Annotated in this window: 51 protein-coding genes (2 of these 51 cut by a window edge); 30 read left to right on the forward strand and 21 right to left on the reverse strand. The window is 67.1% G+C overall.

Annotated elements, in window-relative coordinates; translation table 11 throughout:
• The 3 genes in view from LQV16_RS00285 to LQV16_RS00295 are tightly spaced (at most 60 nt apart) and all read left to right on the forward strand, a layout consistent with a single transcriptional unit that may run on beyond the window.
• Positions 1–89 carry the 3' end of a 3-oxoacid CoA-transferase subunit A gene (locus LQV16_RS00285; RefSeq protein ID WP_229991921.1) on the forward strand. The gene continues 601 nt to the left of window position 1, outside the view, so the window shows 89 of its 690 coding nt (coding positions 602–690); the start codon falls outside the window, past its left edge; the stop codon is at positions 87–89.
• A gap of 1 nt (position 90) precedes the next feature.
• Positions 91–789 carry a 3-oxoacid CoA-transferase subunit B gene (locus LQV16_RS00290; RefSeq protein ID WP_229991922.1) on the forward strand — a complete coding sequence of 233 codons (699 nt, stop codon included), beginning with the start codon at positions 91–93 and terminating at the stop codon, positions 787–789.
• A 60-nt stretch (positions 790–849) separates the two neighbouring features.
• Positions 850–1,656: an IclR family transcriptional regulator C-terminal domain-containing protein gene (locus LQV16_RS00295; protein ID WP_229991923.1), complete on the forward strand. Its 807-nt coding sequence runs from the start codon at positions 850–852 to the stop codon at positions 1,654–1,656.
• Between the two features lie 36 nt (positions 1,657–1,692).
• Here LQV16_RS00295 and LQV16_RS00300 read toward each other — a convergent pair whose 3' ends face one another.
• Positions 1,693–1,929, reverse strand: a complete 237-nt coding sequence (locus tag LQV16_RS00300; RefSeq protein WP_229991924.1) for a hypothetical protein — start codon at positions 1,927–1,929, stop codon at positions 1,693–1,695.
• Positions 1,930–2,101: 172 nt separating this feature from the next.
• Here LQV16_RS00300 and LQV16_RS00305 point away from each other — a divergent pair, with 172 nt between their 5' ends.
• Complete coding sequence (locus LQV16_RS00305) at positions 2,102–3,052, forward strand: diacylglycerol kinase family protein (protein WP_229991925.1); 951 nt, start codon at positions 2,102–2,104, stop codon at positions 3,050–3,052.
• Positions 3,053–3,110: 58 nt separating this feature from the next.
• Here the strand turns inward: LQV16_RS00305 and LQV16_RS00310 are convergent, their stop codons facing one another.
• The 3 genes from LQV16_RS00310 to mscL form a co-directional block, all read right to left on the reverse strand.
• Positions 3,111–3,968: an ACT domain-containing protein gene (locus LQV16_RS00310; RefSeq protein WP_229991926.1), complete on the reverse strand. Its 858-nt coding sequence runs from the start codon at positions 3,966–3,968 to the stop codon at positions 3,111–3,113.
• 106 nt (positions 3,969–4,074) lie between these two features.
• Positions 4,075–4,656: a DinB family protein gene (locus tag LQV16_RS00315; RefSeq protein ID WP_229991927.1), complete on the reverse strand. Its 582-nt coding sequence runs from the start codon at positions 4,654–4,656 to the stop codon at positions 4,075–4,077.
• Positions 4,657–4,724: 68 nt separating this feature from the next.
• Positions 4,725–5,222 carry a large conductance mechanosensitive channel protein MscL gene (gene mscL, locus LQV16_RS00320; RefSeq protein ID WP_229991928.1) on the reverse strand — a complete coding sequence of 166 codons (498 nt, stop codon included), beginning with the start codon at positions 5,220–5,222 and terminating at the stop codon, positions 4,725–4,727.
• Between the two features lie 257 nt (positions 5,223–5,479).
• Here mscL and LQV16_RS00325 point away from each other — a divergent pair, with 257 nt between their 5' ends.
• Positions 5,480–6,562: an FUSC family protein gene (locus LQV16_RS00325; RefSeq protein ID WP_229991929.1), complete on the forward strand. Its 1,083-nt coding sequence runs from the start codon at positions 5,480–5,482 to the stop codon at positions 6,560–6,562.
• On the opposite strand, the gene LQV16_RS00330 is transcribed toward LQV16_RS00325, so the two are convergent.
• A complete protein-coding gene (locus tag LQV16_RS00330) occupies positions 6,559–7,863 on the reverse strand; it encodes an aromatic acid/H+ symport family MFS transporter (protein WP_229991930.1) in 1,305 nt (434 codons plus the stop codon). The genes LQV16_RS00325 and LQV16_RS00330 overlap by 4 nt on opposite strands.
• A 132-nt stretch (positions 7,864–7,995) precedes the next feature.
• Between LQV16_RS00330 and LQV16_RS00335 the strand changes: the two genes are divergently transcribed.
• From LQV16_RS00335 to LQV16_RS23620, 5 genes are all read left to right on the forward strand, one after another.
• Positions 7,996–8,775 (forward strand): IclR family transcriptional regulator, encoded by a 780-nt coding sequence (locus LQV16_RS00335; RefSeq protein ID WP_229991931.1) that lies wholly within the window; start codon positions 7,996–7,998, stop codon positions 8,773–8,775.
• A 95-nt stretch (positions 8,776–8,870) separates the two neighbouring features.
• Positions 8,871–10,061: a 4-hydroxybenzoate 3-monooxygenase gene (locus LQV16_RS00340; RefSeq protein ID WP_229991932.1), complete on the forward strand. Its 1,191-nt coding sequence runs from the start codon at positions 8,871–8,873 to the stop codon at positions 10,059–10,061.
• 116 nt (positions 10,062–10,177) lie between these two features.
• The gene (locus LQV16_RS00345) at positions 10,178–10,570 is read left to right on the forward strand and encodes a nuclear transport factor 2 family protein (protein ID WP_229991933.1); all 393 of its coding nucleotides are present in this window, start codon (positions 10,178–10,180) and stop codon (positions 10,568–10,570) included.
• Positions 10,567–11,361, forward strand: a complete 795-nt coding sequence (locus LQV16_RS00350; protein WP_356815632.1) for an NAD(P)-binding protein — start codon at positions 10,567–10,569, stop codon at positions 11,359–11,361. Before LQV16_RS00345 ends, LQV16_RS00350 begins: the two co-directional genes overlap by 4 nt.
• Positions 11,362–11,387: 26 nt before the next feature.
• Positions 11,388–11,666 carry a hypothetical protein gene (locus LQV16_RS23620; RefSeq protein WP_356815634.1) on the forward strand — a complete coding sequence of 93 codons (279 nt, stop codon included), beginning with the start codon at positions 11,388–11,390 and terminating at the stop codon, positions 11,664–11,666.
• On the opposite strand, the gene LQV16_RS00355 is transcribed toward LQV16_RS23620, so the two are convergent.
• From LQV16_RS00355 to purB, 5 genes are all read right to left on the reverse strand, one after another.
• Positions 11,605–12,039: a hotdog domain-containing protein gene (locus LQV16_RS00355; protein WP_079555099.1), complete on the reverse strand. Its 435-nt coding sequence runs from the start codon at positions 12,037–12,039 to the stop codon at positions 11,605–11,607. The two genes, LQV16_RS23620 and LQV16_RS00355, sit on opposite strands and share 62 nt — an antisense overlap.
• Before the next feature lie 47 nt (positions 12,040–12,086).
• A complete protein-coding gene (locus tag LQV16_RS00360) occupies positions 12,087–12,590 on the reverse strand; it encodes a GNAT family N-acetyltransferase (RefSeq protein ID WP_229991934.1) in 504 nt (167 codons plus the stop codon).
• A 158-nt stretch (positions 12,591–12,748) separates the two neighbouring features.
• Positions 12,749–17,611, reverse strand: a complete 4,863-nt coding sequence (locus tag LQV16_RS00365) for an NAD-glutamate dehydrogenase (protein WP_229991935.1) — start codon at positions 17,609–17,611, stop codon at positions 12,749–12,751.
• 143 nt (positions 17,612–17,754) lie between these two features.
• A complete protein-coding gene (locus LQV16_RS00370; RefSeq protein ID WP_229991936.1) occupies positions 17,755–18,426 on the reverse strand; it encodes a histidine phosphatase family protein in 672 nt (223 codons plus the stop codon).
• Complete coding sequence (purB, locus tag LQV16_RS00375) at positions 18,423–19,865, reverse strand: adenylosuccinate lyase (RefSeq protein WP_229991937.1); 1,443 nt, start codon at positions 19,863–19,865, stop codon at positions 18,423–18,425. The genes LQV16_RS00370 and purB overlap by 4 nt, the downstream gene beginning before the upstream one ends.
• Positions 19,866–20,090: 225 nt before the next feature.
• On the opposite strand from purB, the gene LQV16_RS00380 reads away from it, so the two are divergent.
• Positions 20,091–20,432 carry a hypothetical protein gene (locus LQV16_RS00380; RefSeq protein WP_229991938.1) on the forward strand — a complete coding sequence of 114 codons (342 nt, stop codon included), beginning with the start codon at positions 20,091–20,093 and terminating at the stop codon, positions 20,430–20,432.
• A 95-nt stretch (positions 20,433–20,527) separates the two neighbouring features.
• Complete coding sequence (locus LQV16_RS00385) at positions 20,528–21,901, forward strand: PE-PPE domain-containing protein (RefSeq protein ID WP_229991939.1); 1,374 nt, start codon at positions 20,528–20,530, stop codon at positions 21,899–21,901.
• Here LQV16_RS00385 and LQV16_RS00390 read toward each other — a convergent pair.
• Positions 21,852–22,238, reverse strand: a complete 387-nt coding sequence (locus LQV16_RS00390; RefSeq protein ID WP_229991940.1) for a phage holin family protein — start codon at positions 22,236–22,238, stop codon at positions 21,852–21,854. The genes LQV16_RS00385 and LQV16_RS00390 overlap by 50 nt on opposite strands.
• Positions 22,239–22,344: 106 nt before the next feature.
• Here LQV16_RS00390 and LQV16_RS00395 point away from each other — a divergent pair, with 106 nt between their 5' ends.
• From LQV16_RS00395 to LQV16_RS00410, 4 genes are all read left to right on the forward strand, one after another.
• Positions 22,345–23,463, forward strand: a complete 1,119-nt coding sequence (locus LQV16_RS00395; protein WP_229991941.1) for a histidinol-phosphate transaminase — start codon at positions 22,345–22,347, stop codon at positions 23,461–23,463.
• Positions 23,464–23,610: 147 nt separating this feature from the next.
• Positions 23,611–24,888, forward strand: a complete 1,278-nt coding sequence (locus LQV16_RS00400) for a thiamine pyrophosphate-dependent dehydrogenase E1 component subunit alpha (protein WP_229991942.1) — start codon at positions 23,611–23,613, stop codon at positions 24,886–24,888.
• Complete coding sequence (locus tag LQV16_RS00405; RefSeq protein ID WP_229991943.1) at positions 24,888–25,868, forward strand: alpha-ketoacid dehydrogenase subunit beta; 981 nt, start codon at positions 24,888–24,890, stop codon at positions 25,866–25,868. The genes LQV16_RS00400 and LQV16_RS00405 overlap by 1 nt, the downstream gene beginning before the upstream one ends.
• Before the next feature lie 9 nt (positions 25,869–25,877).
• Positions 25,878–27,440, forward strand: coding sequence for a dihydrolipoamide acetyltransferase family protein (locus LQV16_RS00410; protein WP_229991944.1), 1,563 nt, complete (start codon positions 25,878–25,880; stop codon positions 27,438–27,440).
• A gap of 113 nt (positions 27,441–27,553) precedes the next feature.
• Here the strand turns inward: LQV16_RS00410 and LQV16_RS00415 are convergent, their stop codons facing one another.
• On the reverse strand, positions 27,554–27,892 hold the full coding sequence (locus LQV16_RS00415; RefSeq protein ID WP_229991945.1) for a hypothetical protein: 339 nt from the start codon (positions 27,890–27,892) through the stop codon (positions 27,554–27,556).
• A gap of 268 nt (positions 27,893–28,160) precedes the next feature.
• Between LQV16_RS00415 and LQV16_RS00420 the strand changes: the two genes are divergently transcribed.
• Positions 28,161–29,795, forward strand: a complete 1,635-nt coding sequence (locus tag LQV16_RS00420; protein ID WP_229991946.1) for an AMP-binding protein — start codon at positions 28,161–28,163, stop codon at positions 29,793–29,795.
• 4 nt (positions 29,796–29,799) lie between these two features.
• Here LQV16_RS00420 and LQV16_RS00425 read toward each other — a convergent pair whose 3' ends face one another.
• The 3 genes from LQV16_RS00425 to LQV16_RS00435 form a co-directional block, all read right to left on the reverse strand.
• Complete coding sequence (locus LQV16_RS00425) at positions 29,800–30,228, reverse strand: universal stress protein (protein ID WP_229991947.1); 429 nt, start codon at positions 30,226–30,228, stop codon at positions 29,800–29,802.
• A 112-nt stretch (positions 30,229–30,340) separates the two neighbouring features.
• Positions 30,341–31,633: a PLP-dependent aminotransferase family protein gene (locus LQV16_RS00430; protein WP_229991948.1), complete on the reverse strand. Its 1,293-nt coding sequence runs from the start codon at positions 31,631–31,633 to the stop codon at positions 30,341–30,343.
• Positions 31,634–31,803: 170 nt separating this feature from the next.
• Complete coding sequence (locus LQV16_RS00435; RefSeq protein WP_229991949.1) at positions 31,804–32,367, reverse strand: NADPH-dependent FMN reductase; 564 nt, start codon at positions 32,365–32,367, stop codon at positions 31,804–31,806.
• A 126-nt stretch (positions 32,368–32,493) separates the two neighbouring features.
• On the opposite strand from LQV16_RS00435, the gene LQV16_RS00440 reads away from it, so the two are divergent.
• From LQV16_RS00440 to LQV16_RS00470, 7 genes are all read left to right on the forward strand, one after another.
• Positions 32,494–33,126, forward strand: coding sequence for a TetR/AcrR family transcriptional regulator (locus tag LQV16_RS00440; protein ID WP_229991950.1), 633 nt, complete (start codon positions 32,494–32,496; stop codon positions 33,124–33,126).
• A 361-nt stretch (positions 33,127–33,487) separates the two neighbouring features.
• Positions 33,488–34,474, forward strand: coding sequence for an ABC transporter permease (locus LQV16_RS00445; protein WP_229991951.1), 987 nt, complete (start codon positions 33,488–33,490; stop codon positions 34,472–34,474).
• A gap of 2 nt (positions 34,475–34,476) precedes the next feature.
• Entirely contained in the window at positions 34,477–35,496 is a 1,020-nt protein-coding gene (locus tag LQV16_RS00450) for an ABC transporter permease (protein WP_229991952.1), read from the forward strand.
• A complete protein-coding gene (locus LQV16_RS00455; RefSeq protein ID WP_229991953.1) occupies positions 35,493–37,661 on the forward strand; it encodes an ABC transporter ATP-binding protein in 2,169 nt (722 codons plus the stop codon). Before LQV16_RS00450 ends, LQV16_RS00455 begins: the two co-directional genes overlap by 4 nt.
• 98 nt (positions 37,662–37,759) lie before the next feature.
• A complete protein-coding gene (locus tag LQV16_RS00460; protein ID WP_229991954.1) occupies positions 37,760–39,457 on the forward strand; it encodes an ABC transporter family substrate-binding protein in 1,698 nt (565 codons plus the stop codon).
• Between the two features lie 168 nt (positions 39,458–39,625).
• Positions 39,626–40,681: a Gfo/Idh/MocA family oxidoreductase gene (locus LQV16_RS00465; protein WP_229991955.1), complete on the forward strand. Its 1,056-nt coding sequence runs from the start codon at positions 39,626–39,628 to the stop codon at positions 40,679–40,681.
• A 206-nt stretch (positions 40,682–40,887) separates the two neighbouring features.
• Complete coding sequence (locus LQV16_RS00470) at positions 40,888–42,399, forward strand: S8 family serine peptidase (RefSeq protein WP_229991956.1); 1,512 nt, start codon at positions 40,888–40,890, stop codon at positions 42,397–42,399.
• 94 nt (positions 42,400–42,493) lie between these two features.
• On the opposite strand, the gene ald is transcribed toward LQV16_RS00470, so the two are convergent.
• On the reverse strand, positions 42,494–43,612 hold the full coding sequence (ald, locus tag LQV16_RS00475) for an alanine dehydrogenase (RefSeq protein WP_229991960.1): 1,119 nt from the start codon (positions 43,610–43,612) through the stop codon (positions 42,494–42,496).
• A 243-nt stretch (positions 43,613–43,855) separates the two neighbouring features.
• Here ald and LQV16_RS00480 point away from each other — a divergent pair, with 243 nt between their 5' ends.
• Complete coding sequence (locus LQV16_RS00480; RefSeq protein ID WP_229991962.1) at positions 43,856–45,076, forward strand: PucR family transcriptional regulator; 1,221 nt, start codon at positions 43,856–43,858, stop codon at positions 45,074–45,076.
• Positions 45,077–45,097: 21 nt separating this feature from the next.
• On the opposite strand, the gene LQV16_RS00485 is transcribed toward LQV16_RS00480, so the two are convergent.
• The 3 genes from LQV16_RS00485 to ptsP all read right to left on the reverse strand — a co-directional run bounded on the left by LQV16_RS00485 (position 45,098) and on the right by ptsP (position 47,637).
• On the reverse strand, positions 45,098–45,319 hold the full coding sequence (locus tag LQV16_RS00485; protein ID WP_229991963.1) for a hypothetical protein: 222 nt from the start codon (positions 45,317–45,319) through the stop codon (positions 45,098–45,100).
• 134 nt (positions 45,320–45,453) lie between these two features.
• Positions 45,454–45,873, reverse strand: coding sequence for a helix-turn-helix domain-containing protein (locus tag LQV16_RS00490; protein WP_229991964.1), 420 nt, complete (start codon positions 45,871–45,873; stop codon positions 45,454–45,456).
• Positions 45,874–45,951: 78 nt separating this feature from the next.
• Positions 45,952–47,637, reverse strand: coding sequence for a phosphoenolpyruvate--protein phosphotransferase (gene ptsP, locus LQV16_RS00495; protein WP_229991966.1), 1,686 nt, complete (start codon positions 47,635–47,637; stop codon positions 45,952–45,954).
• 182 nt (positions 47,638–47,819) lie between these two features.
• Between ptsP and LQV16_RS00500 the strand changes: the two genes are divergently transcribed.
• The 5 genes from LQV16_RS00500 to LQV16_RS00520 all read left to right on the forward strand — a co-directional run bounded on the left by LQV16_RS00500 (position 47,820) and on the right by LQV16_RS00520 (position 53,647).
• The gene (locus LQV16_RS00500) at positions 47,820–48,539 is read left to right on the forward strand and encodes a TetR/AcrR family transcriptional regulator (protein WP_229991968.1); all 720 of its coding nucleotides are present in this window, start codon (positions 47,820–47,822) and stop codon (positions 48,537–48,539) included.
• A 58-nt stretch (positions 48,540–48,597) separates the two neighbouring features.
• Positions 48,598–50,580, forward strand: coding sequence for a PTS mannitol transporter subunit IICBA (locus tag LQV16_RS00505; RefSeq protein WP_229991969.1), 1,983 nt, complete (start codon positions 48,598–48,600; stop codon positions 50,578–50,580).
• Entirely contained in the window at positions 50,580–51,728 is a 1,149-nt protein-coding gene (locus LQV16_RS00510; protein ID WP_229991970.1) for a mannitol-1-phosphate 5-dehydrogenase, read from the forward strand. The genes LQV16_RS00505 and LQV16_RS00510 overlap by 1 nt, the downstream gene beginning before the upstream one ends.
• Before the next feature lie 169 nt (positions 51,729–51,897).
• The gene (locus LQV16_RS00515) at positions 51,898–52,383 is read left to right on the forward strand and encodes a MarR family transcriptional regulator (RefSeq protein WP_229991971.1); all 486 of its coding nucleotides are present in this window, start codon (positions 51,898–51,900) and stop codon (positions 52,381–52,383) included.
• A gap of 37 nt (positions 52,384–52,420) precedes the next feature.
• On the forward strand, positions 52,421–53,647 hold the full coding sequence (locus LQV16_RS00520; RefSeq protein WP_229991972.1) for an MFS transporter: 1,227 nt from the start codon (positions 52,421–52,423) through the stop codon (positions 53,645–53,647).
• A gap of 118 nt (positions 53,648–53,765) precedes the next feature.
• Here LQV16_RS00520 and LQV16_RS00525 read toward each other — a convergent pair whose 3' ends face one another.
• Entirely contained in the window at positions 53,766–55,241 is a 1,476-nt protein-coding gene (locus LQV16_RS00525; RefSeq protein ID WP_229991974.1) for a sugar porter family MFS transporter, read from the reverse strand.
• A gap of 309 nt (positions 55,242–55,550) precedes the next feature.
• On the reverse strand, positions 55,551–56,753 hold the 3' portion of the coding sequence (locus LQV16_RS00530) for an MDR family MFS transporter (RefSeq protein ID WP_229991975.1). The gene runs 456 nt beyond the window's last position; 1,203 of the gene's 1,659 nt are visible here — the last part of the coding sequence; its start codon lies off the right edge, out of view; it ends in the stop codon at positions 55,551–55,553.

Raw genomic sequence — 56,753 nt, forward strand, 5'->3', positions numbered from 1 at the left:
ACCCGGAAGTCATCGTGACCCCCGGAATCTACGTCAACAGCATCGTCCGCGTGGCCGCAGCCGCAGGCAAGACAGAAAGCGTGGCTTGAGATGAGCATCCCGACCAATGACCAGCCGGGTGTCCGGACCGGCATCCAGGCATCCGACAAGCCGCTGGGCCGCGACGACCTCGCCCGCCTCGTGGCCCGCGACATCCAGCCCGGATCGTTCGTGAACCTCGGCATCGGCCAGCCCACCCTGGTCTCCAACTATCTCGAGCCGGAGCAGAACATCACGCTCCACACCGAGAACGGCATGCTCGGCATGGGCCCGGAAGCCACCGGGGACCAGATCGACGGGGACCTCATCAACGCCGGGAAGATCCCCGTGACGGAGCTTCCCGGGGCGTCCTACTTCCACCATGCGGACTCCTTCGCGATCATGCGCGGCGGGCACCTGGACATCTGCGTGCTCGGCGCCTTCCAGGTCTCGGCCACCGGAGACCTCGCCAACTGGCACACCGGGGCGCCGGACGCGATCCCCGCCGTCGGCGGCGCCATGGACCTCGCCACCGGCGCCAAGGACGTCTTCGTTATGATGACGCTCCTGACCCGCGACGGCGTGTCCAAGCTCGTCGAGGCGTGCACCTACCCGCTCACCGGGATCGGCTGCGTGACCCGCGTCTACACCGACAAGGCCGTCTTCCTGACCGGACCCGGCGGCGTCCAGGTGCGCGAGACGTTCGGCTGCACGCTCGAGGAACTTCAGGCCGTGGTCCCGGTACCCCTCCGGGCGGCGGACCCAAGCTGACAGTCCTGCGGCCGGATAACCTGCGCCCCGCTAAAGTGATGCGGGACCGAGAGGCGAGAAATGATTGAGCCAGCCAAGAGCGGCGGCGCGCCCGCGGCCAGCGACCAGTACGTGCAGTCGCTGGCGCGCGGGCTCGCCGTGATCCGTGCCTTTGACACAGAGCACCCCAAGATGACCCTGACCGAGGTGGCGGCCCGGACCGAACTGACCCGGGCCACGGCCAGGCGGTTCCTGCACACGCTCGCGGAGTTGGGCTATGTCCGCACGGACGGCAAGATCTTCGCCCTGACCGCCAAGGTACTTCAGCTCGGCTACGCCTACCTGTCCGGGCTGTCCCTGCCGCAGCTGGCCCAGCCGCACCTGGAGGAGCTCTCGCTCGAACTGGGGGAGTCGACGTCGGCCGCGGTGCTCGAGGGCGCCGACATCGCCTACATCGCCCGGGTGTCCACCCGGCGGATCATGACGGTCGGCATTACGGTGGGCACCCGTTTCCCGGCCTACGCGACGTCCATGGGCAGGGTGCTGCTCGCGGCCCTGCCGCCGGCGAAGCTGGAAGACTATCTCGCGGCCACAGAGATCCGGCCCCTCACGCCGGGAGCCATCGGAACGCGGGCTGCCCTTCTGGCGGAGCTGGATACGGTCCGCGCCCAGGGCTGGTGCCTGTTGGATCAGGAACTGGAGCTGGGGCTGATGTCCATTGCGGCGCCGGTCCATGACGGGCCCAAGGTGGTAGCGGCGATCAACGTCTCGCTGCAGGCCCAGACGGTGTCCACGCAGGCCGACCCCGAGGCCTACCTCAAGGCCGTGCGCGAGGCGACGGTAGCCACGGCGGAAGTCATCTCCGAGGACCTGACCTCGGGACGGTGAAACACTGTCCTGACGTGACGCCCGGGAAGGGGACCGTCAGGGAGCGGGGTCTGGGATGGGTTCGGTGGAAACCGTGATCTTGACGCCCCCGGGCTCGTCACTGATTTTCAGGTGAAAGTTCCTGCCCACCACCAGGGCATGGATGTCGTCGCTGTCTCCGGGCGCTACCTGCTCGGCCAGCCGCGTGAGCGCCAGTGCCATGGCCCGGCCCCAGTCGTGAGGATCCATACTGGATGATTCAGCCGTTGCTGAATACTTCTCTGGTTCAGTCATCTGCCCCCGCTTTCGGCGTCCGGAGCGCAGCCTCCGGAACATCACGAAGCCCAGTCTAGTGAGGTGGCGGAGCGCGCGTCCACGATTTGCGCCGGCCCTGCGGAGGTTACGCGGGCACTGCGGCTAGGATTTCAGTTCGGGTACTCTTTCGCCCCATTGCCCTAAGGACGCCATGACAGAGAACAACACCGCGACTCCGGAGACCCCGGACAACGCAGCGTCCCGGCGCGCCGCCGTGGTTATCAACCCCATGAAATCTCCCGGTAAAAGCTTCCGTGCCTCGTTCTTCCGCCTGTGCGAGACCCAGGGCTGGGCCGAGCCGCTGTGGCTGGAGACCACCAAGGAGGACACCGGGATTGGCCAGGCCCGCGAGGCGCTGGATGCCGGAGTCGACGTCGTGATCGCGGCGGGCGGGGACGGAACGGTCCGCTGCGTGGCGGAGGTCCTCGCCGGCACCGGAACGCCGATGGGACTGGTCCCCCTGGGGACCGGCAACCTGCTGGCCCGCAACCTCGGCGTCGACATCACCGACCCCGTGGCCGCCAGCTACGACGTCCTCAGCGGCGCGGATACCAAGGTAGACGTGGTCAAGGTCAGGCTGGACCATGCCGAGAAGGAGCACATCTTCCTTGTCATGGCCGGTCTCGGCTATGACGCCGCCATCATGGCCAACACTGTGGACGAACTCAAAGACCGCGTGGGCTGGCTCGCCTATGTCGAGGCTGGCATCCGGCACCTGCCGGGCAAGCCGATCAGGGCGAAGATCAGCATTGACGGCCAGCATGCCGTGCGGCGCCGGATCCGCAGCGTCATGGTGGGCAACTGCGGCAAGATCATGGGGGGCGTGGAGATCTTCCCCGATGCCAAGGTCGACGACGGCATCCTGGACGTCGTGATTTTGGCCCCTCATGGCCGGTTCGGCTGGCTGGATGTGCTGTCCGGCGTCTTCGGCCGGAAGAACGCCAAGAACACGTCGGTCGAATACTTCGCCGGAAAGTCAGCCGAAATCGAACTCGCCCACGAGCAGGAATTCCAGCTCGACGGTGACCCCCTCGGCAAGGCCAAACACCTCAACGTCACTGTGGAGCACGACGCTCTCACCATCCGGATGACGGGCATCTGACCCGGGCTGGCCGCTTCCCGGGCCAGCCGCTTTCCGGGCCGGCCGCTTCCCGGGCTGGCTAGCGCGCCGCCGGCCGGTGTGCCAGGATCTCAGCGAGTTCGGCCAGCCGGTGCGCGCGGGCGGATTCGGCAGGCGTGAACGGCTCGCCGGGCCGGGAAAACGTGATGGGCCCATGCCACGCTGTAGGGATTTTCAGGACCGTCCCGTCCCCGCCCGTCCGGGGTGGCACCTCGGCGTTGCCAGCCGCCGGTCCGGGGATGATCCGTGCCCGCAGCAGTTCCGCGACGGCCAGCGGCAGCTCCTCCGGACTGGCGGCGATCCGGGCAGCCAGGCTCAGCGCGCCGGTTTGCCCGTCGGCCATGGCCAGGGCGGTGGTCGGCCAGACGTGCGGATCCGCTCCGCCGCCCGCCCGCAGCGCCCGGAGCAGTTCGGCTTCGCGGACATCACCCGGTGCCGAGAGCACGAACTCGTCCAGCACACCGCCGGCCACGGGGTGAACATGAATGCTGAGGATGTTCGTGTTCAACCCGGCCAGGGCCTGCGTCAGTTTCTGCAGCGACCCGGGTTTGTCTTTCAGGACGGTCCGCGCCCGCCAAAGGGCAGGCGCGGCGACGAGCCGTTTGCGGTGGCGCAGGGCCGGGGCATGCAGCCAGCCCCTGAGCATCCGGGCCGCCGAGGGCTCGGCGACCCAGATGACCAGGATGGTCGCGGTCATGGTCAGGACCAGGACCTTGGCAACATAAGGCAGGTGGGTTTCCACCACCGCCGCGTGCACCAGCAATTCGATCGGAAGCATCACGGCCACATTGGCCAGCGTCAGCCGCGCCTTGGTCGGTTCGGGCATCTGGCCGCACACTTCGCAGCTCAACTCGGAGGTGGCAGGGGACTGGGCTTTGCCATGGGCTTTGCGCGTCATATCCCTATGATTCCGGCCAGCTGTTTCGGCCGGGTTGCCGCCGGGTGACGGTTTCGGACCGGACGGGCAGGAGGGAGGCTCGCAGCAACGCGCCCTAGGGGCTGCGTTAGAGCAAGTGGCGGTGCGCATAGAGGTCGCGGAGCAGGGCGACCTCGGCTAAGTGGTGGATCATCTCGCGGTTGATGTGCAGGACCAGTGCCGCCATGGGGGCCTCGGCGAACGGACCTTCGGACGGACCGCAGGCTGCCCCCAAACCGGCCTCGTTGAGGCTCTTCACGCCCTGGATCCACCGGGCGTAATACTCGTCTACTTGGGCCAGTGCCAAGGCCGCCGTGCCTGGGTAGGCGAAATTCTGGTAATCCACGGCAGGACCGCCAAAGTGTGATGCTGTGCGCGCGCCCAGCACGCCGACCAGAATGTGGCACAGGCGCCAGGCAATGGTCGTCACCGGAGCAGGAACGGGCTCCGGGTAGCTGAAATCAATGGTGAAATCACCCGTACCCGGCGCGGTCGGGGGCGTTGATGCGTCCTTGCGCCGGACACTCCAGCCCGGAACCGGCTCCCAAAAATACTCGTCGTCAGTCAACCCGTCCAGCCTCGGGCGGGCCTGATTGGCAAAATGCCAGTCCAGTTGATCCACTAGCTCGTGGTTCCAGTTAACATCCGGCACGATGTTCCTCCTCGGCATCCAGGCCCGAGCGGCGGGGGTGTCTACATCAAAGTACTCCGGACCTCCCGCCCGCCATAGGGCGAGTCCTAAGCCTGACGGCGGGCTGCGACGCCGGCAGGGACGGCCGACGTGTTCCCGTCCGGGTGCTCCCCGGCCCCGGTGCGGCCGCCGTCGGATTCCGGACCGGCCAACGTGGCCAGCAAGTCGCGGATCTCGGCCAGCAGCGCAGTGTCGGCCGGGATCGGTTCTTCCTCGGGCTCGGCGGCGCTGAGTCGGTTCTTGACCATCCGGTTGATCCGGTTCATCGGGGCCACGAAGATGAAGTACACCACCGCGGCAGTGATGAGGAAGGTCAGGAAGGCGGTCACCACGGCGCCGATGTTCACGAAGGTCTTGTCGTTGCCCGGCCAAACGTGGAAGCCCAGACCCTGGGTCTCGACGCCGCCGGCGGCAGCGAGGATCGGGTTGACGATGTTGGAAGTGAAGGCGCTGACCAGGGCGGTGAAGGCCGTGCCGACCACGACGGCGATGGACAGTTCGATCACGTTGCCGCGCAGGATGAAATCCTTGAATCCTTTGAGCATGGGGAACCTCCGGTGTGCGTTGCTGGCTTGATTCAACCGATAGACGCTACCACTTCGCTGGGTGCCCGGCAGATCCCGATCAACGGATTCCGATGCCGCCGCCGTACCGTTCCGGCGTAAACTCCGTGGTGGATGCCAACGCCGCCGTCGTAATACTCCGACTGCAACGAGAGGCGCCCGACCCGTGAGAGCCTGCCCATGAAGAACACGCCCATGAAAGCATTTCGCTGTGCGCCTGAGGCTGTAAGGCTTGCGCTGTGAAGCTGTTCTCCGAGATGTTCACCATCGCTCCGGCCAACAAGGACCACCAGGTCGCCCTCCGCTGCGCCGTGGGGGTCTTTGTTCCGCTGATCACGCTGGTGCTGCTTGACCGCCTGGATCTGGCAATCTTCGCTTCCTTCGGCGCCTTCACCGGGATTTACGGCCGGAATGAGCCGCATGCCAGGCGGCTGACTCTTCAGGTGCGGGGCGGTGGGCTGATGCTCCTGGTGATGTTCCTGGCCGCCCTCACAGCGCGTGTGGACGCTCTTGCCGGGCTTTCCGCGGCAGGCACCGCCTGGGTCCTGGTCGGGACTACCACGGTGATCGCCTGGGGCTGCTCCCTGGTTGTCGCGTGGTGGCGCCTGCGTCCCGCGGGTTCGCTGTTCCATATCTTTGCGTTCGCGGCCATCGCGTCGATCCCCAACCAGCCGCCGCTGTGGCAGTGCATGCTCGTGGCGGTACTCACGGTCGCTTTCTCCCTGCTGCTCGGCCAGTCCTCGCGGGTGGCGCGGAGCCACCGGACCCCGTGGGTGAATCCGAGGCCTGCGGCCCTTACACCGCAGGAGAAACGCGTCGCCTGGCACGAAAGCGTGGGCTACCTCGTGGCGGCAGGCGTGGCGGGAACGCTGGGTACCCTGGCCGGGGAATGGCTTGGAATTGGCCACAATTACTGGGCGATGGTGGCCGCCGTCGTTCCGCTCGTGGGCCATACCACCCGGCACCGCGTGAGCCGTGGCCTGCAACGGATCGCGGGCACTGCCTTGGGGTTGGTGCTGCTCGCCGGAATCCTGCTCCTGCAGCCGACGCCCTGGCAGACGGTGCTGGTGATTGCCGCGTGCCAGTTCGGCGCCGAGATGTTCATCGCGCGGCAGTACATGTTGGCGCAGGTTTTCGTCACGCCGCTGGCGCTGATCTCCACGCTTCTCGTGGCACCCGTGCCGCCCGGCATCCTGCTCCGCGACAGAATCGTGGAGACCGTCATCGGTGCCGCCGTCGGCATCGCCGTCGTGCTGGCGCCCGGCGCGTGGCGCGGCCTCAGGGGCCGCCGCGGGGCGAGGACCCCCGGGCGCGTCTCCTAGGAGTGCCCGACGCCGGCGCCGGTGCGGGACACTGCCGGCACGGTCTGCGGGACGAAGGCGAGGGCGAGGACCGCCAGGAGTGCGGCGGCGGCGAAAACGTAGAAGCCCCACGGGTAGGCGATGCCGGCGGCGACCAGCGCGCCGGTGACGGCGGGGCCCAAAATGGCTCCCAGCCTGCCCACGCCGGCGGCGAAGCCCAGCGCGGTGCCGCGGAGCCGGACCGGGAAGAGCTGGCTGACCCAGGCATAGACCAGGACCTGGGAGCTGAAGACGAACACGCCGGTGACAAAGACGGCGGCATAGAGCACCACTTCATTCTGGATCTGGATGCTGAGCGCGGCGAGGAACACGGCGGAGAGGCCAAACCAGAGCAGGACGATCCTCTTGGTGCCGTGCCGGTCCGCGAGGACCCCGGCGATCAGGAGGCCCACCACAGCGCCCACGTTCAGGACCAGGAGCAGGGCGAGGCCGGCGTTCAGGCTGTAGCCGGCGGAGGCCATGAGCTGCGGCAGCCAGGTGTTCAGGCCGTAGACCAGCAGCAGCCCCATGAAGGACGCCACGGCCACGCCGGCGGCGATCATCGGGTAGGGCTTGCGGCCAAGGTCCCGGAAGCTGGCGCGTTCCTCCGCCGGGGCGGCCACAGCGCTGTCCGGGGTGAGCGCCGGGTTGACGGCCGGGGACGTGGCGGCCGGGGACTTTGCGGCTGCGGGGATGTGGTGGACCGGCGGCAGTGTCTCCGGAAGCTTGAACCACAGGAAGGGGACCAGGGCAAAGCCTGCCAGGCCACCCACCACGAACATGGTCCGCCAGCTTGGAATGACCATGATGGCCAGGAACGCCGTGGCCACGGCGCCGACGTGATATCCCGTCATGGTCCGGGTGGTGGACTTTCCAGCCGTCCCGGCAGGCGCGTAGTCGTTCATGTAGGCCAGTGCGGCGGGCAGGCAGGCGCCCAGGCCAAGGCCGGCGAGCAGCCGGAACGCGCTGAACCATGCCACGTTCGGTGCGAAGACGACCGCAATCGTAAAGATGGAAAACCACGTCACGCAGGCCACCAGCAGGTTTCGCCGGCCGAGGCGGTCCGAGAGCGGCGCGATGAAGAGCGCGCCGAGCCCCACGCCCACCAGGGAGATGGTCGCCGCGAACGTCGCCCCGACTGCGTCGAAGCCAAGTTCCTGCGACTTAATCAGGGTCGGGATGACCGTGCCAAGCACCACCAGATCAAAGCCGTCCAGCACCATGGCCAGCCAGCAGAGCCACACGGGCCACCGTGATTTGTTTCCCAATGACGACATTGACATTGCTACCTCAGCGCTAGTATTTACGTGATTCCGCGTGCCCGGCGGTGTAGGTCGGACTCTTCCTATTGTGAGAGTTCTATCACCCGGGAGTGTTGCGTGGGACACTAAAAACCGTTCAATGGAAGGAGGGGCGTGGCCAATTCAAACTCCGGCGATTCGGTGGTGGACCGGATCCTGCGGCTGATTGCCGCCTTCCCGGAGGGTGTCACGGCTTTGCAGCTCTCGGAGCTGGCCGCGCGGGCGGAACTCCCGCTGACCACCGCGCACAGGCTCGTCCGGCAGCTGGCCGGGCACGGCCTGCTTGAAGTCGCTCCCGGTGGCTCAGTCAGCCTGGGCCTGCGGCTCTGGGAGCTCGCTAACCGCAGTTCCCCCACGCTTGAACTCCGCCAGGCCGCCCTGCCGCTCATGGAGGACATCCAGCAGGTGCTCAACCAAAACGTGAACCTCGCCGTGCTGGACGGCCAGGAAGTGCTCTTTGTGGAGCGGCTGTCCCGCCGCGGCTCGGTCGCCAACCGTGCGCAGGTGGCCGGCCGGATGCCCGTGCACGTGTCCTCCGCCGGGCTGGTGCTCATGGCCAACCAGCCCCGCAACGTCCAGGCCGAGTACCTCGAAGGGTTTAGCGATCCGACCGGCCGGCTGGCCCTGGCGGACCTCCGCGCCCTCCTGGGCGAAGCGGCCCATCAGGGCTATGCGCAGCTGGCCGGCGTCGTCGACCCGGACACGTGGGGGATCGCCGTGCCCGTACTGGACCGCAGGAGGCTCGCCGTGGCGGCCCTCGGCGTCGTCGTTCCCCTTCGCGAGGTGCGCCTGCAGGCGCTCGTTCCCGCCCTGCAGACCGCGGCCCGCGGGATCGGGCGGCGGCTCGGCGAGTCCCGCGAGAGCCTCTCATTCCATTCAGCGGAATTGATGTAACGCCCATCACGCCTTGGGGAGCACACTGTTAGCCGGAAGACCAAAACGGCCCCCGGTCCCTGACCGCCCCAACCCCGCAACGAAGCGAGATGAACATGGCACAGCGAAAAGTCATCAACACCCAGGTAGCGATCATGGGTGCCGGCCCGGCCGGGCTCATGCTGTCCCACCTGCTGGCCAAGGCCGGCATTGAATCCACCGTCCTCGAGATCCGCACCCACCAGGAGATTTCCGAGACGGTGCGGGCCGGCATCCTGGAGCACGGCTCGGTCAACATGCTCGTCGACAGCGGCGTCTCCGACCGGGTGCTGCGCGACGGCGACCGGCATGACGGAATCGAACTGCGCTTCAACGGCGAAAGCCACCGGATCGACTTCCAGGACCTGGTTGGGGAATCGGTGTGGCTCTACCCGCAGACGGACGTGTTCCTGGACCTCTCCGCACGCCGGAAGGCCGACGGTGGGGACGTCCGGTACGCCGTCACGGACACCACCATTCATGACATCGAAGCCAAGCCCAAGGTCTGGTTTACGGATGCTGACGGCGTCGAGTACGAACTCCAGGCCGATTTCATCGCCGGTGCCGACGGTTCGCGCAGCCACTGCCGCTTCCAGATTCCGGAGGCGCAGCGCAAGTGGTACTTCCACGAATACCCCTTCGCCTGGTTCGGCATCCTGGCCGAGGCGCCGCGCAGCTCCGACGAGCTGATCTACGCCAACTCGGAAAACGGCTTCGCCCTGATCAGCCAGCGCACCGAGTCGGTCCAGCGGATGTACTTCCAGTGCGACCCCAACGAGGACGTCAACAACTGGGATGACGACCGCATCTGGGACGCCTTCCGCAGCCGCGTCAACGGCAACGGCTTCGAGGTCAAGGAAGGACCGGTGATCGACAAGACGGTCCTGAAGTTCCGCAGCTTTGTCCACGCCCCCATGCGGCACGGCAACCTGTTCCTCGCCGGCGACGCCGCGCACACCGTGCCGCCCACTGGGGCCAAGGGCCTGAACCTGGCGCTGAACGATGTCAAGGTCCTGTTTGAGGGCTTCGACAGCTTCTACTCCACCGGCTCCACCGTGCTCCTGGACGCCTACAGCGACCGCGCCCTGAACCGGGTGTGGAAGGCCCAGCAGTTCTCATACTGGATGACCTCCATGCTGCACACCTCCGCCGACGCCGACGACTTCTCCCGCGCCCGCCAGCTCGGCGAACTTCATTCCGTGGTGTCCTCCCGCCACGGCCGCGCCTACCTCGCGGAGGCCTACACCGGCTGGCCCGGAGCCCGCTAGGGCTCCGGCAGAAGCCCTGGTCTGAAGACAGATTTCCGTCGACACGTGCCGGGGCCAGGGCTAGCCTTTAACCGTCCCAGCATGGCCCGACAAGGATGACGGAGAGGTGTCCGATCATGGGAACCGCAGAGAATGTTGAACTGGTCCGGCGAGGGTACACGGCGTTCAACGCAGGGGATATGGCTACCCTCAGCGACATGTTCGCGGAGGACGCTGTCTGGTACGTTCCCGGAAGCGGCGTGCTTTCCGGAACCAAACAGGGCAGGGACGCGATCCTGGCGTACTTCGGCGAGTTGGGAGCGCGCACCCACGGTAACTTCCAAGCGGACCTCGAGGACATCGTGGGCGGGGAAAACCACACCGTCGCGATCCAGCAAACCCGCGGGGAGAACAACGGCAAGACCCTGGACCTGGCCACCGTCATCACGTTTGTGGTCCGCGACGGAAAGATCACCGAAGGGCGGGAATTCTTCGAGGACACGGCCAAGGCAGACGAATTCTGGACGTGACCGAACCGGCGCCGCCTGATCCCGGCCGGCAGGCGGTTTCCGTCATCGGCGGCGGCATCGCCGGGCTGGCCCTGGCAGCCCGCCTCGATCCCGCACGGTTCGACGTCACCGTCCACGAGCAACGCGACGGACTCCCGACCGTCGGAACTTCCCTTGCGGTGTGGCCCGCGGCCCAGCGGGCCCTTGGCCGCCTGGGAATCCTGGACGCGGTCCGGGAGGCCAGCCCGGTGATCGAGGGCATGAGTGTCCGTGCGGCTTCCGGCAAGCCATGGACAGCGGCACAGGCGCCAGGACTGATCGGCGTTTCCCGGGTTGACCTCATCCGGCTGCTGGACGCCGCCGTTCCGGTCAGCGTGGGCCGGGCATCCGGCCGCATCGACATCGTCCGGCCCGGCCCCGCCGGCCTTGTGGTGGGCTCCGACGGCGTCCACAGCTCGGTCCGCGCAGCTGCTGGGGCGCCCGCTCCGGGGCGCGGCCCACACCGTATCTCGCGGTCCGCGGCGTGGTTCCCGGGCGGCTGTGGTGCGGGCACACGGGCGAATACTGGGGCCGCGGGCAGCTGTTCGGGATTGGTCCCGCGGCGGCCGGGACCAACTGGTACGCGGCGTTCCGCTCCGGGGCACGTCCCGGGAGCCTGGATGTCGCCGCCGCCCTGGCAGAAACACGCGCCCGCTACGCAGGCTACTCACCGGGGATCCTCGAGGTCCTGGCCGCGGCAGTACCGCAGACATCCCTGGTGCAGCGGGTCTGGACGACGCCGCCGCTTTGCAGCTACGTCCGCCGAAGGGTAGCCCTCGTCGGCGATGCCGCCCACGCGATGACCCCGAATCTTGGCCGGGGGGCCTGTGAAGCGCTGGTCGATGCCGTGACCCTTGCGGAGCTTCTCAACACCCGGCCCGTGGACGAGGCACTGAGGGCCTATAACCGGGCGCGCCTCCTGCGCACGCAGGCGCTGCGGGCGGCGTCGTCGGGGGTGATGCGGCTGGCCCTGGCCGAACGTGGTCAGCCTGTACGGGACGCGCTGCTGGGCTTGGCTAGTCCTGGTCCAGGGTCTCGGTCAGGTGGTGCGTCGGAATCCGGTCCCGGTCATAGGTGATTTCGGTGTAGCCGTGCGGCTCGGGCTTCCCCGACGGGCTCAGGTTCACGAAGACGATCTCATCAATGGTGAGGATGCTCCGGCGCGTGATCATGTTCCGGACTTCGGCCCGCATGGTCAGCGATGTCCGGCCGAAGCGGGTCGCGGTCAGGCCCATTTCGATCAGGTCGCCCTGGACGGCGGAGCTGACGAAGTTGATTTCGGAGATGTACTTGGTGACGGCCCGGCCGTTGCCCAGCTGCAGGATGGCGTAAATGGCCGCCTCTTCGTCGATCCACTTCAGCAGGCTCCCGCCGAACAGGGTGCCGTTGGCGTTGAGGTCCTCGGGCCGCACCCATTTGCGGGTGCGGAAAGTGATGTCGGCCGATTCCATAGTGCGAGGTTAGCCGACTCCGTGACGGGCGGCGTTGTGTGACGGCCTCAGGCCATGGCGGTGTGCGCGGCGCTGTGCGAATCGATCGGCTTCGCGTAGCAGTACGAGTGCACCACGCCGACATACGGCCCGAAGTTCGGCACGGACACAAAGCCCGAGTTCTCGTAGAACTGCCGCCCGTCGGTTTGCACCGAGCCGGCTTCCGCCGTCAGCGTGGTGATCCCCAGGGCGTGGGCGTGGGCTTCGAGGGCCGCGAGGATGGAGCTCGCCACCCCTGAGCCGCGGGTGTAGGGCAGCACATAGAGGCGCTTGATTTCGGCGGTCTGGGCGTCCAGCATGCGAAGGCCGCCGCAGCCGACCGGCTGGCCTGAGGCTTTGTCGTGCGCCACCAGGAACACCGCCGTGTCCGCTTCCGACGGCGGCGGCCCGGGCTCGTGGTCGGGCCGGCCGAAGCGGGCCTCGAGTTCTGCCTGCTGGGCGGCCCTCAGGTCCGCGCCGACGGGGTTCGCCCAGGTGACCTGACGGATGTTGAGCCGCGGATTGGTCTGCATGACTGCCTCGATTCGCCGAAGTGTTATGCAGTCTAAGGCTAGGCGCCGGCGGTTTCGGCCGTGTTTCCTGCCGGTAAGGTTCGGGAGAACTGTGGATGGAGGGCCTGCGGTTGCTGCCTACGGCTCGACTTCCCGGCGGACCTGGCGGCGGCCACAGCTTAGCGCCGCACCAGTGTCCGCAGGAGTTTCAGCGCCACGGAGATTGAGGCGATATCGACCTGCCCCGGTTTGGTCACTTCCGCGAAGGTGTCCTTGATCCGTGCGAGCTGCTCCTGGTGCCCGCGTTCCCACTCTACGATGCGCTCCACGGTATCGGATGTGCCGGCGTCTGCGGCGCCAAGGCCCTGGGTGGTTTCCATCACCGAGACGGTCATGTCCGCCACTGCGGAATAGACATCATCGCGCAGGGCGGCCCGCGCGAGGGCCTCCCAGCGGCTCTGCCGCGGCAGGTCGGTGATGCTGAGCAGGAGGTTCGCGGCGCCGATCCGCTGGAAAACCGCCCAATACAGATCGGCGATGGTGGCGATCGGTTCGCGCACTTGTTCGGAGATCAGGGAGATGTCCAGCAGCCCGAAACTCTCCAGCAGGTCGGAGGCACGCAGGCCCAGCTCACGGGGCATCCCCACGGCGTCCCAGTGCGCGAGCCTTCCTTGCACACGATCCAGGTCCGAGCCGCGGAGGTAGTCCACGGTGCAGGTCCGCAGTAGTTCCATGGTGGGCATGATCCGACCCAAGGCCGCGTCCACGGGCTGGTCGCGATGGTCGTGCGTCACGTACCACCGCGTGGCCCGGTCGAGGACCCTGCGCATGTGCAGGGTCGCTTCGGCAACGTGTTCGTTGGGATATCCGGCGGGGAGTGCCGCCAGCCGGTTGACGATCCACGGCAGGTCGTAGGCTTCCCGCGCCACCACAAAGGCCTTGGCAACACTGGGGGCCGTCGCCGTGGTTTCCTCGATGGCGCGGAAGGCGAACGTGATTCCGCCGAGGTTGATCATGTCGTTGGCCACTACTGTGCACACGATCTGTCGGCGCAGCGGATGGTCCTCCAGTTCTGCTTCAAAGCGTTCGGAAAGCTGGCGCGGGAAATAGCCGCTGAGGACGCGCCGGAACCACGGGTCGTCGGCAAGGTCGCTGGCGTTGAGCTCGGCTGCCAGTTCGATCTTGGCGTAGGCGGCCAGCACCGACAGTTCCGGCGCGGTCAGGGCCTCACCTGACTTCAGCCGTGCCCGGAGCTGTTTGCTGCTTGGCAGGCCCTCCAGCCTGCGGTCGAGGTCGGTGGCGTTCTCGAGCCAGTCCATGGTCCGCTCGAAGCCCGGGCTCCACTCCAGTCCCAGGTGCCGGTCGTTGAAGAGCAAGACGTTCTGGTCCACGTTATTGGCCAGAACAAGGCGGGCCACCTCGTCCGTGAGGGAATGCAGGAAATCGGCGCGTTCCGCCGTCGGCATCTTTCCCGCCGCGATCATCCGGTCCACGAAGATCTTGATGTTGACCTCACGATCCGAGCAGTCAACTCCGGCTGAGTTGTCGATCGCATCGGTATTGAGCTGGACGCCGGACAGGGCGGCCTCAATCCGCCCGAGCTGCGTGATTCCCAGGTTCCCGCCCTCGACGACGATCTTTGCCCGCACCTCATTGCCGTTGACCCTGATGGGGTCGTTCGCTTTGTCGCCAACCTCGGCGTTGCCCTCTGACGATGCCTTGATGTAGGTTCCGATGCCGCCGTTGTACAGCAGGTCCACGGGCGCCCGGAGGATGGCCTGAAGCAGCGCGTGGGGTGGCAGGGACACGGTGCCAGGGTCCAGGCCGAGAGAGCTCCGGACCTGTTCGGTGATGCTGATGGCCTTCGCCCGGCGGGAGTGGACACCACCGCCCGCGCTGATCAGGGTTGGATCGTAATCCGCCCAGGATGAGCGGGGGAGGGCAAAGAGCCGCCTCCGCTCCTCGAACGAGGACCCCGCCTCCGGCGTCGGGTCAAGGAAGATGTGCCTGTGATCGAATGCAGCCACGAGCCGGATGTGGCGGGACAGAAGCATTCCGTTTCCGAAGACGTCGCCGCTCATATCGCCGATGCCGGCAACTGTGAAGTCCTCTTCCTGGCAGTCCATCCCGAGTTCGCGGAAATGGTGTTTCACCGATTCCCAGGCCCCGCGTGCCGTGATGCCCATCTGCTTATGGTCATAGCCCACGGTCCCGCCGGAAGCGAAGGCATCGCCCAGCCAGAAGCCGTACTCCTCGGCCACCGCGTTCGCAGCGTCGGAAAATGACGCTGTTCCCTTGTCCGCCGCCACCACAAGGTAGTAGTCGTCGACGTCGTGCCGCACCACGCGCGCCGGAGGCACCACTGTTTCGCCGTGTGCGGTGGTGACCAGGTTGTCGGTCACGTCCAGCAGCCCGCGGACGAAGATCCGGTAGCATTCCAGGCCCTCCGTCAGCCAGGCGTCGCGGTCCAAGGACGGGTCAGGCAACTGTTTGGGATAAAAACCGCCCTTGGCGCCGGTGGGCACGATCACCGAGTTCTTCACGTTCTGCGCCTTGACCAGGCCAAGGACTTCGGTGCGGAAATCCTCGCTTCGGTCCGACCAGCGCAGCCCGCCGCGGGCCAGTTCCCCGAAGCGCAGGTGGACGCCTTCCACGCGGGGTGCGTACACCCAAATTTCATACTTGGGACGGGGAAATGGCGCACTCGCAATAGCGGAGGGGCTCAGTTTGAAGCTCAGGTGGGGCCTGTTCTGGTAGTAGTTGGTGCGGAGCGTGGATTCCACCAGGTTCATGAAGGTGCGCAGCAGCCGGTCGGCGTCGAGGACGGGAATTTCCTCGATCGCGGCCAGCAATTCCTTCCGGGCTGCCTCGGTGTCTCCCAACCGGCCTGGGGCCCGAAGATCGGGGTCAAACTTGGCCCGGAACAGTGCCAGAAGCCCGTGGGTTGCCCGGACGTTGGCCAGCAGCGTATCGGCCATGAAACCGTATGAAGTCATGGTGCCCAGTTGCTGCAGGTACTTGGCATAGCTGCGCAGGACCGCCGCCTCGCGCCATGGAATGCCTTCGCGAAGGACAAGGCCGTCAAAGCGGTCCGATTCCGAGTCCCCGCGCATGGCGGCTCCGAAGGCGTCCCCCAGCAGGGCGCTGGTCCGGGCGGGATCCACGCCGGCCGGATACCGGACGCCAAGGTCATAGAGGAACAAAGGCCAGTCGTTCCCGCGCACCACATCGAAGGGCCGTTGGTTCAGGACCTCGAGTCCGAGGTTATGGAAGAACGGCAGGATGCGCGTCAAGCTATAAGCGGTGGTCAGGTAGAGCCGGATCCGTGCGTCTTCGGCCAGGTTCGCGGACGCGGCAGTGCGCACATAAACGGACAGTTGCGGATCGTTCAGCGGTCGTCCACCGGCGCCGTCGAGATCGAACTGCTCGAACTGCAGGATATCTTCGACGGCATCCTCGACTTCGAAATCAGCCTTGTAGCTGGCCGGGAAGGCGGCGGACCAAAGAGCCGACAACCGGCTCGCCTCCCCGGCCGGCAACCTGTTACGGAGCGCCTCGTCCAGGCCCTCGGCCCAGGTCCGCGTTGCGCTGATAATGCTCCGCTCCACTGCAGCGGGATCGACGTCGGGCATCCCGCCGGCAGGCAGCAGTATCCGGAAGAACACGCGGGCCATTGGGGATTCGCTCAGCCGGACTTCGAATTCGAGCGAGGAGGAGCCGAACGCCTGTTTGAGCTCGTGTTCGATCCGGAGGCGGACGGCCGTGCTGTACCTGTGCCGGGGGAGGAACACCAGGGCGGTCATGAAGCGGCCGTAGCTGTCAGCGCGCAGGAACACCCGTGTCTGGTGGTGTGCCTGCAGGAGCAGGATCTCGCGGGCAAGCCCGGAAAGTTCGTCGAGGTCCCGGTGGAACAGCTCGTCCAAGGGGAAGGATTCGAGGACGGCGAGAAGCTGTTTGCCGGGATGGGACGCCTCGGTGAAGCCGAAGCGCTCCTGGACGGCGCGCACTTTGTCCCGGATGACCGGGATGCGCCGCACAGACCGGCCCGTGGCGCCCGGGGCGAAGAGGCCCACAAACCGGACTTCTCCCGTGGCCGTGCCGGCGCTGCCGAAGGTCCGGACGAGGATTTCATCCAGGTAAGCCGGGCGCGGGACGGACGATCTCAGATCCGAAATGGAGAGCGTGAGAACCTGCGGATGCGGCAGCCCCGTAACGGGCTGGCGGGCCTCCGGCCGCCCGTCCCTGAGCAGGCCCAGCCCCGTGCCGGGACGCACCGTCACTACATCCGTGCCCTCCGTCGTCGGGTATTCATATTCGCCGTATCCCAAAAACGTGAAGTTGCCGCGGTCCAGCCAGTCCAGGAGCTCACCGAGCTGCTCCGGAGTAGGAACCGTGCCAGCGGGCAGCCGGTCCAGGGAGCTGATGGCGCGGGCGAGACTGGCGTGGATGGCGGGGGCGTCATCAGCAACCAACTGGACGTCCGCCAGGACACGCCGCACGTTGTCCGTGAGCTCCTCGGTGGCACGCGACCCCGGCAGGCGGCCTATTTCCGCCGCGATCCAGGTTTCGGACGACCAATCCGGCGGGTACTGGGCGGAGCCGGGCGCCGCCGTGCCGGGCGGCGCTGTGCCGATGATTCGGCCCGTCGATCCGGTCTGCGGGGACCCGGGCTGTACTTCCAACAAGCGGTCCGTTTGTGGTTCCCGCCGCACCAGGAAATTGGGATGCACCAGCAACCGGATGGACTCGTTGCGGCGGGTCAGCTCCGCAGTGAGCGAATGGAGCAAGTGCGGTAAGGCGTCGGCAACGACCAGCAGGACGCTGGCTTCGCCTTCGTTCAGGATGCCGACGGCCGCCGTGCCTGCCGGGCGGCTCTCCGCCAGTTCCGCATGGTGCCGGGCCCGCTGCTCCAGGTTTTCGGGACTGTAGCCTTGAAGGTCCTCGGGCGCCGTGTGCTCGTAGTACGCCGCGAGGAACTGTTTATCGAAGCCGGGGAAAACGCTTCCGGGCGCATGCCCCGGGTGTACCGATTTGCCTGACATGATTCTGCGCCTCCACGGCGCGGGATCAACCGCATGCCGCGGCCGACCATCCTGTCCCCACGCCTCATTTCATCATCGCCGCGTTGAGGTGAGCAGTCCAGTCCCGGCAAGCCGGTTTCGCCCGCCGGTGACTGGCCGGCCCGCTACGCCGGACGGCCGGTGGGGTCCTCCGCCGTCGGATCCGCCAGCGCCAGGCCGCCGACAGGGCTGTCGTCCCAGTGGATGAGCTCCCAGCCGCCGTCGGGATCGCCTTCCAGCGCCACGATTCCGGTGTTGTCCAGCACGTGCTTGATGGCAAAGTCCGGTTCGATGTTGCCTGCCCGCAGGCCGGCCCACACCCGGATGGCTGCGCCGTGGCTGACCACGGCCACGGATCCTGAACCGCCCCCGCCGTTGGTCCGTGCCGCTATTGTGGCGATCGCGGCGTCGTAGCGCTCGAAGAAGTCCCGGCCGCTGGGGCCGGCAGGCATCCGGCGGTCCAGGTCGCCGTCCGTCCAGGAAAAAATGGTGCCGATGTACCGCTTGTGTGATTCGTGGTCCGTCAGCTTCTCCAGCGCCCCGGCTTCGATCTCGTGAATGCCCTGCAGCACCTCGGTTTCCAGCCCGTGCACCCGGGCAAGCGGTGCGGCCGTGATCTGCGTCCGGATCAGGGTGGACGCGTAGAGGGCATGGATCCGCTCGTTCGCCAGGGCGCGCGACAAGGCCTCAGCCTGCCGCTCCCCGAGCTCGGTCAGCCCGGGCCCCGGGTGGGCGGTGTCCAGCTGGCCGAGGACGTTCCCGGGCGTCTGTCCATGCCGGATGAGCAGGAGCCTCACTTGAGGTGGTCCACCAGCTGGTCCGCGATGCCCGTGTACTTGCCCGGGGTCAGGGCCAGCAGCCGGGCTTCGGCGTCGGCGGACAGGCCGAGCCCCTGGACGAATTCCTGCATCCGGGCAGCATCCACGCGCTGTCCGCGGGTCAGGTCCTTGAGCCGCTCGTACGGATTCTCCATGCCTTCGACGCCGGCGATGGCCTCGGCGCGCATGACCATCTGGATGGCCTCGCCGAGGACTTCCCAGTTTGTGTCCAGGTCAGCGGCCAGCACGTTCTCGGCAACTTTGAGCCGGTCCAGGCCCTTGGCGACGTTCGAGATGGCGAGCAGCGAGTGGCCGAACGCCACCCCGATGTTGCGCTGCGAGGAGGAGTCGGTGAGGTCGCGCTGCCAGCGGGAGGTGACCAGGGTGGAGCCCAGCACGTCCAGCAGGCCGGAGGAGATCTCAAGGTTGGCCTCGGCGTTTTCGAAACGGATCGGGTTCACCTTGTGCGGCATGGTCGAGGAGCCGGTGGCGCCTGCCACCGGGATCTGCACGAAGTAGCCGATCGAGATGTAGCTCCAGATGTCGGTGCAGACGTTGTGCAGGATGCGGTTGAACCGCGCGACGTCGGCATAGAGTTCGGCCTGCCAGTCGTGACTTTCGATCTGGGTGGTGAGCGGGTTCCAGGCCAGGCCGAGGCCTTCGACGAAGCTCTTGGAGACATGCTCCCAGTCGGCGCCCGGGACGGAGGCAACGTGGGCGGCGTAGGTGCCGGTGGCGCCGTTGATCTTGCCGAGGTATTCGGTCCGGGCAATCCGGTCCAGTTGCCGGTTGAGCCGGTGCGCAATCACAGCCAGTTCCTTGCCCAGCGTGGTGGGCGTGGCGGGCTGGCCGTGGGTGCGGGAGAGCATCGGCACGGCGCGGTTGTCCTCGGCCATGGCGCTGATCTGGGCAACGAGGGCGCGGGCCGCGGGCAGCCACACGTCCTCCACGGCCCCCTTGACGCCCAGGGCGTAGGAGAGGTTGTTGATGTCCTCGGACGTGCAGCCGAAGTGCACCATGGCGGTCAGGTGATCGATCCCGATGCCGGGCAGGCGGCGGCCGATGTAGTATTCGACGGCCTTGACGTCGTGCACCGTCACCGCCTCGATCTCGGCCAGTTCGGTGACGGATCCGGCGTCGAACTCCGTGACGATCGCGCGCAGTTGCTGCTGCTGTTCCGCAGTGAGCGGGCCGGCCCCGGGCAGGACGCTGTTGCCGGTCAGGTGGATCAGCCACTCGACCTCCACAGCCACGCGGTCGCGGTTCAGGGCCGCTTCGGAAAGGTAGTCCACCAGCGGCGCGACGGCGGACTGGTAGCGGCCATCCAGCGGGCCGAGCGCGATCTGGTGGTCGGACGCGGCGAGGGCCAGGCGTCCGGACGGCGTGCGGGTATCAGCTGTGGCGGCAGTTTCAGGCATGTGCCGATTCTTTCACGAAGTGCCGCCGGCCCTTAAGCGCGCCCGTCGTTATGACTTTGCCGCGTGACTTTGCCCGGCCGGTACCAGCCGGCCGTCCGGGGCGTTGTCCACATAGCCGGGCGGCGCACTTCAGCCGGCCCTGGCCGCCCGTTAGCGTCGGTTCATGAGTAGTTGGATGTCGCAGAGCAGTCATCTCAGGGCAGCGGGATGACTCAGGGCAGTGGGATGACGCCGACCAGTGGGATGGCGCCCGGACCGGCGGGCAGCGTGGCTGTTTTTGGCGTGACGGCCGCCGATGCCCTCGAGTGCGCGTCACGCAGCTATGAAGTCCAGCAGCTCGCTGGGCGCGTAGCGAGGTGCGCCGATGAGGCGGACGCGGTACTCGCCGCGCTCGCCCGGCTTGAGCTACAGACGTGGCAGTCACCGGCCGGCCGCGCCTATCGGCTTGCCTTGTCCCTGCACGCGGCGGCGCTGCGCAGGGGCCGGGACTCCCTGCTCGATGCTGTTGCTGTGGTGCTCCGGCACGCCCGGAACGTGGCGCAGCCTGCGGACCGGATAGGCCCCTGATGGCCGAGGCGACTCCGGCAGGCTCCGGAGGCACCCCCGGGGTTTCAGCGCCGCCGGCAGACGGCAGTCTGAGAATCCGGGGTGGCATCGGCGGGGTGAGCTTCCAGTTTGAGGAGTTGCTGGCCGGTGCCGCGGCACTGGACGGGCTGGTCCGGCAGCTGCAATCGGTTGAAATGGAAGCCGACGCCGCCCGGCGCGCCCTTTTCCCCTATCAATCCGACTCCTACTCCAGCGGCAGCAACGCCATCATCGCCGTGGGGGAGGCTGGCCGGGACGTCGGCCGCGTCCGGTCACAACTTCAGCGCATTGGCGACGACGTCCGCGCCAGCCACCGCGAGTACGAATACGCCGAAGCCCGGAATGCCCTGCTGCTGCGGATGGGGCTTCACGGCTCCGAGTACGGCGCAGCGCCGGAGCCGTTCGCCCTACCGGGGGTGCGCAGCATCGCCGAAGACTGGATCGCCATGGCGCCCCGGAATCTTGCCGCGCTCCTTGGCCTTCCCGGGCCCCTGGCTGCCGTCGCCGGAGCCCTGAGTGGGCCCACTGACATCCGTCGCCTGGTCCGGGACGTTTCGGACGCGCCGGGGCTCATGTTCCTCAAGCCCAGGCCCGTCAACATCGTGGGCCGGGAGACGTTTTCGGCCGACGTCGACCTCTCACCGGCCGGGCTGTTGCGGCGGGCCGGAGCGGTGGGGGAGCAGGGTGGCCGGATCGAGGTGATAGAGGTCGACGGCGGGACCCGCAAAGCGTGGGTGGTGGTCATCCCGGGAACCCAGCAGGGCGGCCTGCCGGAAGGCACCAACCCCTTTGACCCCGCCGGCATCGCCGAGGCCCTGGGCTACGACTCGGCATCGACGGCGGGCGCTGTCCGGCAGGCCTTGCAGCAGGCCGGAGCCGAGGCCGGCGATCAGCTCGTGGCTGTCGGCTACAGCCAGGGTGGGATCCACGCGATGAACCTCAGCAAGGACCGGGCCGTCCTGGCCGAGTACGATCTCAAATTCGTGCTGACGGCGGGCTCGCCCGTTGGCGGCATCAGCCCGGCGCCGGGGATCCGCAGCCTGCACCTGGAACACGAGCAGGACTGGGTGCCGGGAGCAGACGGACTGGCCAACCCGGACACCAGGGACAGGGTGACCGTGACCCTCACCAACCCGCTGGCCGTGCCGCCGCTGCAGGACTTCGGCCTGGGTCCGGGGCACCGGCTGGGGAATTACGCGGACGGGGCCGCGCTCGTCTCGGCGAGCCGGGACAACACGCTGCAGGACTCCACGGCTGCGCTGGCCGCAGTAGTAGGGACCGGCGGGGCGGCGACGGTCACCCGGTTCTCGCTCCGGCGCGAGGCCCGGCCGGCACCGCGGGGAACGCCGGCGGCGCCGGGCCCTCCCACGGCTTCGGGGCCGCGGAACGGCCCGGGAGCCCCTAGCGATCGAGGGCGGGAAGGAAGCTGGCCACGAGGGACACCGCGCTGATGATGATGGCTGCGAACACGGCAGTCCAGAAGAACGAGTCGATGGTGAAGTGCACAACGGTGTAGCTGCTGATCCAGGACGTCAGGTAGAGCATCGCTGCGTTGATGACCACCGTGAACAGGCCCAGGGTGAGGATGGTGATCGGCAGCGACAGAAGGCTGACGATCGGCTTGACGAATGCATTAACCAGGCCGAAGATCAGGCCGATAAACAGGTATCCCAGGATGACGTTGATGGTGCCGTCGCCCTGGGTGGAAATATCCAGCCCGGTGAGGATCCAGCAGGCGATTGCCAGGGCCAGCCCGTTGATGATGACTCGTACGATGAATGAGCGCATGGCCCCATGCTGTCATACGCCCGGCGGCAGCGGCAGGGACCATATTCCCCCTGGCGGCAACGAGCATCCCCCAACAGCGGCAGCGACCCGAAGTAGGCTAGTTGGCATGACTTCATCAGAGAACCCGGCCGGGGGCATCAAGCCCCGTCCGGTGGTAGACCTCCTCCCCCGCTACGCGGCCGGAAAACCGCCCGCCCCCGTGGAAGGCCTGGTCAGCTACAAGCTGTCCTCCAATGAAAACCCGTTGCCCCCGATCCCTGCAGTGCAGCAGGCCATCGCGGCGCAGACCGACTTCAACCGCTACCCCGATCCGCTCAGCAGCAAGCTGCGCGAATCGCTCGCCCGCTTCCTGGATGTTCCCGCCGAGGACATCGTCACGGGCGCCGGCAGCCTGGGCGCCCTGAACCAGCTGCTGACCACCTTCGCCGGCCAGAACGACGACGGCAAGGCCGACGAAGTCATCTACGCCTGGCGCTCGTTTGAGGCCTACCCGATCTGCGTTGGACTGGCGGGCGCCGAGAGCGTCCGGATCCCGCTGACGGCCGACGGGCGGCACGACCTGGACGCCATGGCTGCCGCAGTGACCGCCCGGACCAGGATGATCCTGCTGTGCACGCCCAACAACCCGACCGGACCCATCTTGACCACGGAGGAAACGGAGCGCTTCATCAATGCCGTTCCGGCCGACGTCGTGGTGGTCATCGACGAGGCCTACCAGGAATTCGTGCGCGCCGGCGACGCTGTGGACGGCATCGCCATGTACCGCAAGTACCCCAACGTCGTCGTCCTGCGGACGTTCTCGAAGGCGCACGGCCTCGCCGGTCTCCGCGTGGGCTACAGCGTCTCCCGCCCCGACCTGACGCAGCACCTGCGGGTCGCCGCCACACCCTTCGCGGTGTCCCAAATCGCGGAAACGGCTGCCGTCACGTCGATCGAGCACTTCGCTGACGTTGTAGAAAGGGTACAAAGCCTGGTGGACGAACGGGACCGGGTCACGGCCGGACTGCGGGAGCTCGGATGGTTCGTTCCGGAGGCCCAAGGCAACTTCGTCTGGCTCAATCTGGGCGCAAACAGCGCGGAATTCGCCGCCCTGGCGGCCGAGCGGGCGCTGTCCGTGCGCGCCTTCGGCAACGAGGGCGTCCGGGTCAGCATCGGCGAACCGGAAGCCAACACCCGGTTCCTGGAGCTCTGTGCGATCTATACAAAACCGCCGCGGCGTTCCTAGCGCTTAACACGGCGCGTTCAGTCCGCCCTGTGCGGCTAAAGTAAGGACCAGTAAGCCAAAATATATGCCGGGCGGGGAATGTATTCCCTGTCCGGCATATATCCCAGCGATTGCGGCGCATTCGGATGCGGCAAGCAAGGAGACGGTATGGGCGCCACACATCTGCCCTCTACCGAGTTCGACGGAACCGAGATGGATGACCAGCTCGAGGCGGAGGCCGAGGCCCAACTGGGCGCCCCGGCAGAGCCGATGGTGCAGTTGCTGGGCCCTGACGGCACCCTGGGCTCGGACCCGGTTTTCTCAAAGTACGCCGAGAAGCTGGATTCGGACACGCTGCGCGGCTTTTACGCTGACATGGCCAAGATCCGCCGCTTCGATGTGGAAGCCACCGCCCTGCAGCGGCAGGGCCAGCTGGCCTTGTGGGTGCCGCTCACGGGACAGGAAGCCGCGCAGATCGGCTCCGGCCGGGCCAGCCAGCCGCAGGACTACATCTTCCCGACCTACCGCGAGCACGGCGTGGCCCTGACCCGGAACGTGGACCTGGCCGAGCTCCTGCGTCAGTTCCGTGGCGTCTCCAACGGCGGCTGGAACCCGAAGGACACGAACTTCCACCTCTACACGCTGGTCCTGGCCGCCCAGACCCCGCACGCCGTGGGTTACGCCATGGGCATCCAGCGGGACCAGAAGCTGGCGGCCGCCAACGCCGCCGGCGGTGGGGATGCGGGACAGGCCGTGGAGCCCAACGCTGCCGTCATGGTGTACTTCGGCGACGGAGCCAGCTCCGAAGGGGATGTCCATGAATCCATGGTGTTCGCCTCGTCCTACCAGGCGCCCGTGGTCTTCTTCTGCCAGAACAACCACTGGGCGATCTCCGTGCCGAGCTCCGTGCAGACCCGCATCCCGCTCGCTAACCGCGCCAAGGGCTACGGTTTCCCCGGCATCCGGGTGGACGGCAATGACGTGATCGCCGTCCACGCCGTCACGGAGTGGGCGCTGGAGCAGGCCCGTGAGGGCAACGGTCCGGTCCTGATCGAGGCGTTCACCTACCGGGTCGGGGCGCACACCACAGCCGATGACCCCACCAAGTACCGTGGGTCCGCCGAGGAGGGCCTGTGGCGGGCCAAGGACCCGCTGGCGCGGCTGGAGAAGTATCTCCGGGCCGAGGGCCTCGCGGACGACTCCTTCTTCGAGCAGGTCAAGGCCGACGGCGACGAGCTCGCCGCCTATGTCCGCAAGACCACCTACGACCTCGAAACCCCGGACATCCGGACTGCCTTCGCCAACACCTACGTGGAGGCCCATCCGCTGGTGGCCGAGGAACTGGCCTGGTTCGAGGAATACAGCGCAGGGTTCGCCGACGCCGAAACCGCACAGGCAAAATCAGGTCCGGCACAGGCTGGGCAGACAGACGGGGCGGCCCAGTAATGACCACCATGACCATTGCGAAGGCCATCAACGAGGGCCTGCGGGCCACGTTGAGCAACAACCCCCGCTCGCTGCTGATGGGCGAGGACATCGGGGCCCTCGGCGGCGTCTACCGGGTCACTGACGGGCTGATCGCCGAATTCGGCGCCGACCGCGTGGTGGATACCCCGCTGGCCGAGTCCGGCATCATCGGCACCGCCATCGGCCTGTCCCTGCGCGGCTACCAGCCGGTCTGCGAGATCCAGTTCGACGGCTTCGTGTTCCCGGGGTTCAACCAGATCACCACCCAGCTGGCCAAGATGCATTCCCGCAGCAACGGCAACCTGACCGTTCCCGTCGTCATCCGGATCCCATACGGCGGCGGCATCGGCTCGATCGAGCACCACTCCGAATCACCGGAGGCCCTGTTCGCCCACACGGCCGGCCTGCGCATCATCACGCCGTCCAATCCGCACGATGCCTATTGGATGATCCAGCAGGCCGTCGACTGCCAGGATCCCGTCATCGTCTTCGAGCCCAAGCGCCGCTACTGGCTCAAGGGCGAGGTCGATACCGAGACCCCCGGCGCGTCCGCGGACCCCTTTAAGGCGCATGTGCTCCGCGAGGGCACCGACGCTACCGTCGTTGTCTACGGACCGCTCGTGCCCGTGGCCCTCGCAGCGGCGGAGGCCGCGGCCGAGGACGGCCACAGCGTCGAGGTAATCGACCTCCGTTCCATCTCGCCGATCGACTTCGACACCGTCACGGCATCGGTCCAGAAGACCGGCCGGCTGATCGTGGCCCACGAGGCCCCCACTTTCGGCGGCATCGGCGGCGAAATTGCCGCGCGGATCAGCGAACGGGCCTTCCATTCACTGGAGGCCCCGGTCATCCGCGTCGGAGGATTCCACATGCCCTATCCCGTGGCCAAGGTCGAAGAAGACTACTTGCCGGACATCGACCGCATCCTTGAGGCGCTGGACCGCGCCCTGGCGTACTGACGAGGACCCATGACGCTCAACAAGTTCAACCTCCCCGACGTCGGCGAAGGGCTAACGGAGGCAGAAATCGTCGCCTGGAAGGTCAAGCCCGGCGATACCGTGGCCATCAACGAGGTCCTGTGCGAGATCGAGACGGCCAAGTCCCTGGTGGAACTGCCCTCACCCTTCGCGGGGACCGTCACCGAACTGCTGGTTCCCGAGGGAGTCACGGTGGAGGTCGGCACGCCGATCATCAGCGTGAGCGACGCCGTCGCCGCCCCGGAGCAGGCCGCCCCGGCGCCTGCTGCCCAGGCATCTCCCGCCCCGGCGGCTCCCATGTACGGCACGCTGCAGGCTGACACGTCCGACGCCGGCGAAGCAGCCGGGAGGCCGGCCGGCGGCCCGCTTGTGGGCTCCGGTCCCAAGGCCGACGCCGTCAAGCGCCGGCGGCGGATTTCCGCCCCGGCGGCCACTTCGGCCGGCGCCGGCGCTGCCGCCCCGGTGGTCGAGCCGGGGGCCACGCCCGCCGGGTTCCCTGGCCGAGCTAGCGAGGCTGGGGAGCGGGTGGGGATTGAGGCCCACGACATCTGGATCAGCCCGGACGCCGTCGGCCACCCGGCTGCCGAGGCTGCTGGCCCGGCCGAGTCCATTGACCCGCGCCCCACGTTGGGCGGCGCCATCAGCGGCCTGGTCGGCAAGGTGCTGGCCAAGCCCCCGGTCCGCAAGATCGCCCGGGACCTCGGGATCAACCTGGCCGACGTCGTGCCCACCGGCGCCCGCGGTGAAGTGACCCGTGAGGACCTGGTGAGCTACCAGGCCCAGCGTGACGCCGAGGTGGACAAGGCGGACTCGTTCTGGGGCAAGTCCGGCCGCCCGCAGGACCAGCGGATCGAGCGGATCCCGGTCAAGGGGGTCCGCAAGGCCACCGCGAAAGCCATGGTCGAATCGGCTTTCGCGGCGCCGCACGTCAGCATCTTTGTCGACGTCGACGCCAGCCGCACCATGGAATTCGTCAAGCGCCTGAAGGCCTCCCGCGACTTCGAAGGCATCAGGGTTTCCCCGCTGCTGATCCTGGCCAAGGCGGTCATTTGGGCCGCGGCGCGGAACCCGAGTGTCAACGCGACGTGGGTGGACAACCCGGACGGCAGCGATTCCGCGGAAATCCACGTCAAGCACTTCATGAACCTGGGCATCGCCGCCGCCACGCCCCGCGGACTGATGGTGCCGAACATCAAGAACGCCCAGGACCTCTCGCTCAAGCAGCTGGCCCTGGCCCTGAACGATCTCGCCACTACGGCGCGGGCCGGCAAGACCCAGCCCGCCCAGATGCGCGGCGGCACGCTCACCGTGACCAACATCGGCGCCCTCGGCATCGACACCGGCACGCCGATCATCAACCCGGGCGAAGTCGCGATCGTGGCGTTCGGCACCATCAAGCAAAAGCCCTGGGTCCTGGACGGCGAAGTCATTCCGCGCTGGATCACCACCCTCGGCGGCTCCTTCGACCACCGGGTGGTGGACGGTGACCTTTCAGCCCGTTTCATGGCGGACGTCGCCGCCATCCTGGAAGAGCCGGCACTACTGCTGGACTGACCCCGAAACTGCCGGAGCCCCAAACGGCCGGAAGCCCCGAAACGACGGAACCCCGCCGCTGAACTATTCAGCCGCGGGGTTCGGTCAGTATCAGGCCAATTGGCCCGGGCGGCTCAGTTTCCCGAGTACGCGGTCAGCATCTGGACCAGCGCGGGATCGCCGCTCATGCCTGCGACGGCGGCCGAGGCGGCAAACATCAGGCCCGCGAGCACCACGCTGCCTGCGCTGATCCCGGTGAGGAACTTCCAGTCCTCACGGAGCACGCTGCGCACGGTGTCGGGCATACGCAGACCCGGGGCAATCAAGTTCGGGGCGCTGTCGGTTGATCCGTCGTCCAGGAACGCGACAACGCGGCCGGTGCTGCGGTCCAGGCGCATGGCGCTGATGTGGTTGCCGTGCCGGGCCAGCAGGATGTCGTGGCCAACCAGCTGGCGGCGCTGAAGAGTGATCATGGGGCTCCCTCGGTAGGTGGGTTCTTGGATGTCCGCACCATCGCAGGGCACTTCCCATTTTATCGAGCCGGTCCGTTCCGGCAGGCCCACTGGGCGGTGAGGCTGCCCACGGGAGGGGGTGATCCTCGTCAAGTCACAGTCACGTCGGAACACAGTCAAGCCGGAACACAGCCAAGTCCGCGCCGTCCTGTCCCGGCGATGCGCCCCGGGATTAGAGTGACACCAGCCGCCGACAGCCCGGGCGGACGCGGATCAAAGGAGATGTTGCGTGTTTTCAAGCCCGTACCCCGACGTCGAAGTTCCCAATCTCGGCATTTACGACTACCTCTTCGGCGCTCTGGCAGAGGAGGACCTGGACCGGGTCGCCATCGTCGACGGCGCCAGCGGTGCGGAGACCACGTACCGGGCGCTCCGCGGGCAAATCGATGCCCTTGCCGGCGCCGTGGCCGCCCAAGGCCTCGGAGTGCACGGCGTGGCAGCCATCCTGTGCCCCAACGTCCCCGCCTTTGCGACCGTCTTCCACGGCCTGCTCCGGGCAGGCGCCACGGTCACCACCATCAACTCGCTGTACACCGTGGACGAGATCGCCACCCAGCTCACCGACGCCGGCGCCAGCTGGCTCTTCACCGTCACGGCGCTGCTGCCGGCCGCCCGGGAGGCGGCCGAAAGGACCGGGATCCCGGCCTCGCGGCTCGTGGTGCTCGACGGCGCCGACGGCCACCCCTCGCTGGGTGACTTGCTCGCCATGGGCGCGCCGGCGCCCCGCGTCTCGTTCGATCCGGCCACGCATGTGGCCGTGCTGCCCTACTCGTCCGGCACCACGGGCCGGCCGAAGGGCGTCATGCTCAGCCACCGAAATCTGGTCGCCAACGTGGAACAGGCCAGGGGGCTGCTCGGCGTGGTCCCCGAGGACCGGCTCCTGGCGCTGCTGCCGTTTTTCCACATCTACGGGCTGACCGTGCTGCTGAACCTCGCCCTGCGCCAGCGGGCCAGGCTCGTCACGATGCCCAGATTCGATCTGCCCGAGTTCCTGCGGATCATCCAGGATCACCGGTGCAGCTACCTGTTCATCGCCCCACCCGTGGCCGTGGCGCTCTCCAAGCACCCGCTGGTTGCCGAGTACGACCTCGGCTCGGTGCACACCGCCCTCTCGGGCGCGGCGCCGCTGGACGGAGAGCTCGGCACCCGCTTGGCCGAACGCCTCGGATGCCGGGTCCTGCAGGGCTATGGCATGACCGAGATGAGCCCGGTATCTCACCTTATTCCGCGCGAAGCGGGCGACGCCCCCGTCAGCTCCGTGGGCTACACCGTGCCGAATATGCAGTGCCGCCTCGTGGACCCGGCCACGGGGGAGGATATTCCGGTTCCCGCGGACGGCACCAGCGCGCCGGGACATCTCCTGTGCCGCGGGCCGAACGTGATGCTCGGCTATCTCAACCGGCCGCAGGAAACCACGGACACCCTGGACGCGGACGGCTTCCTGCACACCGGGGACATCGCCACGGTGCGGGCGGACGGGGTGGTGACGATCGTGGACCGGCTCAAGGAACTGATCAAATACAACGGCTACCAGATCGCCCCGGCGGAGCTGGAGGCCCTGCTCCTCACGCACCCCGGCATTGCCGACTCCGCGGTGATCGGATCCCTCGACGCCGACGGCCAGGAAGTGCCCAAGGCGTTCGTCGTCCGCCAGCCCGGAGCGGACGGCGATGCCCTGGACGTGGCGGGCGTCATGGACTTCGTGGCGGCCAAGGTGGCGCCGTTCAAGAAGATCCGCCGCGTGGAGTTCATCGAAGCCGTGCCGAAGTCCGCGTCAGGAAAAATCCTGCGCCGGATGCTCCAGCCCGCGGAACCGGCCGAGGAGCCGGCCGCGGTGCCGGCCGCGGTGCCGGAGAAGCGGTAGCGCCTTAGTCGGCGTCGGTCTTGGCGATGTAGACGTCGCAGGGGGCGTTGTGGGCCACGCTGTTCGCAACGCTCCCCAAGACCCGGCCGATCCCGCTCATCCGTCGGTTGCCAACCACAATCATCAGGGCACCGGTCCGTTCGGCTTCCCGGATCAGGGCCTCGGCGGGCTTGCCCCGGGCGGCGGCGTAGGTGACGGCGATGTCCGGGCGGCGCAGGCCGTCCGCCACCGTCCGCGCCACCGTTTCCGCGTTGCCGGCGTCGGAAACGATCCACTGGTCACTGCCGCTGCCGAAGACCTGGGTCCTGTCGCTGTCAAAGGCGCTGACCACATGAAGTGTCGCCCCCACGGAAACTGCGAGGTCGCGCGCGGTGTGCGCCGCCCGCAGGGCAGTTTCACTGCCGTCGACGCCGACAACGATAATTCCGGTCATGGACTGCTCCTCTTTCAACGAGTAATGCTGTTCAATGCGCCTGTTCGATCGGCCCTGCTGTTCGACGGCTAGCGCTGTTCATGCGCCGCAGCGAACCCTGCCGCTGTTCACGCTACAGTGCGGCCAACGCTTCCCGCAGGACCGGCGCGAGCCGCCGCACGCCCTCACGGATCGACTCGGGCGGCACCGCGCTGAACGCCAGCCGGATCTTGTTCGACGTGTCGTCCGACGAGGTGAAGGCCGCCCCCGGGATGAAGACGACGCCGGCGTCGATGGCCTTCTTCAGCAGCGGGTAGGTGTCCACGCCTTCGGGCAAGGTCACCCACACGAAAAAGCCGCCGTCGGGCTGTGTCCAGCTCAGTCCGTCCGGCATGTATTCGGCCAGGGCGGCAAGCATTGCCTCGCAGCGTTCCCTGTACAGCCCGCGGTACGTCTCGATCTGGCCGCGCCAGTCGTAGTCGCGCAGATAGGCCGATACCAGCATCTGGTTCAGGGTCGGCGGGCACAGGGTGACGGCCTCTGATGCCAGGTAATACCGGCGCTGCAGGTGGGCCGGGACGAGGGCCCAGCCGATCCGCAGGCCCGGTGCGAAGATCTTTGAAAAGGACCCCATGTAGATGACGTCATCCGGGTTGGCTGCCCGCAAAGGGGTCAGCGGCTTGCCGTCGAAGCGGAGCAGGCCGTAGGGGTTGTCCTCCAGCACCAAAATATTCGCGTTTCGGCATATATCCACCACCGCTTGCCGGCGTTCTGCGGCCAGGGTGATGCCGGACGGGTTGTTGAAACTGGGGATGGTGTAGAGGAACTTGATGTTTCTGCCGGCGGTCTGGAGGGCGGCTATTTTCGCCTCCAGCAGGTCCGGGACGATGCCGTCGCCGTCCATCGGCACGGCTTCGACTTCCACCTGGTAGGCCTCGAACGTGTTGAGGGCGCCCACATAGGTGGGATCCTCCACGAGCACCACGTCGCCTGGGTTGCAAAAGACCTTGGTGGCCACATCCTGCGCGGACTGCGAACCGGCGGTAATCACGATGTTCGCGGGGTCGGCGTCGAGAATTCCCTCAGCTGCCATGACCTCGCAGATCTGGGCGCGGAGTTCCTCGGTACCCTGGCCGCTGCCGTACTGCAGGGCGGTCATTCCCTGCTCGGCGATGATCTTCGCGGCGGTCTGGCCAAGGCGTTCCAGCGGCAGGGACTGCAGGTACGGGCTTCCGCCGGCGAGGGAAACGAGGCCGGGGCGCATCGAGATGTCGAAAACGTCCCGGACTGCCGACTGCTTGATATTTGCTGCGCGCTCCGAGAACAGGATCTCGTGGCGGTGGGCGGACGTAGCCGCACGTTCGATTGCGTCAATGGCCTCGGCCGGAAGTACTGCTGCGGCGGCATCAAGTGTTTCGTGGGTCACAGTCCCAAGGATACTACCCATGTTGCACGGGGGGAAACGATTGTTTTCGAACGACTGTTTCCAGGCCATCACCCGGCCTCACCCGCCGCAACTGGCCGGGATCCCCGAGGCCCCCGGCAGCTGCATGCTGCCGGGGGCCTCGGGGTGTTGTTGAGCGGAGTGCGGAAAGCCTAGGCCGCTTCTGCGGCGGGGACCTCGGCCAGCGCGTCGAACACGCCCTTGATCTGCTCGACAACTTCGGCGTCATCCTTGGGGTGGACCTCGGCGAAGCGGACCATCGAGCCGGGGACTGCCAGCTTGACGTTCTCGAGGACCTGGGCGCCGGCGATGCCGACGGCCTTGCGGGCCTCGTCCTGGGCCCAAACGCCGCCGAACTGGCCAAAGGCGGTTCCGACAACTGCGGTGGGCTTGCCGGAGAGGGCGCCGGCGCCGAACGGGCGCGACAGCCAGTCGATGGCGTTCTTCAGCGACGCCGGGACGGTGCCGTTGTGTTCCGGCGTGACCAGCAGGATGGTGTCGGCGTCGTTGGCGGCGGCACGCAGGGCGGCGGCGGCCGCGGGCACCTGGCCTTCGACGTCGATGTCCTCGTTGTAGAACGGGATGTTGCCCAGGCTCTCGTGGATGACTACGTCCACCTGTTCGGGGGCGTTGAGCGCGATGGCCTCGGCCAGCTGAAGGTTGGTGGAGCCGGCGCGAAGGCTGCCGACGAGGGTGAGGATGGTCTTCTTGGACATATGTACTCCTGTGCATCACGCCGCAGGATGGTTCCGGCGGCTGGTGGATCGTGGGGCTTTGGGGGCCTTCACCCATGCTAAACGGACTGCGGTCCGTTTATATTCCGAGGCGCTAGACTCAGCGGTGTGAGCCTCATCCCGATCCGTCCCGGCGCCCAGTCCGGGGGAGGGCGCCCCGCCGCGCCCGCCGCAGAAACCGGGCGCCGTGACGCGGCGCGCAACAGGGAACTGCTCCTCTGCGCCGCCCGGGAAATCGTTGGGGAATCCAGCGTCGACGCCCTCACCATGGACCGGCTGGCGCAGCGCGCCGGAGTTGGAAAAGGGACAGTCTTCCGGCGGTTCGGCAGCCGTGCCGGGCTGATGATGGCCCTCCTCAGCGACGCCGAGGCCGAATTCCAGGGCCGGTTCATGTTCGGTCCGCCACCGGTGGGTCCCGGCGCGCCACCCCTGGAGCGGCTGATCGCCGTAGGTGCCGCCCGCATTGCCTGGACCCTGGAGTTCGGGGAGCTGGCCCGGGCCGCCGATGCCTCGGCCTACAACAGGTTCGATGTGCCGCCGGCCGTCCTCTGGCATCGCCACCTTGAGATGCTGCTGCGCGACGCCGGCGTGACGGCGGACCCGCGGCTCATGGCGTCGGCCCTGGGGGCGGCGCTGGAGCCGGAACTGTTGCTCCACTCCGTCGGCGTGCACGGGATTGCGCCCGAGCGGCTGGCGGAAACCTGGCGGGAACTTGTCACGCGCATTGTGGGCGGACACTAGCGCGGCCTTGCCACTTCCGCGAGTCCAAATCCATTCCACGGAGTTATTCATAACGATCTGCGGCGAAGCCGCCGTGTCGCGGCCGCCGGGAGCGCGGTCCGGCCCGGCAGATGTGATAGCTTCCTCTGGAATGTGACCCGCAACATAGTCCACCAGGACTCAGCCGCAAGGCCTGCGGGCGGCCGGAAACCAGCTGGCCCATGATCCCGAACCGGCGGCGGAACCCGCTGCCGGATGGGGGACTACGGAAGGACCGAAGTTGTGAATAATCTTGTCATCCCGGCAGGCAGACCGGCTCGTGCAGCCGCCGCCTTGGCGCCCAAATCCGCTCAGGCAACGGCAATCCAGAACTAGCCGCTCCATGTTTCGATATCTCGCCAAACGTGCCTTCACGTATGTCTTCATGATCTTCCTGACCACCAGTGCCGGCTATCTCCTGGCGGTGAGCACACTGCAGCCGGCGCTGCTCGAGCAGGAACGGATTCCGCGGCCCACCCCCGACCAGGTGGTCAACTCCTTCCGGCTTAAGGGGCTCGATCCGACGCTCAACCCGTGGGAGCGCTACGTCGACTGGCTCACGGCCATTCTCACCCGCTGGGACTGGGGGCGGAGCCCCAACGGCGCCTTCATCAACGCCGAGTTCGGCGACCGCGTCTGGATCTCAACCCGGCTGTTCCTGGCCTCGATCATCCTGACCCTGGTGATCGGCGTCGCCCTCGGCGTCTACACCGCCGCCCGCCAGTACAAGGCCTCGGACAGGGTCATCACCTCGTACAGCTACCTCATGTACATCGTTCCCGCCCCGATCGCCTACTTCCTGGTGCAGCTGGGCGCCATCAACATCAACGAGACGGTCGGGGAGCGCGTCTTCTTCGTCACCGGCATCTCCACTCCGGGCCTCGACGGCGGCGGCTGGGACCAGTTCATCGACATGCTCGCCCACTACGCCGTGCCCACCTTCGCCATCACGATTGTGGGCTGGGGCGCCTACCAGATCGCCCAGCGCCAGTATCTGCTGGACAACGTCAACGCCGACTTCGTGCGGACGGCACGGGCCAAGGGCCTGACCCGCAACCAGGCCATCAGCCGCCACGCCCTGCGGGTGTCCTTCATCCCCGTGGCGCAGAGCATTGCGTTCACCATCCCGGCCATCTTTGCCGGCGGTTTCTTCGCGGAGAAGATCTTCGCCTGGCACGGCGTCGGTTCCTGGTCCATCGATTCGATCGCGCTCCAGGACGTCAACGCGGCCACCGCTACCCTCGCCTACGGCTCCGTCATCTTCGCGGTCGGGGCGATCCTCGCTGACTTCGCCACCACGCTCGTCGACCCGAGAGTGCGGGTGCAGTAATCATGACCAACCTCAACACGATTGACCCGGCCGCCGTCCTCGACGAAGGAAAGATCGAAAAAGACGACGTCGTGATCGGCAAGTCGCGGATCATCCTGCGGCGCTTCCTGCGCAACCGGACAGCCGTCGCCGGCCTGGTCATCTTCCTGACCCTGACGCTCCTGTCCTTCATCGGCGGCTTCTTCAGCAGTTGGGACAAGGAGGCCATCGACCCCTTCAACATCGGCATGCCGCCTTCCGCGGAGCATCTGCTGGGCACCTCCCAAGCCGGGATCGACCTCTACGCCCTGACCGTCGAGGGCACCAGGGTCTCCATCCTGATCGGCGTCGTCGTCGGCGTCGTCTCCGTGCTGATCGCCGCTGTCTACGGCTGCACCATGGCGTACTTCGGCCGCAAGGTGGACAAGGTCATGCTGTTCATCCTCGAAGCCCTGATCATGATGCCGGCCCTGCTGGTGGTCGCGGTGGCCACAAGCGGCGGCGCCAACGGCCTGAAGAACACCATCCCGAGCTGGCTGCTGCTGATCATCGTGCTGCTGGTCTTCAGCTGGATGGGCACCGCGCGCCTGATCAGGTCCCTGTCGCTGTCGCTCATGCAGCGTGACTTCGTCAAGGCCGCGCAGTACATGGGCATCCCGCCGCGCCGGATCGTCTGGCGGCACCTCGTGCCGAACATCGGCTCCCTGCTGGTCCTGGAAGTCACCCGCGGGGTCACCGGCGCCATCCTCGCCGAGGTCGCGTTTTCCTTTATCGGCATCGGCATCAAGGTCCCGGACGTAAGCCTGGGCGTGCTGATCGGCCAGTCCACCTCGCAGGTCTCCACCTTTCCGTGGATGTTCTGGGCTCCGTTGATCGTGATGTTCCTGCTCACCGGCTCGCTGGCGATGATGAACGACGGCCTCCGCGACGCGTTCGATCCCAGCTCCAGCTCCGTCGGCCGCGCGAAGCGGAGCAGCGCCAGCATTGGCAAGACGCTGTTCGGCGAGACGCCGTCTGGCAAAACACAGAAGAAGAACAAATGACCAGCAATACCACCGCCAATACCATCACCCAGGGCACCGCCGAGCGCCTCCGCGTCGCGGGGCTGCATGCCCCCACCGGCGCGGTCCTCTCCGTCCGGGACCTCAACGTCCGCTTCAACACCGAAAACGGTGTGGTGCACGCGGTGCGCGGCATCGACTTCGACGTGCTGCCCGGCAAGACGCTGGGCATCGTGGGCGAGTCCGGCTCCGGCAAATCGGTCACGTCCATGGCGATCATGGGCCTGCTGCCTCCGACGGCGGAAATCAGCGGTTCCGTCCGGCTCAACGGCAAGGAACTGCTGGGTCTCAGCGACAAAGCCATGTGCCAGTACCGCGGCAACGACCTCGCGATGGTGTTCCAGGACCCGCTGTCCTCCCTGACCCCCGTCTATACGGTCGGCACCCAGATTATCGAGGCCCTGACCGTCCACAACCCGACCATGAGCAAGCGGGCCAAGGGGGCCCGCGCCGTCGAACTCCTGGGGTTGGTCGGCATCCCCAGCCCGAAGGACCGGCTCAAGGCCTTCCCGCACGAGTTCTCCGGCGGCATGCGCCAGCGCGTCATGATCGCCATCGCGATCGCCAACAACCCGCGGGTTCTGATCGCCGATGAGCCGACGACGGCGCTGGACGTCACCATCCAGGCGCAGGTCCTGGAGGTGCTCCACGCCGCGCAGGAGGAGACCGGCGCCGCCGTCGTGATGATCACGCACGACCTCGGCGTGGTCGCCGGCATGGCGGACGACATCATGGTCATGTATGCCGGCAGGCCGGTGGAGACCGGCAGCGTCGACGACATCTACTACAGCCCGCGGATGCCATACACCATGGGCCTGCTCGGCGCTGTCCCGCGAGTGGACGTCGCGGAAAAGACCTCCCTGGTGCCGATCGAGGGCATCCCCCCGAACCTCGTCCACCCGCCCACCGGCTGCTCCTTCGCGCCGCGTTGCCCGCTGGCCAGCGAGGCCTGCCTCGACGGCGAACCGGACCTTCGGGAAGTGGCGCAGGGGGCGGGGCACAGCGCCGCGTGCATCAAGACCGGGGTCCTCGCCGACGTCGACGGCCACGCGATTTTTGCCGTCCCGGCCGTGCCGGTGTCCCGCTTTGACCGCCTTCCGCGGCAGGAACGCAAGACTGTCCTGGAGCTGCGCGACGTCAGGAAGCACTTCCCGCTCATGAAGGGTGCCCTGCTCAAGCGCAGGATCGGCACGGTGAAGGCCGTGGACGGGCTGAGCTTCGATATCCGCGAAGGCGAGTGCTTCTCGATCGTGGGGGAGTCCGGCTGCGGAAAGACCACCACCCTGCTGGAAATCATGGAATTCCACAAGGACCAGGACGGCGAGGTGGTCATTGGCGGGCTGAGCAACAAGCAGTCCGCCGACGCCAGGGCCAAGGCTGGAATGCGCAGGGAACTGCAGATGGTGTTCCAGGATCCCACCGGGGCGCTGGATCCGCGCTTCACCGTCTACGAGGTCCTGGCCGAGCCGATGGAAAACCTGGGCATGCCCAGGGCGGCCATCCGGAAGCGGATCATGGAGCTCATGGAGCTGGTGGGCCTGCAGGCGGACCACGTGAACCGTTTCCCCAACCAGTTCTCCGGCGGCCAGCGCCAGCGCATCGGCATTGCCCGCGCCCTCGCCGTGAACCCCCGGCTGGTTGTCCTGGACGAGCCCGTCTCCGCCCTCGACGTTTCAGTGCAGGCCGGCGTCATCAACCTCCTGGACAAGCTCCGTGCCGAACTCGGCCTGAGCTATCTCATGGTGGCCCATGACCTCTCCGTGGTCCGGCACATCTCCAACCGCGTTGCCGTCATGTATCTGGGCAAGATCGTGGAGATCGGAGACGTCGACGCCGTCTTCGACAACCCCCGCCACCCCTACACCCGGGCCCTGCTTTCCGCGATCCCGGTACCGGATCCGGAACTGGAGCGCACCCGGGAACGGATCATCCTCCAGGGCGACCTGCCCTCGCCGCTGGAGGCGCCGGCCGGCTGCAACTTCGCCACCCGCTGTCCCGTGTTTGCGGCCCTACCGCCGGCCAGGCAGGAGAAGTGCCTGACCCTTGAGCCCGCCCTGGAACCGGCCGCCACCGACCAGCAGTTCGCCTGCTTCTACCCGGACGGGGAGCTGGACGCGGACATGGTCGTGGTCCACGAAAACCACTGACTCACCCGACCGGCAGACATCCCGGCCAGCAACATCCGGACCAGCAGTCCGGCAGACCTCCCATGCATCACACTCGCACAAAAAATGAAGGGGATCTCATGAAGAATCGCACCAAAATCGGTGGCATCACCGCCGTCGTGGCGGCGCTTGCGCTGACTGCCTGCGGCAGCGGTGGCGCCTCCACCACAGCTCAGAGCGCCAAGGCACAGGATGCCTCCGGCGATCTCAGCAAGCTCATCAGCGTCAACGCCAAGAAGGCCGCCGACCTGCAGCAGGGCGGCACCGTGACGCTGCCCCTGGGCAACATCGGACCGGACTTCAACGGCTTCTCCAACGCGGGCAACTCAGCGGACAACACTGAACTGCACTACCCGATCGACGAGGCCGGCTACGTCGGCTGCTGGAAGCTGGACTTCGACGGCACCGCCAGCCTCAACAAGAACTTCTGCGAAGACTTCAAGAGTGAGGTCAAAGACGGCAAGCAGACCATCACCATCAAGGTCAACCCGAAGGCCGCCTACAACGACGGCACTCCGATCAACGCCGCCACGTTCGAAAACACGTGGAAGATGCTCAACGGCCAGAACAAGGACATCGACATCGTCACGTCCGGCGCCTACGAGTTCATCGACTCCGTCAAAGCCGGAAGCAGCGACAAGGAAGTCGTCGTGACCACCACGCAGCCGGTGTACCCGCTCAGCGACATCTTCGGCGGATTCATCCCGCAGACCGTCAACACCCCGGAAATCTTCAACACCGGGTTCACCGGTGAAATGCACCCCGAGTGGATGGCCGGCCCGTTCAAGGTCGACAAGTTCGACTCTGCCGCGAAGACTGTCTCCCTGGTTCCGAACGACAAGTGGTGGGGCGAGAAGGCGGTCCTGGACAAGGTGATCTTCCGCCAGCTGGAGGCAAGCGCGGAGATCGCCGCCTTCAAGAACGGCGAGGTCGACATGGCCGACGGCCGCACGCTGACCAAGTACAAGCAGCTTGAAGGCACCAAGAACTCCGAGGTTCGCCGCGGTCAGCGACTCTTCGCGGGCGGCCTGAACCTCAACGCCCTGAAGGCACCGCTCACCGACGTCGCCGTCCGCAAGGCGATCTTCACCGCCGTTGACCGTCCGGCCATCCGCGCCGTCCGTTTCGGTGGCCTGAACTGGGAGGAGAACAGTTCGGGCTCGATGATGCTGATGCCGTTCTCGAAGTACTACCAGGACAACTACCCGGTCAAGGAAACGGGCGCCGACGCGGCCAAGAAGGTTCTGACCGAGGCCGGCTACAAGGCCAACGCCAAGGGCATCATGGAAAAGGACGGCGTCCCGGCGTCGTTCAAGATCACCAACTTCGGTGACGACCCCACCGCCCTCGCCACCGTGCAGACCCTGCAGAAGCAGCTGCAGGCGGCCGGCATGGAGGTTGGCATTGACCAGCGCGGCGACGCCGACTTCGGCAAGGTGGTTGGCAGCCGCGACTTCCAGCTCACCATCAGCGGCTACTCCGTCGGCGCCGACGCCACCTCTGCCGTGAAGCAGTACTACGACTCCGCCACCAACGAGAACGAACTCGGCGATGCCGAGCTGGACAAGGCCATCAAGGACCTCTCCTCCATCCAGGATGACGCCCAGCGCAACAAGGCCGCCATGGACGTGGAGAAGAAGCACATGGAAAAGTACTTCTCCATGGGCGTGGTCATGAACGGCCCGCAGATCTACTTCGCCCGCACGGGCCTGGCCAACTACGGCGCCAGCCTGTTCCAGACACCGGACTGGAGCGTCGTCGGCTGGGACAAGAAGTAACCCCTGCCGACCAGGCAATACTGAGTCACACTAGGCATTAACAACCAGCACGGCCGAGGCCGGCGCCCCTGGAAGCATCCGGGCGGCGCCGGCCTCGTTCGCTTGACCGGCCGCCCGCGCAGCAACCTGCCGGGTCCTGCCGGCGGGCAGGGCGGTAGCCTAGGCACCATGAGCAACGATTCAGCCAGGCCCATCCGCACCGCCGTCGCCGGTTTCGGCCTCTCGGGCAGCGTCTTCCACGCTCCCTTCATCGCCGCAAACCCTGCCTATTCGCTGGATGCCATCTCCACCTCCGACGCCGGCCGGCAGTCCGCCGCCGCGTCCAGCTACCCGGACGCCAGGCTCGTCGACACCCCGGCCGACATCCTGGAGCTCGCCGGCGAACTGGACCTGCTGGTGCTCGGCACGCCGCCCGCCACCCACTACCCGCTGGCGAGAGCGGCGCTGGAAGCCGGACTCGACGTCGTCGTCGACAAGCCGTTCGCCGTGCGCAGCGCCGAGGGGCAGGAACTCATCGACCTCGCCGCGCGGCTGGGCCGGGTGCTCACCGTGTTCCAGAACCGGCGCTGGGACGGCGACTTCCTCACCGTGAAAGCCCTCATGGACGCGGGAGCCTTCGGTACCGTGACCCGCTTTGAGTCCCGCTTCGAGCGGTGGTCGCCGGACGTCCCCAAGGCGTGGAAGGCGGCCGCCACGGCGGAAGACGGCGGCGGCGTGCTGTTTGACCTCGGCACCCACCTGCTGGACCAGACCGTGCAGCTCTTCGGCCCGGCCACGGTGATCCATGCTGAACTGGCGGCCCGGCGGCCCGGCGAGAGGGCTGACGACGACGTCTTCGTGGCCCTGCGGCACAGCTCCGGGGTAACCAGCCACCTCTGGATGAACATGCTGTGCGCCCAGCAAGGTCCGCGCTACCGCATCCTGGGCAGCGAGGGCGGCTTCACCAAGCACGGCGTGGACCCGCAGGAGCCCTACATCGTGGCCGGCGGAAGCCCGCTGGACGCCGACTACGGCGTGGAAGATCCGGACTGGGCTGGGCTCCTGGGACGCGACGGGCATCTGGACCGGCTGCCCACCGAGCGCGGCGCCTACCCGGAGTTCTACCGGATCCTGGCTGCAAAGATCGCCGACGGCGGTGCCGCCTCGGCGCTGCCCGTCCCCGTCGACCCAGCGGGCCCGCTTCAGGTGCTGCAGCTGATCGAGCAGGCCCGGGAGCTGGCTTAGCCGCGGACTGGCCAAATCATCCACCGATGAGGCTTCACAACTGTAACTTGCGTCACTATGGTCTAAGTCGTGGGTCTTCACCTATCTTGGTCGGGTGAACCCCGGAAGCGGTCTTCGGCAAAGACGCCGACGGTCGATTGGAGAGCGAATCCAGTGCGGCCGGCCGCTATCGTGTGCTGCCGCCCTGGCAGAAATGGAGCAGCACGATGCAAAAACTCAAAAGGCTCATTGCACCGCTGAGCACAGTAGGCCTTGCAGTGGGCTTGTTGGCCGGTGCGGCATATCCGGCCGCGTCAGCCGATGCCCCAACCGGCTCAATGCAGAACTACGTTGTCCTGTACAAGGCCAACAGTGTGTCGGATTCCTCGCTGAAGTCGGTCACGACAGCGGGCGGAACCGTGGTCCACAGCTATCCGGAAATCGGGGTGGCGATCGTGAAGTCGGACCGCGTCGGTTTCGGTTCCGCGCTGAAGGCCCGGGACGGGGCAGTCCAGGGCGCGGCCTCCACCGCCGCCTTTGGGGTCGCCATCGGCGACAGCGCCGCGGACAACACCGACGCCCAGGCGCCCGTCACGGCGGGCACCCCCGCCCCCGGAAGCGATAACCTGTCAGCCCTGCAGTGGGACATGGACCAGATCCAGGCACCCGCCGCCCGCACCCTCAACGGCGGAAGCGCTTCCGTGGTGGTCGGCGACATCGACACCGGCCTCGACTACACCCACCCTGACCTGGCCCCCAACGTCGACTTTGCCAAGAGTGTCTCCTGCGTCGGCGGCGTCCCTGACCAGTCCCCGTCCGCCTGGATGGACGACAACGGCCACGGCACCCACACTGCGGGGACCATCGCGGCCGCCAAGAACGGCATCGGCATGGTCGGCGTGGCGCCCAACGTGAAGATTGCCGGGATCAAGGCCGGCAACGCCGGCGGCTTCTTCTACCCCGAGGCTATCGTTTGCTCCTTCATGTGGGCAGCCGCCAAGGGGATCCAGGTCACGAACAACAGCTACTTCGCGGACCCGTATCTCTTCAACTGCAAGAACGACCCGGAGCAGCGCGCCATCTGGGAGGCCGAACGCCGTGCCATCCGCTTCGCCCAGCAGAGCGGCACCACCGTCGTTGCAGCCCAGGGTAATTTCTCGGACGACCTCGCCCACCCCTCCCGGGACGTCATGAGCCCGGACGACTCCACGCCGGTATCGCGTGAGATCACCAACGCCTGTGCCGTGGTCCCGGTCGAACTGCCGGGCGTCATCGGTGTGACTGCCAACGGCAATAAGGGCAACAAGTCCTACTATTCAAGTTACGGAGTCGGCACTGCCGATGTCGTGGCCCCCGGCGGAGACCGCCGTCTGCAGCTCACCCCCGCCGCAGTGAACGGTCGAGTCCTGTCCACCTGGCCGGCGTCCGCACCCTGCGCCGCATCGCTCAAGGTGGTCGACGCCGGTGCCGCGTACTGCTACCTGCAGGGCACCTCGATGGCCTCCCCGCACGTCGCCGGGGTTGCTGCTCTCGTGGTCAGCAGCGGTGTGAGCAACCCGGGAGCCGTTTCGGCGCGGATCACCACCACCGCCGACGGCATGGCCTGCCCCGACACCACGATGTACGCGCCGTTCCCGTCTGCGTCCAACGGTGCACCGCAGCTCTGCCAGGGCGGCACGGGCAACAACGGCTTCTACGGCAGTGGCCAGGTGAACGCCCTCCGCGCCATCGGGGGTTAAACGCAGTCGGCTGCTCCGATACCGCCGTTTTGGGGGTCCAAAAGGGCGGTTACGGGGCAGCCGATGCGGTGGCGCCTACGCGGAGACCAGCTGGTTACGCGGAGACCAGCTCGTGCCAGTCGGCGACGAGGGGCAGGTTATGCGCCTCGGAGACCGAGCGGTGCGCAACCTTGCCACCGGCGATGTTCAGGCCGGCGGCCAGGGCTGCATCGCGCTCGAACGCAGCCTTGACGCCCAGGTTCGCCAGCGAGACGGCGTAGCGCAGGGTGACGTTGGTCAGCGCGTACGTGGAGGTGTTCGGGACGGCGCCGGGCATGTTGGCGACGCAGTAGAAGATCGTGTTGTGGACCTTGTACGTCGGTTCCTGGTGCGTGGTGGGGTGGGTGTCCTCGAAGCAGCCGCCCTGGTCCACGGCGATGTCCACCAGCACGGAGCCGGGCTTCATCCGGGACACGAGCTCGTTGGTGACGAGCTTCGGGGCCTTGGCGCCGGGGATCAGGACTGAACCGATGACGAGGTCGGCGTCGACCACGGACTTCTCGATCTCGTACTTATTGGACGCGACCGTCTTCAGGCGGCCCTGGTACTGGGCGTCCAGTTCGCGGAGACGGTTGATGTTGATGTCCAGGATGGTGACGTCGGCGCCCAGGCCCAGGGCCATGGCGGCGGCGTTGGTGCCGGCAACACCGGCGCCCAGGACAACAACCTTGGCCGGACGGACGCCCGGGACGCCGCCGAGCAGCACGCCCTTGCCGCCTGCCGGGGCCATCAGGGAGGTGGCGCCCACCTGCACGGACAGCCGGCCGGCAACCTCGGACATCGGGGCCAGCAGCGGCAGGGTCCGGCCTTCCTGGACGGTCTCGTAGGCGATGGCGGTGACGCCGGAGTTGATGAGCGCCTGGGTCAGTTCCGGCTCGGCGGCCAGGTGCAGGTAAGTGAAGAGGATCAGGCCCTTGCGGAAGCGGTGGTATTCGGCCTTGACCGGTTCCTTGACCTTCATCACCATGTCGGAGCGGCCCCAGACGTCGTCGGCTTCGGCGACGATCTCGGCGCCGGCGATCGCGTATTCCTCGTCCGTGATGCCGGAGCCCAGGCCCGCGCCGCGCTCGACGAGGACCACGTGGCCGTGGGTGCGGAATTCGTGGACGCCGGCCGCGGTGATGGCGACGCGGAACTCGTTGTTCTTGATCTCTTTGGGTACGCCGATGATCATTTGATAGCTCCAGTGGGTGTAGGCCTGTGGGCCTGGATGAGCGGGGGATTCGTACTTCCAGAATAAATCCCGCTGTGAGGCACGCGACAGGTGCCGCTACCGGGCGCCGGGCACTGGCCGCGTTATTCCGGGGTTTTTCAAATCCGGGGATAGACATTTGTCGAGGTGGCGGGCGTCAGGTGTCGGCTCGTGTCCGTGCGGATGCATTCGCAGTGCGGCCGGCCGGGGCAGTAGTCTGGCAGGATGCAGCAGCAGGACGTGGAGCAGCTCGTGGAGCAGGTGGCGCAGCGGCTGGGCCGCGGTCTCTCCCTCGAGGACCTCGACGGGTTGCTCCTCGCCTACAGCTCGAACCAATCGCATGCGGACCGCGTCCGGGTGAACTTCCTGCTCAGCAAGCGGGTCCCCGTGGACGTCATCGCATGGCAGCTCTCCCACGGGATTGCGACGGCGGTCCGGCCGGTCGTCGTGCCGGCCAACGAAGATCTCGGCATGCTGGGCCGCGTGTGCGTGCCGCTGCTGGTGCGCGGCTTCCGGGTGGGGTACCTGTGGGTCCAGCTCGACGCCGAGGAACCAAGTGCCGCGACCGTCCTCACCCAGCTGCAGGACGTGGCGCCGGAGCTGGAGCAGCTGTCCTCCCTGCTGCTGGATTCCAACACGGCTGAGTCCGAGTTCCGCCGCCGCCGTGAGCAGGAGTTCCTGGCCGCCTGCGCCGGCGAGGCCAACGCGGCGGCGGCCGTGGCGGGCTGGAAAGAGGTCCAGGGCAAGGGGCCCTGGCAGCTGGTGACCGTCCTGGACGCGGACGGCTGGGCCGGGGGCTCGGATCCCTTCGCCGACACACTCATTCACCGCTCCGCGGCGCTGCAGGCCACTATCGGCGTGGACGCCGCCCTGTTCAGCGCCGGTACCGAGACCCACGCGGTGGTGCTCTTCAAGGAATCCACAGGACGCGCGGACCACGCCCAGGTGCTGGTCCACTACCAGCTGGAACTCGCCAAACGTTCCGGGCGCACGGTCCGGCGGATCATCCTGGGTACGAGCGAGGGATTTGCCAAGCCGCGGGAACTCGCCGAGGCCTACCGGCAGTCACGGCAGGCGGCCCAGGCCGCGGCAGTGGATCCGCAGCTGGGCGAGCTTGTCGACTGCCGGGCCACCGGCGTCTACCAGCTGCTGGCCTCGGCCGGCGGCGGCGCGGGGGCCTGGGCGGACGCGGGATCGGTGTATTTCCGCATCCTCGAGGACCATGACCGCAACCGCGAGCTGCTGCCGGTGCTGGAGCTGTTCTACGACAACGACGGTTCGGTCCAGGAAGTCGCGGCCAAGCTGCACCTGCACCGGAGCAGCATTTACAACCGGCTGGGCCGGATCCGCCAGCTGCTGGGCGTGGACCCGTTGAAGGGAATGGTGCGGTTGGAACTGCATGCTGCGCTCAAGGCGCGGCGCTGGGCGGGCCGGCCCAGAATCTAGCGGCGCGCTGTAGCCCTCGGGTCAGCCCTCGCGCTTGGAGGAATCGTCGAGGGCCAGTTTCGCGTCCTGGCCGGCGTCGGGACCGGTCTTGCGGACGGCGCTGCGGTGGCGGGAAATCCGGCTGTCCACCCAGAGTGACACCGCAACGAAAGCGACGCCGCTGGCCAAATAAGTGGCGGTGTTGTTCAGGCCCATCGCGGTTCCGAGGATGCCAGCGAGCAGCATGGCGGCGATCCCTGCCATGATGTGCCACCCTCTGAATTTACCCACAATTCAAGCGTAACCCGCGGCATATAAGTGTTTCCGCCCAGAAGCGGGATCGTTGCTTGATCCTTATCACCGCTTCATGAAGCATCCGTTCATGAAGCATCTGTTCCTTAAACACCGGCGCCCTCGCCATCATGGCCGGCCGGTGTCCCGGCGCCCGTACTATTCTTCTTCTGAGTTTCCAGCCACGCCATGATGTCGGCCAGCCGGATCCGTCGGTGCGTTCCGCGGTATTCGACGGGGATCTCGCCGCGATCGGTCATGTTCCGCAGGTACGTGTGCGAGATCCCCGCAAGCTCCGCGGCCCGGGACGTCGTCAGCATCTCCTCGACGCTGCTGACGGTCACGGACTCGCCGCGGCTGAAGCGGCCCAGCAAATCAACGACGGCGTCCCGCGCCGCGGGCGGCAGCCGGTGGACGGTGCCGTCGACGAACACCGTGATGTCGTCGCTGCCGTCGAGGGCGTACCGGAGTTTCTGCGCGTCCTCGGCCGGGAGGCCGGCCGTCACCCGCGGAGCTATCAGTGCCATGAGTGCATCCTAGCGGCTGCATCGCAGCGGATGGGCCCGCCGGTGGGCCCACCCGCGGCCCCTCCTGCGGACCAGCGGTTACAGCCCAAGGTCCTCCAGGACCGGCAGTTTTGCCCGGACCCATGCCCGGGCCTCGGTTGCGCTCGGCGCCGACAAGGCCAGCTTGGCCAGCTCCTGCGTTTCGGCCAAGGTGACGGTCTTCAGCACGGCGGCGACGGCCGCGATGGACCGCGCGGTCATGGACAGTGTGGTGACGCCCAGCCCCGTGAGGACGACGGCGAGGGCCGGGTCCGCGGCGGCCTCGCCACACACGCCCACCGGCTTGTTGTGCCCCTCGGCCGCCGAACCCTCCACTGTCAGGCCCACGAGCCGCAGCACGGCCGGCTGCCACGGGGTGTTCAGGGCGGCCAGGGGGCCGAGCTGGCGGTCGGCGGCCATGGCGTACTGGGTGAGGTCGTTGGTGCCCAGGCTTGCGAAGCCGACTTCGCGGAGGATGGCCTCTGCCGTCAGGGCGGCCGAGGGGACCTCCACCATGACGCCGGGGGTCCTGATCCCTGCCGTGGCGCACAGCGAGGCAAAACGGGCCGCCTCCTCCGCGGTGGAAATCATCGGGGCCATCACCCAGACATCGGCCTCGGACGCCTTCTCGGCCTGCGCAATCGCCTGCAGCTGGCGCTCGAGGACCCCGGGCGTGGTGAAATCGGTCCGGTAGCCGCGGACACCCAGGGCGGGGTTGGGCTCGGTGGCGTCGGTCAGGAACGGCAGCGGCTTGTCCGCGCCGGCGTCGAGCGTGCGGAGCACCACTTTCTTGCCTGGGAAGGCGTCGAAGACGCCCTTGTAGGCGGCGGCCTGTTCCTCCACGGTCGGTTCGGTGTCCCGCTCGAGGAAACAGAACTCGGTCCGGAACAAACCCACTCCCTGGGCGTTCAGGCCGGCCGCGACCACGGCGTCCTTGGCGCCGCCGACGTTGGCGAGGAGCGGAACGAGGTGGCCGTCCGACGTCGTGCCCGTCCCGTCAAAAGCGGACAGCAGCGACGCCGTGGCGGCCCAGTGGGCTGCTGCCGCCCGCTGGGACTCATCCGGGTTCGCGGTGATGAGGCCGGCCGCGCCGTCCACGTACACCTCCGTGCCGTCGGCGAGTTCGTCGACCCCGACGGCGGCGACCACGGCCGGCAGGCCGAGCGAGCGGGCAATGATCGCGGTGTGGGACTGCGGTCCGCCGCCGGCGGTGACCAGGGCCAGGACCTTTTCCGGATCCAGGGTGGCGGTGTCGGCCGGGGCCAGGTCCTCGGCGATGAGGATGAACGGAGCGGAGGACACGGGAATTCCCGGCGCGGGAACTCCGCGCAGTTCCGCCACGATCCGGGACCGGACATCCAGGACGTCCGTGGCGCGCTCGGCCATGTAGCCGCCGAGGTTGTGCAGCATTTCCGAGACGGAGGCGCCGGCTTCCCAGATCGCCCGCTGCCCGGACGTGCCGCGGACGATCAGTTTGGCGGCGGATTTGAGCAGCATGGTGTCGGTGGCCATGAGGGCCGTGGCCTCGAGGACGGCCTTGCCGTCGCCGGTGACGGTCTCGGAGCGGGCCTTGAGTTCGTCGTGGACGGATTTCGCCGCGGCCTTCAGTGCCGCCGTCGCGTCTTCCGCCGTGACGCCGGCGGGAAGCTGCTCTCCGGCGGGCGGTTCGCTGATCGGTTTGGGCATCTGCCGGATGGTGCCGATGATGCGGCCGGGGCTAACGCCTACTCCTGGGAAGTTCTGCACTGAAGGTCCTCATTCTCTGTCGTAGGCCAGTGGCCACTAAGCCGGTAAATCAGGTGCCGCTGACCCTGGGGATCATTTGTGCCTGCGGCTGACGGCTACGTCAACGGGCGGGTCACGGCACCTGCAAAAATTGTATGTGATGCAGTTCATATAGCGTTGCTATAGGTGCTAGGGTAGCGGTTATGAGTATCGATGGCCAGCTACCACCCAAGGCCCGGCTGCTGCGCGCGGCTGCCGAGCTTCTGGCCAACTCAGGCGGATCCGCAGTCTCGACCCGCCAGATCACACAGCTGGCCGGTGTTACGGCACCGACCCTGTACCACCACTTTGGTGACAAGGAAGGGCTGTTCGACGCCGTCGTCGCAGCCGGTTTTGACGAATATGTCGCGGGCGAACGTGACTTCGCGCCCTCTGGCCAGCCGCTGGAGGACATCCGCCGGATGTGGGACAACCACGTCCAGTTCGGGCTGAAACAGCCGGAACTGTATCTCGTCATGTTTGGCAATATCCGCCCTGAGAGCCGTCCGGCGATCGTCGCCGATGCCGAGGCCCTCATGGAGGAGATGCTCAACAAGGCGGCAGTCTCCGGCCAGCTCAACGTCCCGCCCAAAGAGGCGGCCAGGTCCATCCTGGCGGCCAACGTGGGCGTGACCCTCATGCTGATCGCGGAAAAGGTGCCGGAGCGCAACCTCGAGCTCTCCTCCATGACCCGCGACGCCATGATCTTTGCGGTTTCCACCGAGCAGGCCCGGGACAACGGCTCTGTTGACAGCGGAAAATCCTCAGTGGTTGTGGCGGCCATCGCATTGAACGCAGCACTCCAGGCGTCCCACTCGGACCAGCTCTCCAGCTCAGAACTCAAGCTCTTCCTCGAATGGCTCCACCGGATCTCCACCAGCTAGCTCGGCGAAATTATCGGACCATCCTGCAAAGCAGCGGGAACGACGGTTAGGAATTCACATGGCAACAGAGACAGTTGCGAAACCACGCACCAGCGTGCGGGTACACGTCCAGAAATTCGGGACGTTCCTCTCAGGAATGATCATGCCCAACATCGCCGCCTTCATCGCCTGGGGCTTCATCACGGCACTGTTCATCCCGGCGGGCTTCTTCCCCAATGCGGAGCTCGGCAAGCTTGTGGGGCCGATGATCACGTACATGCTCCCGCTCCTGATCGGCTACACGGGCGGCCGGATGGTCTACGGCGTGCGCGGCGGCGTGGTGGGTGCGGTGGCCACCATGGGCGTCATCGTCGGTACCGACATCCCGATGTTCATCGGCGCCATGATTCTTGGCCCGCTCACCGCCTGGATCATGATGAAGCTGGACAAGATCTGGGAAGGCCGCGTGAAGCCCGGCTTCGAAATGCTGATCGACAACTTCTCGGCAGGCATCCTTGCCGCCGCCATGGCGGTCGTCGGCATGCTGGTGGTCGGCCCGGTGGTGAAGGCATTCAGCAATGGTGCCAGCGCCGTGGTCGAATTCCTCGTCCTCAACGGCCTCCTGCCGTTCACGAGCATCTTCATCGAGCCCGCGAAGGTCCTGTTCCTCAACAACGCCGTCAACCACGGCATCCTCACCCCGCTGGGCACGCAGCAGGCACTCGAGCAGGGCAAGTCCATCCTGTTCCTGCTCGAAGCCAACCCCGGTCCGGGCTTCGGCATCCTGCTCGCCTTTTCAATCTTCGGCAAGGGTCTGGCCAAGGCGTCCGCGCCGGGCGCGGCGGTCATCCAGTTCGTCGGCGGCATCCATGAGATCTACTTCCCGTACGTCCTGATGAAGCCGATGACGATCTTCGCAGCAATCGGCGGCGGCATGACCGGCATCTTCACGCTCGTGGTCACCGGCGCCGGACTCCGGTCCCCGGCAGCCCCGGGCAGCATTATCGCGGTCTACGCCTCAACAGCCCGCGACAGCTACGTCGGCGTGACGCTCTCCGTGCTGTTCGCCACCACGGTGTCCTTCCTCATCGCCTCGGTGATCCTGAAGGCCAGCAAGGCGCCCGCGGAAGACGACCTCGACCAGGCCACGCACCGGATGGAGGCCCTGAAGGGCAAGAAGAGCTCGGTTTCCGCGGCCCTGATCGGTGAGGGCGTAGGTGCCAGCGGCGTCGCTGTCCTCGCAACCCCGATCAAGAACATCGTCTTTGCGTGCGACGCCGGCATGGGCTCCAGTGCGATGGGCGCCTCGGTGCTCCGCAACAAGATCAAGGCCGCCGGTTTCCCGGACGTCAAGGTCACGAACTCCGCCATCGCCAACCTCACCGACACGTACGACGTCGTCATTACCCACCAGGACCTGACCGAGCGGGCCAAGCCCGCGACCGCCAGCGCCGTGCATGTCTCCGTGGACAACTTCATGAACAGCCCGCGGTACGACGAGATCGTGGAGTTGGTCGAGGCAAGCAACACGAGCGGCGAAGCGGCCCCGGCCGGCGCCCCGGCCCCTGCTGCCGCCGTCGAAACGCCGGAAACCCCCGCAGGGGCCGAGCCGGACGCCGAGACGGGTCCCGCAGGCATCCTGGTGGCCGAAAGCGTGGTCCTCAACGGCACCGCCACCACGCGGGACGCCGCGATCGACGAGGCCGGGCAGCTCCTGCTGGACCGCGGCGCCGTCGACTCCGGTTATGTGGACGCCATGCACGAACGGGAGGAATCCGTCTCCACCTACATGGGCAGCTTCCTTGCGATCCCGCACGGCACCAACGCCGCGAAGGACCACATCATGAAGTCCGCGGTGTCGGTGATCCGCTACCCGAACGGCATTGATTGGAACGGCAAGGAAGTGAAGTTCGTGGTCGGCGTGGCCGGCGTCAACAACGAACACCTGCACATCCTGTCCTCGATCGCCAAGGTCTTCACCAACAAGGCCCAGGTGGCCCAGCTTGAGGCGGCCACCACGGTTGACGAAGTGCTGGCCCTCTTTGGAAAGGTCAACGACTAGTGAAGGCTGTTCATTTCGGAGCCGGAAACATCGGGCGCGGATTCGTGGGCCTGCTGCTGCACGAGGCCGGGTATGAGGTGGTGTTCGCCGATGTCGCGGACGCCCTCATCACCGAGCTGGCCGCCGCGGACAGCTACCAGGTCCACGAAGTGGGAGAGAATCCCGCAGTCCGTACCGTCGATAACTTCCGTGCGCTGAACTCCGGCATCCAGGAAGCCGCCGTCGTCGCCGAAATCGCCACGGCGGACATCGTCACCACCGCCGTCGGGCCGCACATCCTGAAGTTTGTGGCGCCTGCGATCGCCAAGGGGATCGCGGCCCGCGCCCCCGGGCTGGCGCCGCTGCAGGTGATGGCTTGCGAGAACGCGATCAACGCGACCGACATCCTCAAGTCCGAAGTTGCTGCCCAGTGGGATCCGGCCGCCGGGTCCTTGGACGCTGCCGCCGTGTTTGCCAACACGGCGGTGGACCGGATTGTGCCCAACCAGGAAGCCGGGCAGGGCCTGGACGTCACGGTGGAGACGTTCTATGAATGGGTGATCGACCGTACGCCGTTCGACGGGAAGGAACCGGTGATACCGGGCGCGACCTTCGTGGACGATCTGGAGCCGTACATCGAGCGGAAGCTGTTCACCGTCAACACGGGGCACGCGGCTGCAGCCTACTTCGGTTTCGAGGCCGGCCTGGGCAAGATTTCCGAGGCCATGGCCGATCAGGACGTCGCAGCCGACGTGCGCGCCGTCCTGGACGAAACCAAGGAGCTGCTGGTGGCCAAGCACGGCTTCAACCGCGGGGATCAGGAGGCGTACGTGGAGAAGATCCTGGGCCGCTTCTCCAACCCGCACCTGCCGGACACCGTCAACCGGGTGGGCCGTGCCCCGCTGCGCAAACTCAGCCGGCACGAACGCTTCATCGGCCCCGCTGCCGAGCTGGCCGAACGCGGAATTGTCCCCGAAGCGCTGCTCGGGGCGATTGCTGCGGCCCTGCGCTTCAACGATCCGGCCGACGCCGAGGCCGTGGAGCTGGCGAAAATCCTCTCCGCGTCCACGCCGGACGAGGCCACGGAGACAATCACCGGCCTGGCAGCGGACCACCCGCTCTTCGCCGCTGTCTCCTCCCTCATCGAGGAAGCCAAGGCCGTCGTCTGATCAACGCCCTAGCTGGGCCGACGCCGGAACTCACGTGAGTTCCGGCGTCGGCGTGTTTTCCGTTGCCCTATCACTTATGGTTCCCATTCGCCGGTTTTAACGACCAAGAGTGATAGGGCAACTCGCCTTCCTTGACCGTTAGGTTGCCTAACTGTTAGGCTACCTAACTATGAACGCCAGTGAACCGGCTGACCCCGGCCTTCTTGCTCTCGCCCAGGACTTCCGCGAGGCCCTCCGCCACAGCATCTACCTCGTCCGCCGTCTGGATGCCGACGGCGAACTCAGTGCCGCCCAGCTCAGCCTGCTCAAGATGCTGATGGACGCCGGACCCGCAACAGGCGGCCGTGCTTCCTCCGCCAGTGGAGTGCGTGTGGGCGAAATCGCCCGAAACCTCGGCGTTAAGGTGCCCAGCGCCACCGAACAGATCATCAAGCTCGAGCGTGCCGGCCTCGCCCGCCGGGAACCGGACCCCAACGACTCCCGCGCCGTCCGCGTGACCCTCACGGAAGCCGGCCTCGCCGCCGTCGCAGCCGCCAATGAGCGCCGCAACTCCGTCATGGCCGGCGTCCTCTCGTGCCTTTCGGACGACGACCGTGCCGCCCTCGCCGCCGCCCTTCCGGTCATCGGCAGGATCAACGCGACGCTCCAGGCCTGATATTCCACCGAAATTCCCATCATTGAGGAGTGCCCCCATGTACGGCCACCCCGCCGACACCTTGCCGGCAGCCGAAGTTACCCTCGAGGCCGAGAAGGCCTCGCTGCTCAAACAGCCCAAGGCGGTGTGGGCGACGGCCCTCGCGGCGGTGTTCGCCTTCATGGGCATCGGGTTGGTGGACCCCATCCTGCCGGCGATCGCCAAAAACCTGAACGCCTCCCCGAGCCAGGTTTCGCTGCTCTTTACGAGCTATTTCCTGGTCACCGCCGTCGCCATGCTGATCACCGGCTACGTCTCCTCCCGGATCGGCGGGAAGCGGACGCTGCTGATCGGCCTGGCGGTGATTGTCGTGTTCGCCTCGCTGTCCGGCACGTCGGGCAGTGTGGCTGAGCTCATCGGCTTCCGGGCCGGCTGGGGACTGGGCAACGCCTTGTTCGTGGCCACGGCACTGGCGGTGATAGTCGGCGTCGCCAGCGGTGGTGCCGGCACGGCGATCATCCTGTACGAGGCCGCCCTTGGCCTGGGAATTTCCCTCGGCCCGCTCCTGGGTGCCTTGCTTGGCGGCTGGCAGTGGCGCGCCCCGTTCTTCGGCACCGCCGTGCTGATGGCCTCCGCCTTCATCGCGCTCATTGCGCTGCTGCCCAAGACCCCGCTGCCCGAGCGGAAGGTCCGGCTCCGGGATCCGCTGCTGGCCCTGGGGCACCGGGGTCTGCGGACGACGGCGGCCAGCGGCCTGTTCTACAATTACGGCTTCTTCACCGTCCTCGCCTTCACGCCCTTCATCCTGGGCATGGACGCCTACGGAATCGGCGGGGTGTTCTTCGGCTGGGGTGTCGCCGTCGCTGTCTTCTCGGTGTTTGCCGCCCCCGTGCTGCAGAACCGCTTCGGAGCAGTCCGGGTCCTCATCGGCACCTTGGTCCTGCTGATGCTGGACCTTGTGGGACTGGGCCTGGCCGCCGGGCACTCGGTGCCCGCCGTCGTCGTCCTCGTGGTCATTTCCGGTGCGCTCCTAGGCGTCAACAACACCATCTACACGGAGCTGGCCATGGGCGTTTCCGATTCGCCGCGGCCGGTGGCCTCCGCCGGCTACAACTTCGTGCGCTGGATGGGCGGCGCCCTGGCACCCTTTGCCGCCGCGCAGCTGGGCGAGCACTTCGGCCCGCAGGTGCCCTTCTTCGCCGGCGCGCTGGCCATGGTTGCCGCGATTGCCGTGGTCTTCGGCGGCCGCCGCTACCTCACGGCGCACGAGCCGCACGTTCTGTAGCAGCGCCTGGGCGTCGTGCAGAACCGCCGACGTGACAAAGAACGCCCATGCTTCCGAGGAAGCATGGGCGTTCTTTGTCACGTCGCTGAGTGCAGCGGCGACCTCACACGGCGCCGGCTCAGGCCCTGGCGGACTCCTTCGCGGAGTCTTGGGCGGACTCCTTGGCTGAACCCTTCGGGACGAACAGGGTTTCGGCCTGTTCCAAGGACATGCCGTTGGTCTCCGGCACCTTGAACATCACGAAGAAGAACGACGCGGCCGCGAACAGCGCGTACATGGCGTACGTCAACGGCAGCGAGGCCGCGGCCATGACGGGGAAGCTCAGGGTGATGGCGAAGTTGGCGATCCACTGTGCGGCCGCGGCCAGGCCCAGGGCGCGGGCGCGGATGCGGGACGGGAAGATCTCGCCCAGCAGCACCCAGACCAGCGGGCCCCAGGAGGCGCCGAAGCTGATGACGAAGACGTTGGCGGCGACCAGCGCGGCCGGACCCCACGCGCCGGGCAGCGAGATCGCGTCCCCGGACCCGGTGGCCGAGCTGAAGGCCAGGGCCATGGTGCCCAGCGAGAGGGCCATGCCGATGGAGCCGGCCAGCATGATGGGACGGCGGCCGATCCGGTCCACCAGGGCGATCGCGACGAGCGTCACCAGGATGTTGGTGATGGCGGTGGCCACGGAGATGGTGAGCGAATCCTTTTCCTGGAAGCCCACGGCCTTCCACAGGGTGGTGGAGTAGTAGAAGATCACGTTGATGCCGACGAACTGCTGCAGCACGGACAAGATGATGCCGATCCAGACCACCGGCTGCAGGCCCAGGGCCTTGCCGCGCAGGGATCCCTTCTGGCCGGCGAGCTTGTCCTCGTCGATCGCCTTCTTGATGTCGCGCAGGTGCCGGTCCGAGTCCTCGTTCGGGGCGATCGACTTGAAGACCTTGAGGGCTTCCTCGTTCTTGCCCTGGAAGACCAGGAAGCGCGGCGATTCGGGCAGGGTGTACGCGATCCAGCCGTAAACGACGGCGGGGACGGCGGCGGTCATGAACATCCATCGCCACGCTTCCAAACCAAACCAGAGGGCCTGGTCGGCGCCGCCGGCCGACGTCGCGAACAGGGCGTCGGAGAGGAGGGCGGCGAAGATGCCGGTGGTGATCGCCAGCTGCTGCAGCGAGGCCAGGCGGCCACGGACGTGGCGGGGGGAGATCTCGGAAATGTAGGCCGGAGCGATCACGGAGGCCAGGCCGATGCCGAGCCCGCCCACCAGGCGCCAGAAGATCAGGTCCCAGACGCCGAACGCGAACCCGGTGCCGATGGCGCTGACGAGGAACAGCAGCGCGCCCAGCTTCATGGCCGGGATCCGGCCGTAGCGGTCGGCTACCTTGCCGGCCAGGTAGGCGCCTGCCGCGCAGCCGAGGAGGGCCACGGCGACGGCGAAGCCGGTCACGGCCTCGCTGAGGGCGAATTCGTCCTTGATCGCGTCGACGGCGCCGTTGACGACGGAGGAGTCAAAGCCGAAGAGGAAGCCGCCGACGGCGCCCGCCACGGCCAGCCAAATGACCCGTTTCGGGATCTTGGCGGCGGTCTGGTCCTGGGTGATGGTCATACGGCTCCCTTGGCAGTTCGCGGTCCACGGCCTTCGCCGCAACTACCCAGTCTTACACCGGACCCGGCGTGCCGCCTGTCACAACCACCGGAAAGTGAGATGAAACATACACTTTGCCGGTGCCGTCGTCTGCGCCTGCCGGGCCGGAACCGAAGGCGTCACGCAGAGCAGGCTTTCGGCGTCGGGCACCCCGTCCGGCGGCCCGGTCTGGCGGCCCGGTTTTACGGCAGACGACGGCGACAGGCAGCCCAGAAGACTGCCTGCCGTGACGTGTACTGCCGTGTTCGTGTTCCAGCGGTCGGAACCGCCCTAGTGGGCTGCGGCCGTGGCGACTTCCCTGGCGGCCACTTTCGGGTCCGTGAGTTTCTTGTTCGGCAGGGCGAAGGTGATCAGGAAGGCGATGCCGGTCAGTACGGCGGCCGTGAGCATGACGGCGTCGATCGACTGCGCGAAGCCCTCGGTGATGGGGCGGGTCAGCGTCGGGTTGGCGGTGTGCAACCAGCTGGTGTCGTTCAGCGAATCGTTGCTGGCACCGTTTTTGAAGAACTCGTAGAGCTTGGCGTTGGCAGGGTCTGCCGCCACGGCCGGGTCCTTGAGCACCTTGAGGTAGTCCGCACTCTGCGCGGCGTCCTTCATGCCCGTGGCGATCTTGTCCGCCGCGAGGCTGAAGAGCATCGAGATGAACACCGCCGTGCCCACCGCGCCGCCCATGGAGCGGAAGAACGCGGCGGAGGAGGTGCCCACACCCATGTCCTTCGACGGAACGGAGACCTGCATGGCCAGCGTCAGCGGCTGCATGCAGAAGCCCAGGCCCAGACCGAAGAACACGGCGATGGCGCCCGGTACCCACAGCGGCGTGTCGACGCCGAGGGAAAGGCCCATCACGACGGCGGCCGCGGTCAGGACCGCCGTGCCAAGGATCGGGAAGATCCGGTACGTGCCCGACGCCGAGATGGTCCGGCCGGCCGTGATGGAGCCCGTAAGGATGCCCACCGTGAAGGTGATCATCATGAGGCCGGCCTCCGTGGGCGTCAGGCCCTTGACCAGCTGCAGGTACATGGGAAGCATTGCGATGGCGCCGAACATGCCGATGCCGATGATGAAGTTCAGCAGCGAGGACAGGCCGAACGTCATGTTCTGGAACAGCCGGAGCGGGATCAGCGCGTAGTCGGCGGCATGCCGTTCGGCCAGCAGGAACGCGATGATGCCTACGACGCCCAGGCCGTAGCAGAGGTAGGAGTTGGCGGAGCTCCAGCCCCAGCTGCGTCCCTGTTCGGCGACGAGAAGGAGCGGAACGATCGCCAGCGTGATGGCGGCCGCGCCCCAGTAGTCGATCTTCTGCTTCACATGCTTGGCCGGGAGGTGCAGGTACATGAAGACCACCGTCAGGGCGGCCAGGCCGATCGGGATGTTGATCAGGAACACCCAGCGCCAGCCGTCGATTCCGAGGATGGTCTCGGTGCCGGCGAAGGCGCCGCCGATCACGGGGCCCAGGACCGAGGATATGCCGAA

The organism is Arthrobacter sp. Bi26, assembly GCF_918697925.1.
Classification (GTDB): Bacteria; Actinomycetota; Actinomycetes; order Actinomycetales; family Micrococcaceae; genus Arthrobacter.

What these genes read in the sequence shown, in the direction of transcription:
- LQV16_RS00290 (WP_229991922.1), top strand. Translation starts at nt 91, where the DNA reads ATGAGCATCCCGACCAATGACCAGCCGGGTGTCCGGACCGGCATCCAG.
- LQV16_RS00295 (WP_229991923.1), top strand. Translation starts at nt 850, where the DNA reads ATGATTGAGCCAGCCAAGAGCGGCGGCGCGCCCGCGGCCAGCGACCAG.
- LQV16_RS00300 (WP_229991924.1), bottom strand. Translation starts at nt 1,929, where the DNA reads ATGACTGAACCAGAGAAGTATTCAGCAACGGCTGAATCATCCAGTATG.
- LQV16_RS00305 (WP_229991925.1), top strand. Translation starts at nt 2,102, where the DNA reads ATGACAGAGAACAACACCGCGACTCCGGAGACCCCGGACAACGCAGCG.
- LQV16_RS00310 (WP_229991926.1), bottom strand. Translation starts at nt 3,968, where the DNA reads ATGACGCGCAAAGCCCATGGCAAAGCCCAGTCCCCTGCCACCTCCGAG.
- LQV16_RS00315 (WP_229991927.1), bottom strand. Translation starts at nt 4,656, where the DNA reads ATGCCGAGGAGGAACATCGTGCCGGATGTTAACTGGAACCACGAGCTA.
- mscL (WP_229991928.1), bottom strand. Translation starts at nt 5,222, where the DNA reads ATGCTCAAAGGATTCAAGGATTTCATCCTGCGCGGCAACGTGATCGAA.
- LQV16_RS00330 (WP_229991930.1), bottom strand. Translation starts at nt 7,863, where the DNA reads ATGTCAATGTCGTCATTGGGAAACAAATCACGGTGGCCCGTGTGGCTC.
- LQV16_RS00340 (WP_229991932.1), top strand. Translation starts at nt 8,871, where the DNA reads ATGGCACAGCGAAAAGTCATCAACACCCAGGTAGCGATCATGGGTGCC.
- LQV16_RS00345 (WP_229991933.1), top strand. Translation starts at nt 10,178, where the DNA reads ATGGGAACCGCAGAGAATGTTGAACTGGTCCGGCGAGGGTACACGGCG.
- LQV16_RS23620 (WP_356815634.1), top strand. Translation starts at nt 11,388, where the DNA reads ATGACCCCGAATCTTGGCCGGGGGGCCTGTGAAGCGCTGGTCGATGCC.
- LQV16_RS00355 (WP_079555099.1), bottom strand. Translation starts at nt 12,039, where the DNA reads ATGGAATCGGCCGACATCACTTTCCGCACCCGCAAATGGGTGCGGCCC.
- LQV16_RS00360 (WP_229991934.1), bottom strand. Translation starts at nt 12,590, where the DNA reads ATGCAGACCAATCCGCGGCTCAACATCCGTCAGGTCACCTGGGCGAAC.
- LQV16_RS00365 (WP_229991935.1), bottom strand. Translation starts at nt 17,611, where the DNA reads ATGTCAGGCAAATCGGTACACCCGGGGCATGCGCCCGGAAGCGTTTTC.
- purB (WP_229991937.1), bottom strand. Translation starts at nt 19,865, where the DNA reads ATGCCTGAAACTGCCGCCACAGCTGATACCCGCACGCCGTCCGGACGC.
- LQV16_RS00380 (WP_229991938.1), top strand. Translation starts at nt 20,091, where the DNA reads ATGACGCCGACCAGTGGGATGGCGCCCGGACCGGCGGGCAGCGTGGCT.
- LQV16_RS00390 (WP_229991940.1), bottom strand. Translation starts at nt 22,238, where the DNA reads ATGCGCTCATTCATCGTACGAGTCATCATCAACGGGCTGGCCCTGGCA.
- LQV16_RS00395 (WP_229991941.1), top strand. Translation starts at nt 22,345, where the DNA reads ATGACTTCATCAGAGAACCCGGCCGGGGGCATCAAGCCCCGTCCGGTG.
- LQV16_RS00400 (WP_229991942.1), top strand. Translation starts at nt 23,611, where the DNA reads ATGGGCGCCACACATCTGCCCTCTACCGAGTTCGACGGAACCGAGATG.
- LQV16_RS00405 (WP_229991943.1), top strand. Translation starts at nt 24,888, where the DNA reads ATGACCACCATGACCATTGCGAAGGCCATCAACGAGGGCCTGCGGGCC.
- LQV16_RS00410 (WP_229991944.1), top strand. Translation starts at nt 25,878, where the DNA reads ATGACGCTCAACAAGTTCAACCTCCCCGACGTCGGCGAAGGGCTAACG.
- LQV16_RS00415 (WP_229991945.1), bottom strand. Translation starts at nt 27,892, where the DNA reads ATGATCACTCTTCAGCGCCGCCAGCTGGTTGGCCACGACATCCTGCTG.
- LQV16_RS00425 (WP_229991947.1), bottom strand. Translation starts at nt 30,228, where the DNA reads ATGACCGGAATTATCGTTGTCGGCGTCGACGGCAGTGAAACTGCCCTG.
- LQV16_RS00435 (WP_229991949.1), bottom strand. Translation starts at nt 32,367, where the DNA reads ATGTCCAAGAAGACCATCCTCACCCTCGTCGGCAGCCTTCGCGCCGGC.
- LQV16_RS00445 (WP_229991951.1), top strand. Translation starts at nt 33,488, where the DNA reads ATGTTTCGATATCTCGCCAAACGTGCCTTCACGTATGTCTTCATGATC.
- LQV16_RS00450 (WP_229991952.1), top strand. Translation starts at nt 34,477, where the DNA reads ATGACCAACCTCAACACGATTGACCCGGCCGCCGTCCTCGACGAAGGA.
- LQV16_RS00455 (WP_229991953.1), top strand. Translation starts at nt 35,493, where the DNA reads ATGACCAGCAATACCACCGCCAATACCATCACCCAGGGCACCGCCGAG.
- LQV16_RS00460 (WP_229991954.1), top strand. Translation starts at nt 37,760, where the DNA reads ATGAAGAATCGCACCAAAATCGGTGGCATCACCGCCGTCGTGGCGGCG.
- LQV16_RS00465 (WP_229991955.1), top strand. Translation starts at nt 39,626, where the DNA reads ATGAGCAACGATTCAGCCAGGCCCATCCGCACCGCCGTCGCCGGTTTC.
- LQV16_RS00470 (WP_229991956.1), top strand. Translation starts at nt 40,888, where the DNA reads ATGCAAAAACTCAAAAGGCTCATTGCACCGCTGAGCACAGTAGGCCTT.
- ald (WP_229991960.1), bottom strand. Translation starts at nt 43,612, where the DNA reads ATGATCATCGGCGTACCCAAAGAGATCAAGAACAACGAGTTCCGCGTC.
- LQV16_RS00480 (WP_229991962.1), top strand. Translation starts at nt 43,856, where the DNA reads ATGCAGCAGCAGGACGTGGAGCAGCTCGTGGAGCAGGTGGCGCAGCGG.
- LQV16_RS00485 (WP_229991963.1), bottom strand. Translation starts at nt 45,319, where the DNA reads ATGGCAGGGATCGCCGCCATGCTGCTCGCTGGCATCCTCGGAACCGCG.
- LQV16_RS00490 (WP_229991964.1), bottom strand. Translation starts at nt 45,873, where the DNA reads ATGGCACTGATAGCTCCGCGGGTGACGGCCGGCCTCCCGGCCGAGGAC.
- LQV16_RS00500 (WP_229991968.1), top strand. Translation starts at nt 47,820, where the DNA reads ATGAGTATCGATGGCCAGCTACCACCCAAGGCCCGGCTGCTGCGCGCG.
- LQV16_RS00505 (WP_229991969.1), top strand. Translation starts at nt 48,598, where the DNA reads ATGGCAACAGAGACAGTTGCGAAACCACGCACCAGCGTGCGGGTACAC.
- LQV16_RS00515 (WP_229991971.1), top strand. Translation starts at nt 51,898, where the DNA reads ATGAACGCCAGTGAACCGGCTGACCCCGGCCTTCTTGCTCTCGCCCAG.
- LQV16_RS00520 (WP_229991972.1), top strand. Translation starts at nt 52,421, where the DNA reads ATGTACGGCCACCCCGCCGACACCTTGCCGGCAGCCGAAGTTACCCTC.
- LQV16_RS00525 (WP_229991974.1), bottom strand. Translation starts at nt 55,241, where the DNA reads ATGACCATCACCCAGGACCAGACCGCCGCCAAGATCCCGAAACGGGTC.